Below are 41,518 nucleotides of genomic sequence, written 5' to 3'. Positions count from 1 at the left end.
AACTACGCACAAAACCCTGCTCCGTTAAGACTACCTCAAATGGCTGGACGGCTATTCGGAATGCAATTCTTGCCTCCATCGCGCGCTACTAGCGCACTTCCGCTGTCAGCCCCGGACGGGCTGATAGTCTCCAGAAGGCGCAGGGAAATTTGCCAATCCGAAGTGCGCGATAGCGCGCGAGGGAGGCTAAAATTTTATCCCGAATAGCCGTAGAGCCATTTGTGGTAGCCATGACTGAGCTGCTTTGTGCTCAGTCTGTGGCGGACGCAGGGCGGCTGGAGCATCTCCTATTCGCTGCGTAGGTGAACGAATTACGGCGACAGGAGTCCCGGAATTTCGTGAGGTAGCATGGCGCGCCTGGGATCAGCGAATTGCCCTGCCCGCCTACCAGGGACTAAAAATCATCACTCCGCTTAGGCTCCGTTTCCCCGATTTTAAGCGTAAGGTACCTTCTGCTCAATAAACGTCAAGTTATAATTTTGCCCGTTGGCAGTTTGCATAATAAAGTCTTTTTCAGCTACGTCCGGGTTTAAGTGATAGCAGGCAACCAGTGTATTGGATGAACTTATTGTACTGAAGTTTCCCAATTATTGAGTAGCTGAAATACACAATGCTGGTGTATCGAGGTTTATTTTAGGTGGTTTTACCATGTTTATCATCAGTGTTCCCATTGAAAGAAGAAGTACCTAAACAAAGCAGCCTATAACCTACCTGAATGTAGCACCACTCGAATATTTCCATCTTTTTGATTTTAATCACTTATCACAGCAAATAGACACTCTGTAGGCACCGTAAAAAAACAACAAATAATTTCAAATAAAGCTTGCATTTGCCGAAGAATTTTTCTAAGAATTTCCGTTTTAATCACCTCATAAACGGATATCACCCATGCTTAAAGACCTACCACTCTCTGAACATATTCACCAACACTGCAATGAAAGTATGGAACGTGCCCTGTTAGCAGAGCGTCATCCTTTGTGGGCTCGTTCATGCCCAGAGTTGAAGGATATCGACTTTATTCGCCTTGGGTTATTACGCTGTATCAGTGTAGTCGATAGTGGTCGCCATTTCCTCCAAACCAATGAACAGATTTCAGGCGCGCCATGCTACCTCACGAAATTCCGGGACTCCTGTCGCCGTAATTCGTTCACCTACGCAGCGAATAGGAGATGCTCCAGCCGCCCTGCGTCCGCCACAGACTGAGCACAAAGCAGCTCAGTCATGGCTACCACAAATGGCTCTACGGCTATTCGGGATAAAATTTTAGCCTCCCTCGCGCGCTATCGCGCACTTCGGATTGGCAAATTTCCCTGCGCCTTCTGGAGACTATCAGCCCGTCCGGGGCTGACAGCGATGGCCAGCTGCTTCCCCACTCAACGTATTTTAAATCACTGAAGTCGCATAGACGAACAAGTATGCTTGAGGCATTTGAACAGCAGAGCTATCATCTTCACGCTGAAACACTGCTATCGCAAGGCATTGATTATCTTAAAGCATTCCCGGAACTTGACGAATACACCATAGAAGCAGCGGATGGACATTTTATTGATCATGCCTGCCATACTGAAAAAAACAGCAAGGGGAAAGTTTATGCGGCCGGGGGGATTTACGCGTTGAATCTCAGAAGTGGGTTGCTCAGATTTCTTTGTCTGGTGACAAACGGAACTCAGAGGCATCAAGAAATACCTGTGTTACGAGATCATATTGAAAAGCAAAACAAGGGAAATAACAGCTCTCAGAAACATCTCTATGTCTACGATAAAGCCGTCACCGACTTTGTCTGGTGGGATCGGCAGAAACGACATGCTAATTACATGATTTCAATGCTAAAAGAAAATTCAATTGCGACTCTGGTTGAGTCTATCCCTTTTGACTCCCGCCATGAGATCAATACAGGGGTTGAAGCATACAGTGTGTACGAAAACAAGGGCATCAAATTTAACGTGGTGGATTACCGTGATCCAGAAACCGGAAAACTTCACCGGTTTGTGACAACCTTGCCAATGACTATTAACCCTGGAACCATTGCCATGCTGTATTTCAAGCGATGGACGATTGAAAAGACATTCAATAACACTAAAAGTAATTTCGTGGGGAGTCGCTATTTTTGCGAAAGCTTGTTTTGGGCATCCCAGCCCAAGCAAGCGGCAAAAACTTAACGCGACCACTAATGCCTTCGGCGCCCCAGACGTCCTGCGTACGTGCCACTTCGCCATTACCATCGTAAACTCGGTGCTGGCTTCGTAACACTCCCTCAAATGACTGGACGGCGTTTCGGAATGCCTTTTATTTTGTCTACACCTACGCTCGCTGTCAGCCCCGGACGGGCTGATAGTCTCCAGAAGGCGCAGGGAAATTTGCCAATCCGAAGTGCGCGATAGCGCGCGAGGGAGGCTAAAATTTTATCCCGAATAGCCGTAGAGCCATTTGTGGTAGCCATGACTGAGCTGCTTTGTGCTCAGTCTGTGGCGGACGCAGGGCGGCTGGAGCATCTCCTATTCGCTGCGTAGGTGAACGAATTACGGCGACAGGAGTCCCGGAATTTCGTGAGGTAGCATGGCGCGCCTGAGCGCTACGATTCCGACAAAACAACGGCCCTACGCCTTCTGGGGACTACCAGCCCTCGCTTTCGCTCTCCATGGCTGGCAGCGAAGGAAACTAAAGCTTGATCTTCCAATACCCGCTCACTTGAAAATCAAATGCGCCTGACTGCAATGAGCTATAATTTAATGCGCGTGTTTGAAGAGATTTCAAAAACACAACAGCCAGAATTGATTCATCCATCGGATAAAAAATATAGCGAGGCTCTGGAGATTAGGCAGCAACAGGCCCAAAAACGAGATCGTTTTGTGAATCCATTATTTTTCCAGGCAAGAATATCTCGTATCAGCTCGTATACCATTCGGGCAGTTCAAAACGCAATAATAACAGGAATGTCTTTACAGTGCTTTATGAGCTCTCTTGTGGCGAGGTTAGTTTCACGGCCTCAATTGATAGGGGAACACTGATGATGTTTATAGCAAACCCCTACTTAATTCCCCTTAGGCAATAGCATTTGAAACGAATGAAAAGACTATTTTTTTCATATAGTTGTAGCATAGTTTCAATTTTACCATAAATAATTATTGGGGAACTTCAGCTTATTGTATTCATTGCTGTTTTTAACGCCATATTATTTTCAAGATTTTCCTGAACTACATCGCTAACGACTAGTTGCGTTTCAGTCTTTATATCTGGCTCTTGCGGTATCGATGGCTGGGGCGCTATTGCAGGCTGCAGCTGGTTAACCTGCCCTACAAGGTTATGTGCAATTTGCACATGACTTTCATCAACTGCTTGCTCATGCTTGATGGATTCAGCTAACTCAGACTTTTCAACAAAAGCTTCTGTAATCACAGGTTTAACTTGCTGTTCAATGCGCTTCTTGTCAGTAGCAGCCTGGCCTATTGCTTGTTGCGTCAGTACGCGGGCTTCGGTCAATAACAGAATTTGCTGCGCATCACTTGTTGAATACTTAAATGCGGGGGGGGTAAATACACAGCAGGCGCGCCTTTACGATATTCCCATAGGAAAAATACAATATTGACTAACAGGGTCAGGAAAAATACAAATTTCACAATATCACGACTCTTGAGCGACTAAAGCCAGTCCTTGCAAAACTAACTGTGCTTCAATGACTGCCGGTAGATTTAAGTTATTAGCCAAAAAATCTGCATCGCCACCTGTAAGAATCACGGAGGCAGGCTGATGATATTGCGCCAGCCCATGTTCTATAAACCCTCTGATGGCACTCAGGCAACCGTTATAAATAGCAGCTTCGGTGTCATTAGCCAGACCGGGCATATAGTGTTCTGAGCAGTTATTTAGATTAGCTGTGCCTTTAGACAGAACCAGGCGCATCAAACTTAGACCTGGCATAATCATACCACCTAAATGCTGCCCCTGTTCATCGACAATATCCAGCGTTAGCGCTGAACCACAAGAGACAATGCACACCGGCGCAGTATGGTAATGATAGGCTGCAAGCATGGCAAGCCAGCGGTCTACACCCAGTTTTGTATATTTAGGGTAAGCGTTTTCAACGCCATGTGCAATTTTCTGAGTATAAGTTTCATGCAGTTTGACTCCCGGCCATATTTGCTCTGCAAGCTGAATCAGCAGTTGCTTAATACCCTGCGGCCCAACGCAGGCAAAGTAAATGCAATCAGGTCTAGGTAAATGTTGCCAGGCTGAGAGTAATAAAGGCGTAATATCTTGCTCGATATACACAATAGCATGCATTTTTTCGAGTATACCAGCATGGTGTCGCGCCCATTTTATACGCGTGTTACCAATATCAACCAGTATCATATGCGGCGAAAACTGACTTCTCCAGAGGCGAAGCTCTGCGTTGTTACAGATTCTGTTTGTAATATTAATAAACCTGCATCGTTGATGCCCAGCACAGTGCCATCAATTTGTGTATTGCCCATATATAAACTTACCTGCTGCCCCTGCATACAATCAAATTGCCGCCATTGATCCCGGTACAATGCAAACGCTTCGGATCGGTATTGACGAGTGACTGCTACCAATTGCTCAATTAGAGTAGCAAGTAACTCATTGCGTGAAAGCTGATGTGACTCGCCCAGTATTTCATTGATATCGACCCAGTCCTGATCGATTTTTGCACTGTGTTGGGCCGCCAGAAATAGATTTAAGCCTAGACCAATCACAGCATGACAGGGGCCATCAGCCTCACCTGAAACTTCGACCAAAATGCCACCCAGTTTTCTTTGCTGCCAATAGATATCGTTGGGCCATTTTAGGCCAGCATCATGAATGCCGTGAATTTTAAGGGCATTAATTACAGCAACACCAATGGCCAGACTCAACCCTGATAAATTTGTCGGGCCTTCGTCAAAGCGCCAGATAATAGAAGCATACACATTACTCCCAAAAGGGGAAACCCATTGCCTGCCGCGGCGCCCTTTGCCCGCTGTTTGCTGTTCTGCCAGGCAAACAACCGCCGAGGTATCGGGATTAGCGTTACGTAAATTAACCAGATAGTGATTAGTAGAGTCTATTTGATCGTGAACCACAAGCTCTGTAAGACTTTGCCGGGTCTCAGCATTCAATAAACCAAAAATCTGTGACTTATCCAGCAATTCTAGTGGTATAGGCAGGCGGTAACCTTTGCCATTCAGCGCTGCTATTGCGATACCCTGCTCTTGCAGATCATTAATTTGCTTCCAGATAGCAGAGCGACTGAGATCTAGCTTTGCAGCAAGGTCAGTTCCTGAATGAAACTGACCATCGGCTAATATCTGTAATAGCCGTTTTTTATTGGCTGAAAATTGCATGAAGTATGCTTAGCAATGACTGAAAGGTCGCTATCGTAGCATTATATTCTGGGCTACACTACTGAGTGATTGTGCAAATGCAGCACCTATCTTGCCAAACACTCGATCAATTAAGCGCTCCTGTATAGTAAAATTCACACGTTTTTTTGCGCCAATGATATCAGTTGCCACACTGTCATCCGTACCAAAACCATCAACCAGGCCAAATTCTTTACCCTGCTCCCCGCTCCATACTAGACCCGAAAAGGTATCTGCATCTACTTGTAAGCGCTCGCCACGCCCTTCTGTGACTGCTGTAATAAATTGCTGATGAACCTGAGCCAGAATCTTCTTCATATACTCTTTTTCCCCCGGTTTTTGAGGTGAAAAAGGATCCATTAAAGCCTTGTGTGTTCCTGAGGTTACTACGCGACGCTCTACCCCCAGCTTTTTCATGGAATCAACAAATCCAAACCCCTCCATAATCACACCAATAGATCCAACTAATGTGGCTGGGTTAACATAAATATTATCTGCCGCCGAGGCTATATAATAACAACCAGATGCACAAATATCCGAGGCAACTGCATGAATTGGCAGATCAGGGTGTGCGGCTTTAATTTTGCGAATTTCATTGTATATATAAGATGCCTGAACCGGACTACCGCCAGGACTATTGACATGCAAAATAATGCCTTTGGTATCTTCATTATTAACTGCATTGCGCAAGGATTTAATAATTGCCTCCGCATTTGCGTCTTTACCTTCTGCAATCATACCTACAATATTAATGACAGCAGTATGCCCTTCACCATCGGCATCCTCCATGTTTTGCTTGAGCGTAGGGTACATACTGACCCCAAGGATCACTGCCAGGTAAACAAACATCAGGCTTTTAAAGAAAATACCCCAGCGCCTAGCACGGCGTTGCTCGGTCACCGCTGCAAAAGCAAGTTTTTCTATAGCTTCACGCTCCCAGCCATCATGCTGATCTTTTTTTGATAATTCCTGGGTATCCCATTGATTTTCACTCACGCACGGTCTCCTTATTTTTTAACCTATATCTATTAATATGGGGCTTATTGAATTTATCAAGTATGTAAAAGTTTTGCTTATACTTCCTTATCCAGTAATGCCTGCAATTCACCGGGCAAGGGGGCAATAATTTGCAGAGATTCGCCTGTTACAGGGTGGGCAAATTGTAATTTATGCGCGTGTAAAAACAAGCGTTTATAACCGCGTTGCCTGAAGTTTTTATTAACCTCTTTTGCACCATAACGCTCATCTCCAATAATCGCATGACCTAACCAGGCTGCGTGCACCCGAATCTGATGCGTGCGGCCAGTATATGGCGAAGCTTCCACCAAGGTTGCATCATGAAATAAACTCAGTCGTCTGAAAAGGGTTTGCGATGCCTTGCCTGCCGAGCTTATTTTTACCATCCGCTCGCCACCATGACTGACATTTTTTAATAAGGGCTGGTCTACCACTAATTTTTGTCTTTCCCAGCGACCTTGTAATAAGGCTAAATAGTTTTTTCTAACACCACTACCGCGAAAATATTCATGTAGAGAACGTAAGGCACTGCGTTTTTTGGCAATAATCAAACAGCCGGAAGTATCTCTATCCAGGCGGTGGACTAATTCCAGAAAGTGACTCTCAGGGCGCAACTCACGTAATGCCTCGATAACGCCGGAGCTGATGCCTGTTCCTCCATGTACGGCAAAGCCAGAAGGCTTATTAATCACTAAAATGGCATCATCTTCAAATAAAATATCGCGTTTTAGGCTAGAAACAAGGTAGGCGGGAGCCGATATTAATTGTTTTTCCGCCGATACGCGTATCGGCGGAACCCTAACCATATCGCCCAGTTGTAGCTTGCGTTTTGCATCACAACGGCCCTTATTTATACGCACTTCACCTTTGCGAATAATGCGATAAATACGACTTTTAGGCACACCTTTCAGCAATTTTATCAAAAAATTGTCTAAACGTTGCCCTTCATTTGCATCGGTAATTTCAATAAACCGAACCTTCAGCTGCGTGTTGTTTTCCTCTAATTTCATCAGTTCATAATAGTAGAATTTACGCTATATACTACAACAATTCCCGCAAAAGAATCAAAACCAGGCTGATTAACAATACACCAGGGAACAAGGAGCCAGAGTTTAATACTGCTTACTTAAGAAAAACTATTTATTTTATTAATAGCTTAGAAAGCTATCTCTCTTGGCTCTGTGAGCAACGGGTAAGCTTTGGGGCGGCGTTTTATAGCACGAGGTTGTGGTTTATTTTTTTGTTGACCGTAAGTATTGAAGCTGAAGTTTCCCAATAATTATTCAGGCGCGCCATGCTACCTCACGAAATTCCGGGACTCCTGTCGCCGTAATTCGTTCACCTACGCAGCGAATAGGAGATGCTCCAGCCGCCCTGCGTCCGCCACAGACTGAGCACAAAGCAGCTCAGTCATGGCTACCACAAATGGCTCTACGGCTATTCGGGATAAAATTTTAGCCTCCCTCGCGCGCTATCGCGCACTTCGGATTGGCAAATTTCCCTGCGCCTTCTGGAGACTATCAGCCCGTCCGGGGCTGACAGCGTATGGTAAAATTGAAACTATGCTACAACTATATGAAAAAAACAGTCTTTTCATTCGTTTCAAATGCTATTGCCTAAGGGGAATTAAGTAGGGGTTTGCTATAAACATGGCAAAACCACCTAAAATAAACCTCGATACACCAGCATTGTGTATTTCAGCTACTCAATAATTGGGAAACTTCAGTATTGAAGCAATGGCGCTCAATAATCCATCAATAGCATATTTCAACAACTTTCCCGAAAGTACTATCAACGACAATATGCCTTCATTAAAATTTGTACAGTTGTCATAAAGCTAATTTTTCTGGGAATTTGAATTCTCATCTTGGCAGCTCTCGCTATACTAGCCTGAATAAGGCTGTAGGCTACAATCAGGCGCGCCATGCTACCTCACGAAATTCAGGGACTCCTGTCGCCATAATTCGTTCACCTACGCAGCGGATGGGAGATGCCCTGAACGCCCTGCGTCCGCAACGACTACGCACAAAAGCCGCCGCTGTCAGCCCCGGACGGGCTGATAGTCTCCAGAAGGCGCAGGGAAATTTGCCAATCCGAAGTGCGCGATAGCGCGCGAGGGAGGCTAAAATTTTATCCCGAATAGCCGTAGAGCCATTTGTGGTAGCCATGACTGAGCTGCTTTGTGCTCAGTCTGTGGCGGACGCAGGGCGGCTGAAGCATCTCCTGTTCGCTGCGTAGGTGAACGAATTACGGCGACAGGAGTCCCGGAATTTCGTGAGGTAGCATGGCGCGCCTGTTCGTCATTACTACCTCACTGGCTGGACGGCTATTCGGAATGCAATTCTTGCTCCTCTCGCGTGCTGCTAGCACACGTCGAATCAGCGAATTGCCCTGTCGCCTATCAGGGACTAAAAATCACCACTTCGCTAAGCTACGTTTCCATGATTTTCAGCGATTGTCGTGTTATTCACATTGACAATGGGGCAAAGGAAATTGTCTGAACAAAACGGGCGCTTATTAAAACTACTCTCAGGAAGTATGATGCTGGGTTTGGGGGTAATATTACTTTTCAAGCCAGAGTGGCTTAGTAATATGCTGGTTTCTGTAGCTGTAATTTCAGGTGCTGTATTTTTAACAGCGCTGGCGACGGTAATTCAAAAATTAAAAGCCACTAGCTAGGAAGTGATTTTTTTGAATTACGACCATCCATTAAGACGGGTGGGTTAAAGAATTTTGACATATGAAAGTCGTGATTCAGTGCGAATAGCACTGTTACTACGGCGTGCAGTACCTATCCACTTAAAATTCAAAAGAACCTTATTAGGACAATATCATGCTCTGGCTAAAAGCGTTTCATCTTATCTTTATGGTTACCTGGTTTGCAGGCTTGTTTTATCTACCCAGACTATTTGTCTATCATGCCATGAGTGATGATGAAATCAGCAATGAACGCTTTAAGGTAATGGAACGTAAATTATTCTATGGCATTATGACTCCTGGCATGATAGTCACCTTTGCCTTTGGTTTCTGGATGCTCGTTGATTATGCCTGGGGGATGTATGCGTCTATGGGCTGGTTACATGTAAAACTGACCTTATTGGCCTGCCTGCTTGTTTACCATTATTATTGCTATCGCTATTTATTAGATTTTAAGTTCGACCGCAATCAGCGCAGCCATGTATTTTACCGCTGGTTTAATGAAGTACCGGTGGTGTTTTTGCTGGCGATTGTTATTTTGGCTGTGGTTAAGCCGTTCTAAAATGAATACACTGCTGTCGCTGTCAGCCCCGGACGGGCTGATAGTCTCCAGAAGGCGCAGGGAAATTTGCCAATCCGAAGTGCGCGATAGCGCGCGAGGGAGGCTAAAATTTTATCCCGAATAGCCGTAGAGCCATTTGTGGTAGCCATGACTGAGCTGCTTTGTGCTCAGTCTGTGGCGGACGCAGGGCGGCTGGAGCATCTCCTATTCGCTGCGTAGGTGAACGAATTACGGCGACAGGAGTCCCGGAATTTCGTGAGGTAGCATGGCGCGCCTGGTTGCCGGGTTAGGTTTTTTCGTAAAAAAACCTAACCCGGCCTACACTTGAAAAACTCTAACGCTGCCAATAATAGGCAAGCGCCAAGAAAATCAACTGAATCAGGCGCGCCATGCTACCTCACGAAATTCCGGGACTCCTGTCGCCATAATTCGTTCACCTACGCAGCGGATGGGAGATGCCCTGAACGCCCTGCGTCCGCAACGACTACGCACAAAAGCCGCTTCGTCATTACTACCTCACTGGCTGGACGGCTATTCGGAATGCAATTCTTGCTCCTCTCGCGTGCTGCTAGCACACGTCGAATCAGCGAATTGCCCTGTCGCCTATCAGGGACTAAAAATCACCACTTCGCTAAGCTCCGTTTCCATGATTTTCCATCAGTGTTCCCCTATCAATTGATGCCGTGAGACTAACCTCGCCACAAGAGAGCTCATAAAGCACTGTAAAGACATTCCTGTTATTATTGCGTTTTGAACTGCCCGAATGGTATACGAGCTGATACGAGATATTCTTGCCTGGAAAAATAATGGATTCACAAAACGATCTCGTTTTTGAGCCTGTTGCTGCCTTATCTCCAGAGCCTCGCTATATTTTTTATCCGATGGATGAATCAATTCTGGCTGTTGTGTTTTTGAACTCTCTTCAAACACGCGCATTAAATTATAGCTCATTGCAGTCAGGCGCATTTGATTTTCAAGTGAGCGGGTATTGGAAGACCAAGCTTTAGTTTCCTTGAAATTACTTTTAGTGTTATTGAATGTCTTTTCAATCGTCCATCGCTTGAAATACAGCATGGCAATGGTTCCAGGGTTAATAGTCATTGGCAAGGTTGTCACAAACCGGTGAAGTTTTCCGGTTTCTGGATCACGGTAATCCACCACGTTAAATTTGATGCCCTTGTTTTCGTACACACTGTATGCTTCAACCCCTGTATTGATCTCATGGCGGGAGTCAAAAGGGATAGACTCAACCAGAGTCGCAATTGAATTTTCTTTTAGCATTGAAATCATGTAATTAGCATGTCGTTTCTGCCGATCCCACCAGACAAAGTCGGTGACGGCTTTATCGTAGACATAGAGATGTTTCTGAGAGCTGTTATTTCCCTTGTTTTGCTTTTCAATATGATCTCGTAACACAGGTATTTCTTGATGCCTCTGAGTTCCGTTTGTCACCAGACAAAGAAATCTGAGCAACCCACTTCTGAGATTCAACGCGTAAATCCCCCCAGCCGCATAAACTTTCCCCTTGCTGTTTTTTTCAGTATGGCAGGCATGATCAATAAAATGTCCATCCGCTGCTTCTATGGTGTATTCGTCAAGTTCCGGGAATGCTTTAAGATAATCAATGCCTTGCGACAGCAGTGTTTCAGCGTGAAGATGATAGCTCTGCTGTTCAAATGCCTCAAGCATACTTGTTCGTCTATGCGACTTCAGTGATTTAAAATACGTTGAGTGGGGAAGCAGCTGGCCATAAATCTGTTCATTGGTTTGGAGGAAATGGCGACCACTATCGACTACACTGATACAGCGTAATAACCCAAGGCGAATAAAGTCGATATCCTTCAACTCTGGGCATGAACGAGCCCACAAAGGATGACGCTCTGCTAACAGGGAACGTTCCATACTTTCATTGCAGTGTTGGTGAATATGTTCAGAGAGTGGTAGGTCTTTAAGCATGGGTGATATCCGTTTATGAGGTGATTAAAACGGAAATTTTTAGAAAAATTTTTTCGGCAATTGCAAGCTTTATTTGAAATTATTTGTTGTTTTTTTACGGTGCCTACAGAGTGTCTATTTTCTGTTATAAGTGATTAAAATCAAAAAGATGGAAATATTCGAGTGGTGCTACCTTCAGGTAGGTTATAGGCTGCTTTGTTTAGGTACTTCTTCTTTCAATGGGAACACTGATGTGATTTTCAGCGATGGTGTTTTTTTTGAAAGTTTTGTAGTGCCATTTATATTATTTTTGTCGATAAATTCATTGACTTTTGTCAAAAAAATCATCATTATTTGAGTGTAATTTACATGCGACAAAAATACTCTAAAAAATCCAACGTTTTATACAAAAACACAAAATCTGTAGTGCCAACTGGCTACTTTTTAAAATTTCAACCAATTGATTTATAACAACTACATCATCAATAGTGACGAAGATGGGCTAAGCGCCCTAAATCTCTGCCAATCATATGTTTTCCTGATGCATCAGTTGAAACACATCCTTTATTAATTCACCTAACTCTTTCAGCTTATCACCAGGATCTGGAAACTCTAGCAATGACGTGATGAACTCAAGCAGTACATCCATTTGAGACTTGCGCTGTAAGCTTCCTACGGTATACGCAGGTAGTTTGCTTTCAATGCGGGCTATTTGCTCTGGGTGAAGGAGAAGGCAATGGTCAAACAAAAGACTCAGAATCAGGCCACGGCTTGATCCCTCTTCATCTAATTGTTTGGCCTCACGCCCCCATCCTTCATAAAGCTTCCAGTCCTCAAAGAAAACCTCAATCAGCCATCTCAACGTATAGGCTTGAATAATATCTTGTGTGCGCCAAGTCAGGTCTGTCGCCACTAAATAGCGATAGTCGTTTTCACCGTCATATTTTAAGGCAATGACAAAGCGCTTTTTACTGTGAGAACTCACCTTTAATCGTGCACTGCTGACAGTCACTTTAATCTCTTTGCCGCCACGTACACGTATTATCTGATCAATGCCTTTGTTAATCGAATTAAAGTACCTGAATTCGTATAATAAGTGCATACGCTGAAAATCAGGGAAACGGAGCCTAAGCGAAGTGATGATTTTTAGTCCGCGATAGCCGTAGGGCCGTTATTTTGTCGGAGTCTGAGCGTTAGCGAAGGTGGAGACAAAATAAAAGGCCATCCGACACGGCGTCAAGTCATTTGGAGCCTATGTTCCGACCCCTTGTTGGGTCGGGACGAGGTGACGAGGACGAATCGGGGCCGCCGGAGGCATAAGTGGTCGCGTTAAGTTTTTGCTGCTTGCTTGGGCTGGGATGCCCAAAACAAGCTTTCGCAAAAATAGCGACTCCCCGTACCCTCTGCAAGTATTGGCTAGACTAACACCTGTTGAATTAAGACAAGACATAGGTGTAAAGTAAACAGCTACCAAACAATTTACAGAGGCTACAAATGAGCTATACACACCTATGTCCTGAAGAAAGATATTATATAGAAATTGAATTAAAAAAGGGAACTTCACAGAATAAAATAGCAGAAGCCTTAGAACAAAGCCAAAGCAATATTTCACGCGAGATTAAACGCAATACAGGTCAAAGAGGCTACAGGCATAAACAAGCAGAAGATTTTGCCCAAGAACGACACAAAAACAAGCCTAAAGAGGTTAAATTAACGGATGAAATAAAAGGCATTGTTAATGTTCGCATTGAGGATGACTGGAGTCCTGAGCAGATTGCAGGGCGGTTAAAACAAGAAGGTATAATTAGTCTTCATCATGAAACAATCTACCAGCATATTCTGGCGGACAAAAAGGCAGGGGGTGAACTATACAAGCATCTTCGGCATCAGAACAAAACCTATCGCAAGCGGTATGGGTCAGCCCATAATAGGACAGGAATCCCTAATAGAGTCGATATAGATGAGCGTCCTGAAGAGGTCAACAACCGTAAGCGTATAGGTGATTGGGAGGCAGATACAATCATTGGGAAAAATCACAAAGGGGCGATTGTAACGTTGGATGAGCGAGTCTCTAAATTACGGTTGGCCTTCCCTTTAGCGGGGAAAAAGGCTCAATATGTATTAGACGCAACTATTTTAATGCTTGATCCTATAAAAAGCTTTGTTAAAACAATTACTTTTTATAACGGGAAAGAGTTTACCCTGCATGAAAAAATAGCAGAAGCACTAGGTTGTGATACGTATTTTTCGACTCCCTACAGCTCTTGGGAAAGAGGGCAAAATGAGAATGCTAACGCTGAAAATCAGGGAAACGGAGCCTAAGCGAAGTGATGATTTTTAGTCCGCGATAGCCGTAGGGCCGTTATTTTGTCGGAGTCTGAGCGTTAGCGAAGGTGGAGACAAAATGAAAGGCCATCCGACACGGCGTCAAGTCATTTGGAGCCTATGTTCCGACCCCTTGTTGGGTCGGGACGAGGTGACGAGGACGAATCGGGGCCGCCGGAGGCATAAGTGGTCGCGTTAAGTTTTTGCTGCTTGCTTGGGCTGGGATGCCCAAAACAAGCTTTCGCAAAAATAGCGACTCCCCGATGGCTTATTAAGACAGTATTTCCCTAAAGTAATGGAGTTGATTGATGTTACGATAAAAGAGGTTTTTATAGCCGTTGATAAGCTAAATAGTCGCCCTAAAAAGTGTCTCAATTACAAAACACCTTATGAGGTATTTGAAGAGCTGACTGGGATAGATATGAAAAATTTATTGGGTTATGTACTTATGACTTGAATTCAGGTCTTTTAATAAGCCTAATGCAATCTCTGTTTTGGTCGGGTAGGCACTGTCACGTTCAGGCTTAATAGGCCGATCTTTTTTTGCTATACCGCTCTTTTTCAACCGTTTATCTTCTTTATCCCACTGCTTTAAGGCTGGATCCGGCATATAAAAGAAAAAACCGACAGGCACTGTAATGGATGAGGTAACTAGCAGCAATAATACTATCGTTTGTCCATTAACATACCCGCCGGAGCCTTTGTGTTTCTGCTTGTAAACCTTATAAATACGTTTTGTAGACTTAGATCGTGCTCGGTCTGATTCATCAAAGGCCAACACACCTTCAGTAATGCCATAACGTTTTAAAATTAAGACCACACTCACCCGTAGCAACCAGTCCCAGGGTATACTTGCTTTACGAAACACCCAGGATAATGCGGCTACTTTGCAATCTCCAAGGCTTGCTCGCTCAAACTTAGCCCAGCAAACAGAGTTCATTAGCAGTATGCACGTTAAACAAGCGCCCAACCAAGCGGCTTGAATACGTGTCGCAAAGTGGCTGGGGCATTCATTAACATGGGCTTACACCGATAAAATTACAACAACCTCAGAATACCTGATTTTACCTTCTCAATATCAAAAACTTGAACATCGAGTTAAAGTCTTACGATAAGCCAGCCGCCTAGCGTGGCGACATTTAGCATAATAGTTCCGATTAACGCATAATTCATGCTTAATCTCTAATCGGTGCTGGTGCAAGTACCTGGCGTGAGCCACTACCTTCAGCTGGACTAACAACCCCCGCTATTTCCATTGCCTCTATCATCGATGCTGCGCGGTTATAACCTACTTTAAAGCGACGCTGTACACTGGAAATAGATGCTTTGCGTGATTCAGTAACAAATCCTACCGCTTGGTCATACAGGTCATCCTTTTCAGCATCCACTGCCTCTTGCCCGGAAACAAAAGAACCATCGCCACTGTCTGAATACTCATTGGTAATTTCATTCAGATAATTCGCGGGTGCGGTTTTCTTCAAAAATTCAACCACATGATGTACTTCATGGTCATCCACAAAAGCCCCATGTGCGCGCATAGGGATATTGGTGCCTGACGGCATATATAACATATCGCCATTACCTAGCAGGAATTCTGCGCCGCTCTGGTCTAACACCGTACGTGAGTCTATTCGGGAAGAAACCTGAAAAGATAGTCGTGAAGGGACATTCGCTTTAATCAGGCCAGTTAAAACATCAACCGATGGACGCTGTGTTGCCAGGATCAAATGGATTCCTGCAGCACGTGCTTTTTGAGCTAACCGGGCAATTAATTCTTCTACTTTTTTGCCGACGATCATCATCATATCGGCCAACTCATCCACCACGATAACGATATTAGGCAAGGCACTCAAGGTTGGTATGCTTTCACCCTCTGCTAATTCAGTGTCATAGCTATACATGGGGTCTTTAATTGGCTCACCATTGCTTTCCGCATCGCTCACCAGCTTATTAAATCCCGCCAGATTTCTCACACCTACTTTAGACATCAATTTATAGCGTCGCTCCATTTCCGCCACTGCCCAGCGTAGTGCGTTAGCCGCATCCTTCATATCCGTGACAACTGGTGTTAGAAGATGAGGTATTCCTTCATACACCGATAACTCCAGCATTTTCGGGTCGATCATAATCATTCTGACTTCATCCGGTGTCGCCTTATACAGCATACTCATAATCATGGTATTAATCGCGACTGACTTACCCGATCCGGTAGTACCTGCAACTAACAAATGCGGCATTTTAACCAGATCCACCACCACTGGAGCACCGGCAATATCTTTACCCAGAAATATGCTGAGTGGCGACTTTGCCTTAATAAATTTAGATGACTCTAAACCTTTTCTAAAACAAACCATCTCCCGCTGCTGATTAGGGATTTCCAGACCAATCACGGATTTACCCGCAATCACTTCCACAATTCTAACGCTAGTAACTGATAAGGCGCGTGCCAGATCTTTTGCCAACCCTGAAATCCGGCTGACCTTTACGCCAGCTGCCGGCTGCATTTCAAAGCGGGTAATTACTGGCCCCGGTAATACCGCAGTCACTTCGACAATAACATTAAAATCTTGCAACGATTGCTCTACCAGACGCGACATATCTTCCAGCTCATCAGCTGAATAGCTCTGCACTTTGACTCTTCTTAAATCGAGTAATTCAGTATCAGGCAAAGTACCCGGCTGTACATCCTTAAATAAATCAGGCTGTACTTTTTTACTAACCACCGGTTGCTTAAGCAGCTGTTCAGGAATAATCTCTGCCGGGGGCTCAACAAAGTTAATAACAGGCGTTTTTTTGCTGCTAAAAGGCTGCTTCACAGGTTCCACTTTTACAACATGGGTTTCCGCAGATTCATCAGTTGCAGAATTGGTATACTCTTCAGCCTGACCACTTGGGTACACATCTCTTGTACCTGCTTTTTGCAGCAACTGGGCTATTTTGCGAAAGAAAAAAGCAAAGAAAGTGAGGGTTTTTCTGCCCACTACTTCCAGCATTTTTACCCAGGAAATATGCGTGTACAAAGTAAGGCCCGAGAAAAACACTGCAATCAGCAATAAAGTCGCGCCAGAATTGCCAAAGCTAATCACGGCCGCTTCGCCTACTTCTTGACCAATAATGCCGCCACTATTTCTTGGTAGTTCAATTCGACAACGCAGGATATGTAAATAACAAAAAGTACTAGTAGAAATAATCACAGCGGCCAGACCAAGCCAGCGCAACAGTTTTGTTAGGCCAGTCGTCGCAATCGTCTGATGGGTAAAATACAAATACCCCTGCCAGCCTATAATAAATGGAAAACTAAAGGCGACTACGCCGAAGAAACTAAATGTAAAATCTGCTAGCCACGCACCCACCATTCCGCCAGCATTATTGATCTGCATACCTGAACCGCTGTGAGACCAGCCTGCATCTTCATGGCTAAATGAAATAAGTGATATTAAATAAAAAAGCGCGATCACGATAAAACCCAGAAAAGCAGTTTCACGTAAGCCTCTTACCGACCTTTCTTCCATCACAGCTGCCATTACAAAACACCTAATAATCATAAAAAACAAAATAATAGAATAATCATTACATAATTCACATGAAATAAAAAGAACTAATCTTGTTTTTCCAACGTACAGTAAGTACAAAAATAATTTTCTCTGAACCAATATATGCTTATCTGGTTGAGGTCATCAGCTGACATCTGTGGTAATATTCAGTTTCTTAAAAAAATAATAATCTGGAGGATGGTATGTCCAAAATTCGTTCTATTGTTACCGCAATAGCACTTGCTAGTTCTGTTTCAGCCGCGTCTGCATATGAAGCTCTGCCTACCAAGGCACCTGCACCCGCAAATAACCCGACCACTGCTGCCAAAGTTGAGCTAGGCCGCATCCTGTATCATGACCCTAGACTTTCTTCTACAGGCACGGTTTCTTGTGCCTCATGTCACAACACCATGTTAGGTGGCGAAGATAACCGCCCTAACTCTATGGGTGTCAATGGGCAAACGGGGGGGCGTAGTGCGGCTACTGTCTGGAACTCTGCATTTAATAAAGTGCAATTCTGGGATGGTCGTGCGGCTAGCCTTGAAGATCAAGCGGCAGGTCCTGTGACTAACCCGATAGAAATGGGTATGAAAAGCTGGGATGATGTGGTTGCACGTTTAAAATCAATTGACGGCTACCAGGCTTATTTTGACAAAGCGTTCGGTGCCAACTCAATCTCTAAGGACAGTGCGACTAAAGCGATTGCCGCTTACGAAAGAACTTTAATTACCCCTAACAGCCCTTATGATAAATATGCCAAAGGCGATAAAAAAGCCTTAACCGAGCAGCAGGTACGTGGCTTAAACAAGGTGGTTGAGCTTGGTTGTGTAGGCTGTCATAGCGGCCCAGCTTTCAATGGCCCAGGCACATTCCAGAAATTCCCACTAATTGATAATGCTTATTTAGAAAAGCAATACAAGCTTAGCGATGATAAAGGTCTATATGAAGTCACTAAGAAAAGTGGCGATGAGAACTTTTTCAAAGTGCCAACGCTACGTAATATCGCTTTAACAGCACCCTATTTTCATAATGGTTCGGTTAAGACACTGGATAAGGCCGTTAAAATCATGGCCAATGTGCAGCTAGGTAAAAAACTAACTACTGACGAAGTTGCTGATATTGTAGCCTTCCTAAATGCTTTAACGGGTGAATTCCCTAAACAGGAAATGCCTGTTCTTCCGGGTACACCAGGTACTACGTTTTACTAAATAGTGTTGTAGTTTAACGCTATAAAAAGAACGTAATCCGGCACTTGCTGGGTTACGTTTTTTTAATGCTCCGCAATAAAAAATCATCAGCCTACTTACATTTTATCACAATAATACTCCGCTCGGTATTTAGATAGTTATCCGCAGTAAATGCTTGTAACTCAGATTGTAATCTTTGCATGATCACCTCTGCCGACTGCTGCGAGTTATGCTGAATAATACGCTCTATAGAATCCTTGCTAAACTGCTCACGTTGATCGTTCTGGGCACCTGTCACGCCATCAGAACATAGGATAATAATCCCCCCTTGCGCTAATGCAATGCTTTTGGTTCTGTCGCATAAATCCCCCTTCCCGACGTTATCTGCTATCATAATTATCAATTTCAATAAAAGGTGGATCACATGCTCAGCTTCAAAGGCACTCACTTTCCAAAAGATGTCATTCTTTAGGTTCTGTCGCAATAATTATCAAAAGCACAGACCTCCGCTGTCAGCCCCGGACGGGCTGATAGTCTCCAGAAGGCGCAGGGAAATTTGCCAATCCGAAGTGCGCGATAGCGCGCGAGGGAGGCTAAAATTTTATCCCGAATAGCCGTAGAGCCATTTGTGGTAGCCATGACTGAGCTGCTTTGTGCTCAGTCTGTGGCGGACGCAGGGCGGCTGGAGCATCTCCTATTCGCTGCGTAGGTGAACGAATTACGGCGACAGGAGTCCCGGAATTTCGTGAGGTAGCATGGCGCGCCTGCTGGTCTTCAGGCATAACTATCCTGCTAAAGCCATAAACTGCCTATAAGCAGGAATATTTTCCTCAGACAATTGCCCCTTTCGGATGATATGTACCGTTTCAATTCCATCAATTGTTGCTTGGGCGGAGTGAAACGCTTTAAAGCCCATCATCGGTTTTGTTATTTTTTTGATAAAGCGATGATCCTGTTCGATGATGTTATTCAAATATTTAACTTGTAATATGTCAATCATAGTGGCAAACCCAGCGAGGATTAACAAGAGGTTAATATTGGCTAATCCTGCATAGTTAGCGCCACTTTTATCCATAACGACCTTATCAGGAAAGCCATTATTGTTAATCGTTTGTTTGAAAAATGCGGTTGCAGCCTCTTCATCACGGTGCTCAGAAAGCATGAAATCAAGCGTATCCCCGTGACTATCAACAGCTCGGTATAAATAGGTCCACTGACCCTTCACTTTGATATACGTTTCATCCATGCGCCACGATTTATTGGTTTCTCGTTTCTGATATTTAGCTTTTACAGCAATGGCAGGAGAATAACGGATAACCCAACGATTGAGCGTAGCATGATCCACTTCAACACCTCTTTCTTCCATAATTTCTTCAAGGTCGCGATACGAAACGCCATACCTGACATAAAAGAAAACAGCATAAAGAATGACATCTTTTGGAAAGTGAGTGCCTTTGAAGCTGAGCATGTGATCCACCTTTTATTGAAATTGATAATTATGATAGCAGATAACGTCGGGAAGGGGGATTTATGCGACAGAACCATTTTTAGTCCCTGATAGGCGACAGGGCAATTCGCTGATTCGACGTGTGCTAGCAGCACGCGAGAGGAGCAAGAATTGCATTCCGAATAGCCGTCCAGCCAGTGAGGTAGTAATGACGAAGCGGCTTTTGTGCGTAGTCGTTGCGGACGCAGGGTGTTCAGGGCATCTCCCATCCGCTGCGTAGGTGAACGAATTATGGCGACAGGAGTCCCGGAATTTCGTGAGGTAGCATGGCGCGCCTGAGTTACACCACCTCTCTAGGGTGGGGGAGTCCAATTATCTTTTTCTACAACGCAGAAGACGGACAAAAAGACAAGCCGGGGAGTCGCTATTTTTGCGAAAGCTTGTTTTGGGCATCCCAGCCCAAGCAAGCAGCAAAAACTTAACGCGACCACTTATGCCTCCGGCGGCCCCGATTCGTCCTCGTCACCTCGTCCCGACCCAACAAGGGGTCGGAACATAGGCTCCAAATGACTTGACGCCGTGTCGGATGGCCTTTTATTTTGTCTCCACCTTCGCTAACGCTCAGACTCCGACAGAATAACGGCCCTACGGCTATCGCGGACTAAAAATCATCACTTCGCTTAGGCTCCGTTTCCCTGATTTTCAGCGAAGGTGGGTGGGTTATTTGTTGCGAGTTACCTAACCTGAACTTGGTAAGCTCCCAATTGTCAGGATAAAAACCAGCCAAATTGCTTTAAGACTGCTGTACCAACACAGGCACAGCACTTAATAGTTTTTGCGTATACGGATGTTCGGCATGTCGTAACACCTGATCAACTGTTCCATGCTCAACAATTTTACCTTGATACATCACAGCAACTTCATCCGCTATTTCGGCAACCACCGCAAGGTCGTGGGTAATAAACAGATAACTGATATTTTCAGTTTGCTGCAACTGTTTTAATAGCTCAATAATTTGTTTTTGCACCGATACATCTAATGCCGAAGTCGGTTCATCGCAGACAATCAACTTGGGCTTCACCGCCAAAGCACGGGCAATGCAAATTCGCTGTCTTTGCCCTCCGGAAAATTCATGTGGGTAACGATACAAAGCTGTTTCATCCAGCCCCACCTGCTTTAGTAAATTTACAACGATTGTGATACATGCTTGCTCGTCTATCTCAGACTGCAAAGTGCGAATTCCTTCGGCAATAACATCTATAATTAACATGCGTGGATTCATTGCAGCAAACGGGTCCTGAAAAACTATTTGCATAGCGGAGCGTTGCGCGCGTAATTCTTCGCTGGATAATGCGGCCAGATCTACTCCGTCAAAAATCACTTGCCCGGCAGTACTGGGAATCAGGCTTAATAGCCCCTTGCCCAGCGTTGTTTTGCCACAACCAGATTCACCCACCAGGGCCAAGGTCTTTCCGATTTCCAGGGTAAAACTGACATCGTCCACCGCTTTTACATAATCGACCACTCGCTTAAACAAGCCTTTACGTATAGGGTAATGCACTTTAAACTCGGTTAATTTTAAAAGAATACCTGACTCTGGCTTTTGCTGTGCTGCACGGTGTTTTATATCCGGTAAGGCACTGAGTAATTTTTGCGTATATTGATGCTGGGCATGACTAAAGATCTGCTTATTCTCTGCAACTTCAACAATACGCCCGGATTGCATGACGGCAACTCTATCGGCCATATTCGAAACCAGTGCCAGGTCGTGACTGATTAGCCATAAAGCCATGCCATTTTCTTGCTGAATTTTCTTTAATAATAGTAAGATCTGCGCCTGAATAGTGACGTCCAGAGCAGTGGTAGGTTCATCCGCAATCAATAAATCTGGCTCACCTGCCAGGGCAATGGCAATCATGACGCGCTGTCGTTGACCACCAGATAATTGATGCGGGTATTCATTAATACGCCGTTCTGCATCCGGTATGCCAACTTGCTCTAATAGCGCCAGAACTCTTGTAGTACACTCTGTTTTAGATAAGGGAAAATGTAGTTGTAGGGTTTCTGAAATTTGCTGGCCAATACTCATCACAGGATTAAGTGAGCTCATCGGATCCTGGAAAATCATCGCGATACGCCGTCCACGCACCTGACACAACTCAGCTTCGGGAGTGCGTAATATATCAATTTCGGCAAGCTGTATGCTATCTGCCTGCAGTGTTGCCTGAGCAGGGTGCAGACGGATAACTGAAAGTGCTGCCAGAGATTTACCCGAGCCTGACTCACCCACTAAGGCAAAGGTTTCACCTTTATTGATATTAAAGCTAATGCCTTTAATAACACACTGATCAGCGAAGCTTAATTGTAGATTTTCTACGGCTAATAAGGGGGTATTCATGATTGCACACGTCTAGGGTCAAAGGCATCACGCACGCTATCAGCAAATAAATTCGCCGCAAGTACCAGGCTAAACATAAACAATAACGACGCAGCAAGTGACCACCAGACGACTGGCTCACGCGCCATTTCCAGACGTGCGCCGTTGATCATATTACCCCAGCTGTAGGTGGTTGGATCCACGCCGATATTCACGTAAGACAACACTGCTTCGGCCAGCACTAAAGAACTAAAGTCCAGCACCACAGAAATTAATACGATATGCATCACATTAGGCAGAATATGCCGGTATAAAATAACCCTGGGTGGTACACCTAGCGCCTGTGCCGCCTGTACATATTCCATTTCACGCAGCTTTAAGGTTTCAGCTCTAAGCATGCGGCATAAGCCTGTCCAGCTAGTGACGCCCAGGATTAGACAGAGAAATAACAGACGCATATCGGCGCGTGCCACCAGGCTAGTAAATTGCTCCTGATGGTTTGCCATATACACCTGTACCATCAGGATCGAGGCAGCAATGAGCAATACCCCGGGAATAGAGTTCAAAGTGGTGTAAATATACTGAATAACATCATCCACCCAGCCACGAAAAAACCCCGCCAGAATTCCAAATACAATGGCGAGTGGCAACATAATCAACGTAGTCAGAGAGCCAATAACCAGCCCGGTACGGATGCTTTTAATAGTTTGGAAAAATACATCTTCACCCACTTTGTCCGTCCCCATCACATGATAATACGAGGATAATTCCACCAACATATAGCTACCGGCAACGAGAAAAAAAAGCGTCATAAAAACAGTATTGACTGCTTTATTCCTAAAAAACACCCGCTGCCATAACCAGTGATAGGCATAAAAAAGAATGATAACAACGCCCGTACCTTTAATAAATCCTACCCAGGCCTTAGCTAAGATATCACCTACAATTTCAGCTTGAACATCATCTAAATGACTACCGCCATATTTTAAACGAGGATACCCCCAATAAGGCATCTGATCAGCGCCCATAACCAGCTCTTTACTATATAAATAGGCGGAAAAAGGCGCTGAATAGCTTTTTTCCTGATGCAAGCGTATAGGACTAGCCCAATAATCTAATACACTGATAATGTCATTATTCTGGCTGTCACTCGGTCTAAAGTGTATTGAGTCTAGCAGACCGATAAACAGGAAAAACACCAGGAAAACCAGTGCCGTCATTGCTGTCCTGCTCTGCGAAATTTTTTTCCATGGGCGTACAAAGTGCTCTTTGCCACGCAAGCTAAAAAATAGCAAAGTTATCACTGCCATAAGTATATAAATTAGCGCATCAGTCCATAAAATGATCATATATCTATTAAGCGTAGGGCGCGGCTTTAGACGCCATTATCAATAACTATATTAAAAGGCGGGCTAAAGCCGCGCCCTACAAGAGTGACAAAACTATTTTAGTGCAGTCACTAATGCATTAACTTCACTGCGATTGCTTAGCTTGATCTCTTTAAACCCTGCTTGCTCAAGTTGCTGCAAGGAAAATGACTCGCGCATCACATGATTTTCCGATTCATCAGCAACTAAATGTACGATCCAGTGTTTCAGGACATCCAGCTTATTAACAGCTATCAGGGCCTTAAAAAACCCCGCAATTTCATTTTGCACAGTACGAGTATGAACCGAGATATCATCCAGAGCATAACGATCGCCATTAATAAACTGACCCCCCGGCTTTAATACCCGGTAAATTTCGCGGATAACTTCAACACGATAAATATCCAGAAAATTATGTAGTGTATATGCCGAGGCCATAATATCCATACTATCAGTAGCCATGCTTTTTAATGCACTTAAGGCATCACGTCCATCAAAGGTGACCCTGCCCTGTTCAACCCATTGCTTTAAACTTTGCTTTGCCTGATTTTGCATGGTCGGCTCACTGTCAACAGACACGATATTAACCGAATCAGCAGCCAAAAGAATTGATAACGTTGTAATTCCAGTACCGCCACCAAGTTCCAGCACAGAAAGCGCTTGAGCAGGATGGCTGTTTGCATACTCTGCAACGGCTATGCTAACTAAGTGATTCATCTGTGTCGCCAGTGGACAAATTAGTTTTAATGTCTGATATTCCTGACCTATTACCCCTGAAAACATGGCATCATACTGGCTACCGTTCATGTCTTTACGTTCCTTTTTTGCTTGCAAAGAGAGCCAGTTGCTCGGCAGTGGCTGTTTTTTGAAACTGTTCTTTCCAGTCCCCATAAGGCATGTCATAAACATACTCTCTTGCCGCATCATAATCCATCGCCACACCTTTCGCTTCTGCTGCAGCCAGATACCATTTTGCCATGCAGTTACGACAAAAGTCAGCCAGATTCATCAAATCTATATTTTGTACTTCGGTATGCTCTTGTAAGTGCGCAACTAATTGTCGAAAAGCTGCCGCTTCAATTTCAGTTTGTGTGTTAGCATCCATCATCGTCTCATGTAAGTCTGAAAAACATTTTATTCTAGCAGAAAGCCTAAGAAATTCATGTACAAAAGTAAAAAAAACACCTACAATTGCATAATTATTTGGCTATATAGTCTACCTGTTTGATCATAGACCGCTAACTCAATTGTAAACCAATGTTATCATTTGCTACTGCAATCAAGCTAAAGACCATATACAGTGCAATAAGTACTATTTAATCGCTAATAAGTATTGCTTTTTACCGACGAGACCCCACTTCATATTTTCATGAATAAAATACTCTTTGATTTCTTTCCTATCGTTCTGTTTTTTATCACGTATAAAAACTACGACTTATACGTTGCCACTGCAGTTGTAATCGCTGCGACCTTTGTGCAAGTTTCTTACACCTGGTTTCGACATAAAAAAGTTGAAACCATGCAGTGGGTTACTCTTGGGTTAATGGTCACCATGGGTGGTGCTACTTTGTATTTACAGGATGAGCAGTTTATTAAATGGAAGTTAACCATTATTGAATGGCTATTCGGCGGCGTATTACTCGGCAGTCATTTTATCGGCAAAAAAACCATTATTGAAAAGATGATGGACGCAAACATGGAATTGCCTAATAAAATCTGGTCTATCTTGAATTTTGTCTGGGCGCTATTTTTTATCAGCGTGGGCTGCATTAATATCTACGTCATGTTTAATTACAACACCGAAGACTGGGTGAACTTTAAAACCTTTGGTGTCCCTGCGATGATGGCTGTTTTTATTTTACTACAGGTCGGCTTTATGTATAAATACATGCCTGACCCCGAACCTGAATCTGAGGAATAATCCATGCTCTATGCCATCTTAAGCGAAGACGTGACTGACAGTCTGGACAAAAGACTCGCAGCGCGCCCTGACCATTTAAAACGCTTACAGGAATTACAAGATCAAGGTCATCTGGTTATCGCTGGCCCACACCCCGCCATCGATAGCAATACACCAAGCGATGCTGGTTTCACTGGTAGCCTGGTGGTTGCAGAATTCACCAGTTTAGATCAGGCAAAAGAATGGGCTGATAGTGACCCCTATATTGCCGCCGGTGTTTATGCAAAAGTTTCCGTTAAACCCTTTAAGCAGGTATTTCCCCAATGAACGTTGATTTAATTAAATCATTACTGACAGAATCCCTGGCACCCGAGCAAATTGAAATAGCCAATAATAGCCAGGCTCACGCTGGCCATGCAGGCGCTCAAAGTGGTGGTGGAAATTACCATGTACGCATTGTATCTAGTGCATTTGAAGGAAAGTCATTAGTACAGCGCCACCAGTTAATTTATAAATCCCTGGGCGATTTGATGAAACATGAAATTCATGCCCTGGGTATAGATGCATTCACCCCAACCGAGTCACACTAAAGGAAAATGACCATTATGAAATTAAAAGTAATCCCCTTTTTATTAGCAGGATCTGTTTTATTAACCGCCTGCCAGCAAAATGCCAATAACATTGCCTCTCCCACTATTCAAAAAGAAGATGCGGTTGCGGTTGTTAATGGTGAATATATCAGTAAATATGCGCTGGAAACATTAACCTCTGAAGTTAATGAGCGAACTCGTGGGCAAAACATACCCCAGGAAAAACTGATTGATGAGCTGGTACGACGTAAATTACTTGTTCAACAGGCTGAGAGCAAAAAGTTAGACCAGTTACCTGAAACTCAACAGCGTCTGGTGATGATGAAAAATGCCTTATTATCCCAACTTGCTATTGAAGATTTCATCAAGTCACACCCGGTTAGCGATGCTGATCTAAAAGCCGAGTATAACAAGCAAATTGGTGATACTGTTGGCGGTACTGAGTACAAAGCACGCCATATCCTGGTTAAAACTGAACCTGAAGCGGTCGCTATTATCGCTGAACTTGATGAGGGTGCTGATTTCGCTGAGCTAGCTAAAACTCAAGGCGGCGATTTAGGCTGGTTTGGCCCTAAGCAAATGGTTGCACCTTTTTCTGACGCTGTCGCTAAATTAGACAAAGGCAGCTATACAAAAACACCGGTTAAAACTCAGTTTGGCTGGCATATCATAATTCTTGAAGATACTAGAGTACAAACACCTCCTCCATTTGAGGCGGTTAAAGCTCAGCTAGAACCTTTAGTACAAAGACAGAAAATGACTGCTTATCTTGACACTTTACGTAAAGATGCAAAAGTTGAAATTTTTACTGCACCTGAAACTCCGGCGACTCCTACTGGAGTTCCAGCTCCATCCTCTAATACAGCAGATAAAGCCGCCCCTGCTGAAACCGTGATAGTTGAAACAGTCACTGAGGAAGTCACACCAACATCGGATACGGTTACTGAAACAGTTGAAGTAGCACCTGTTACTGAGTAATATTAGTTTAAACTAAAACCAGGCGCGCATGCTACCTCACGAAATTCAGGGACTCCTGTCGCCATAATTCGTTCACCTACGCAGCGGATGGGAGATGCCCTGAACGCCCTGCGTCCGCAACGACTACGCACAAAAGCCGCTTCGTCATTACTACCTCACTGGCTGGACGGCTATTCGGAATGCAATTCTTGCTCATCTCGCGTGCTGCTAGCACACGTCGAATCAGCGAATTGCCCTGTCGCCTATCAGGGACTAAAAATCACCACTTCGCTAAGCTACGTTTCCATGATTTTCAGCGAACGCCCGCTAGTTATTTCGAGGGCTAGCGGGCATTTTTGTATGACTTTAAAAACTTTGGCTTTAGGTATGCTCACTGATTACACACCGCATCATCCCTTCTGCCTGATGCAAATAACCACTACCAAACAGATTCAGGTGATTCAGAATATGGTATAGATTGTATAAGGTCTTACGCGCTTTATAACCTGAATCTAAAGGCCAGACTTTGTTATACCCTGCATAAAAATCTGCGCCAAAACCACCAAATAACTCGGTCATAGCAATATCTGCCTCCCGGTCTCCATAGTAACAGGCGGGATCATAAATAATCGCTTGCCCTTGCATGTCTGATGCAGCATTACCCGACCACAAATCCCCATGCAATCAGGCGCGCCATGCTACCTCACGAAATTCCGGGACTCCTGTCACCGTAATTCGTTCACCTACGCAGCGAATAGGAGATGCTCCAGCCGCCCTGCGTCCGCCACAGACTGAGCACAAAGCAGCTCAGTCATGGCTACCACAAATGGCTCTACGGCTATTCGGGATAAAATTTTAGCCTCCCTCGCGCGCTATCGCGCACTTCGGATTGGCAAATTTCCCTGCGCCTTCTGGAGACTATCAGCCCGTCCGGGGCTGACAGCGAAGGAAGCCTGTGGATCATAGCTAGAAAAGAACTCTGGAATTAACGGGCAAAGCCTGGCACCTAGCTGCTGTATCTCTCCGGTATATCCATTGTCAGCCGCTAATTTAAGCTGCACGTTTATGCGCTGTTCCTGCCAAAATTTAACCCAGTTATTTTCCCGGGTATTTTTCTGTGGGTTACTGCCGATATAATTATCATGATGCCAACCATAATAATCCTGTTTAACTTGATGCAGTTCAGCTAACTGTCTGCCTAACTGTTGCTGAGTAGCAGGGTTTACTGTCCTTAATGGCACAAATTCCAGCACCAAAAAAGCATTGCCTCCAGCAATTCCAGACACAACCGGCTCGGGGATACGTAAGGTTTTTGTTTGTGCTAATTCTTATAAACCCAGCGCTTCAACCTCAAACATAGTCAATAAACTAGCTCGATTCAGTTTAACGAAGTATTCTTGCTCAGCACCTTGCAAATGAAACACCTGATTAATATCTCCGCCGTGCATTGCATTAACTTTTTGTAAGTTAAAAGCCTTTCCGGTTACTTGTTCAATCTGTTCAATAACGACTTGCCAATCTTGCATAATCACTCCTAAAAACGACTGGCCTTCTTTCTTGCTGTTGCAGCTCCAGCCCGATCACCTTTTTGTTCTCGCGCCTCGGCAATTAATAACCAGTTTTTCTTTTTTAAGTTGGCATTTCCTTCAGCCAGTAAATCGGACTTCTTTGCCAGATTCTCAGCAAGATCAGGCAGTCCTTGCTGTAATCTTAGTTTAGCCAGTTTATATAGCAACAATGGATTGCGTGGCTCTATACGTAAAGCACGCTCGATAGTTGCCACTGACTCATCCAAATTCCCCTGTTTATAACTAGTATCAGCTTCTGCAAGTAGTGCGATGACCACATTTGACGATTTGGGTAGTGGCTTTACAGCAAGTTCCTGCTGTTTGAGAATAACGGGGTCTTGTACAACTTTAATTTGTGCCGTCCTTTCTGCATCTTGCTCAGTAGCAGCTGAGGTTTTTCGGGAGTTACCTGTTTTTCCATACACAGGCGCAGGATCCTGTTTACTGGCAAAACCACTACAGTCTGCTAATGCCCCGGTAAGACTACCAAGTAATGCAATTTTCTTAATCATTTTATAAAAACTCATTGTAATAACTAGCCGATCACTTCACGCTATTACTGTCATGAAAAATCAACCTTATAATTTAAGCTGCTAGTCCATGGCAGCAATTTCTGCTAATGATTTCTGCGTTTGCAAGCCTTCCCAAAGTGCAGGGTCATTTTGCATACTGGTTTTAACAGCGGCGTGCGTCAAAGAGCTAAGCTCTTGCTTATCTAAACCAACCAACACATACATTCGGCCTTCGGGTCCAATTTGCGACTGGTATTGTTGTACACCTGCCAGGGTTTTATTGCTAATTGTATGCACAGTACTTTGTCCGGCTTTAAGGGCTTGTGCATTATCGACCTGAATTGTAGTAAGGTACTGGGTAACTACTTTAGCCGTCCGGATTTTAAATAATTCAGTCAGCTGCTTTACTGCAGCCATTTCTGCCAAATCCCGCATATAATTTAATCCCGCCACAGATTTATCTGCAACTCCAACAGCTTGCAGCTCCAGTCCAGCGACAGGCTCTGCACAGATCCAGCCAGGCGCCTCCTGATGATTTGGAAAGACACAGGCGGGCATGGCATTTTTCAGCTTGACCCGATGCTCAATACAGGCGATTAGGTTCAGTGCAACAAAAAATATGCAAAAGTTAAAAAAAATTTGCTGAATTGTCTTTTAATAATATTGCAGGGAGTTAGCATCATAAATATTCTCATCTTTCCACACCGCTGTTTGTCAACATAGAAGCCGCAGTTGAGGGAAATCAAAGTGTGAACAGCAACGTAACTTAATACTCTAGAAAACCAGTAGAAAAGTCAGAGTAAAACCCACGCAATAAGCAGTAACTAACTTAATCTTGCTCAGCAGAGACAATAATTTCCAACTTTTTACCTTACGCTTTTTATAGATTAGCCAGTCTACCTTGATATGCCTCTTTAAGCGATAGAGGTATTTTACGCCATGTGTGAACCTGTATAAGGCATACAAAACAATGATCATTGCCACATTCACAATAATCACTTCATTTTGATGCTTATTAGTGGGCAAAGCCTCGGCTAAAATAGACTCCAGAAATTCCTCAATGAATTCAATCAATAAGTGAATCAGTTCAAAAATAATATCCACTATAATCAGCATTAACTCCACTAGAAAATCAAAGCTGAGGATGATAGTTATTAATAAAAAAAATTTCACCCCGACATAGATTAACATTTCCTTATCAGAATGATATTCATGGTCTTCTGAGTTAACATGACTTTTGTCTGCCACTTTTTGATCCATATTATCTGGCTGCTGCATAATTTTAATCTTTTGCTCCAGTAAATTTAGCCTAATAGACAGTGGTGTTATTTACATCAGTGTTCCCCTATCAATTGAGCCCGTGAAACTAACCTCGCCACAAGAGAGCTCATAAAGCACTGTAAAGACATTCCTGTTATTATTGCGTTTTGAACTGCCCGAATGGTATACGAGCTGATACGAGATATTCTTGCCTGGAAAAATAATGGATTCACAAAACGATCTCGTTTTTGAGCCTGTTGCTGCCTAATCTCCAGAGCCTCGCTATATTTTTTATCCGATGGATGAATCAATTCTGGCTGTTGTGTTTTTGAAATCTCTTCAAACACGCGCATTAAATTATAGCTCATTGCAGTCAGGCGCATTTGATTTTCAAGTGAGCGGGTATTGGAAGACCAAGCTTTAGTTTCCTTGAAATTACTTTTAGTGTTATTGAATGTCTTTTCAATCGTCCATCGCTCGAAATACAGCATGGCAATGGTTCCAGGGTTAATAGTCATTGGCAAGGTTGTCACAAACCGGTGAAGTTTTCCGGTTTCTGGATCACGGTAATCCACCACGTTAAATTTGATGCCCTTGTTTTCGTACACACTGTATGCTTCAACCCCTGTATTGATCTCATGGCGGGAGTCAAAAGGGATAGACTCAACCAGAGTCGCAATTGAATTTTCTTTTAGCATTGAAATCATGTAATTAGCATGTCGTTTCTGCCGATCCCACCAGACAAAGTCGGTGACGGCTTTATCGTAGACATAGAGATGTTTCTGAGAGCTGTTATTTCCCTTGTTTTGCTTTTCAATATGATCTCGTAACACAGGTATTTCTTGATGTCTCTGAGTTCCGTTTGTCACCAGACAAAGAAATCTGAGCAACCCACTTCTGAGGTTCAACGCGTAAATCCCCCCGGCCGCCTGAACTTTCCCCTTGCTGTTTTTTTCAGTATGGCAGGCATGATCAATAAAATGTCCATCCGCTGCTTCTATGGTGTATTCGTCAAGTTCCGGGAATGCTTTAAGATAATCAATGCCTTGCGATAGCAGTGTTTCAGCGTGAAGATGATAGCTCTGCTGTTCAAATGCCTCAAGCATACTTGTTCGTCTATGCGACTTCAGTGATTTAAAATACGTTGAGTGGGGAAGCAGCTGGCCATAAATCTGTTCATTGGTTTGGAGGAAATGGCGACCACTATCGACTACACTGATACAGCGTAATAACCCAAGGCGAATAAAGTCGATATCCTTCAACTCTGGGCATGAACGAGCCCACAAAGGATGACGCTCTGCTAACAGGGCACGTTCCATACTTTCATTGCAGTGTTGGTGAATATGTTCAGAGAGTGGTAGGTCTTTAAGCATGGGTGATATCCGTTTATGAGGTGATTAAAACGGAAATTCTTAGAAAAATTCTTCGGCAAATGCAAGCTTTATTTGAAATTATTTGTTGTTTTTTTACGGTGCCTACAGAGTGTCTATTTGCTGTGATAAGTGATTAAAATCAAAAAGATGGAAATATTCGAGTGGTGCTACATTCAGGTAGGTTATAGGCTGCTTTGTTTAGGTACTTCTTCTTTCAATGGGAACACTGATGATAAACATGGTAAAACCACCTAAAATAAACCTCGATACACCAGCATTGTGTATTTCAGCTACTCAATAATTGGGAAACTTCAGTTTTAGTTAAGAGCCATCAAAAAAAAGCAACGCAATAGCTTTAGCTACTGCTGATATTAGAAAATAGCTAAAGCTTTTTTACTACTGCTCATTATCCAACATGTGAATTCGGGGGGGCTAAACTTTATCCACCCATTCATAAAGTTCAGTCATAGCAGGATCACATTTACAACACCCGGTACCACAGGCAGTCCCCAAATCTAATTGCCTGACTTTACCTTTACTAATCCATTTACGTAACATACCGCGCAAGGCATCCGCATCGGTATCAAAGTGATTTGCCATTTCCAGCAAAGACAGACGGTGCTGCTGTTTCAGGTAATCGCGCAACTCAGATAAAATCATGCAACCTCCCTTTTTAATTCAGTTCTACCTGCTAACCAAAAAGAAAAAATCACACTACAAAAGCTCATCAATAGGCCAGTAACCCATAAAAGTGACTGTTGAGGATGTTGTGCATAGGTGACAAGTTGATAGAAAGTGGTTGCCGTCATATAGGCAATCCCGGTCGTCCAAAAGACCACAAAAATTGCCCATCTAGCTCCAGTTTCTCGCTGAATTGCCGCAGTTGCTGCAACACAGGGTGCGTACAGCAAGATAAATAATAAATACGCAAAGGCACCTGCCTGACCATCAAAGCGCGCCTGCATCTCGCCAAATGTTCCATGGCTAACATCCTGCTCTTCAGCAGCGGAATCCATGTTACCAACATCGCCTATATTGAGACCTAGTGGATCAAGCAGATTATCAGCCACAGCCCATAGATTCTCAGGGATAGTCAGTGTTGCATCGATCAGTCTTTGCTGCAGATTAAATGCTGCCTCTTGCTGCGCCACACTGTCTAAAGCAAGCTGATTATATAAAGCATCTAGCGTACCAACCACCGCTTCTTTAGCCAGAATCCCGGTAAAAATGCCTACTGTCGCAGGCCAGTTATCCTCACGAATCCCCATCGGTTGAAAGACTGGGACTAAAGTACGCCCTATTTCACTCAGCACAGATTTCTGCGTATTTTCCTTACCAAAAGAGCCATCGATTCCTAATGAGTTTAAAAAATTCAGTACCAGAACCATCGGTACGATGACCTTACCCGCATTAAACAGAAAGGTTTTTAAGCGATCCCAGGTGCGGATAGCAATACTTTGCACTGTCGGTAAATGATAATTAGGCAGCTCCATAATAAAGGGCATAGATTCCCCTTTAAACAAGGTATGACGCATAATCAAACCGGTAAATACTGCCACCATAATACCAAAAACATATAAGCCAAATACCAGATTCTGTCCGCCTACCGGAAAAAAGGCCGCTGCAAATAAAGCATACACGGGTAAACGCGCCCCACATGACATAAATGGGTTCATAATATTGGTTAATATTCTATCGCGCTGACTTTCCAGGGTACGTGTTGCCATAATCGCAGGTACATTACAGCCAAAGCCAACGATCATTGGCACAAAGGATTTACCCGGCAAACCGATCATACGCATAAACCGGTCAACAACAAATGCCGCACGCGCCATATACCCCGAATCTTCAAGTAAAGATAAGACTAGAAACAAAAAACCGATAATAGGAATAAATGTAGCAACAACCTGTACACCTCCACCTCCGCTATCTGCTAGCAAGACTACTAGCCACTCAGGCAAAGACAATGTTTGTAATAACACTGCAAAACCATCAACAAAAATAGCACCCGCGACCTGATCAAAAAAATCAACAAAGGTGCTGCCTATATTAATCGTGATCATAAACATCAGATACATCACCAATAGAAAAATGGGTATTCCCAGAAAGCGGTTCAATACCCATTTATCAATTTTATTAGTCATCCCTCGACTGACTTCATGTATTTTATTAACACAGTTTTGCGTGATTTTATTTACAAAACCATAACGAGCATCAGCAGCTAAAATATCTACTTCATCGTCAGTTGCCTTTTCAATAGCTTGCTCCAAGGCTTCTGCCTTTTGTACAAAGTGGCTACCCGCAATTTTCTGGGCTAAGGTATCTCTTTCTAATAATCGTATGGCTAACCAGCGTGAATCACAATGATGTTTGCTGGCTTGCTGCTGCAACTCACTTGATAACAAGCTGATAGCCTGTTCTATTTGCGGATGGTATTCAATATCTAAATACGGCACTGGTTGTTCAACTACGGCAAGATTAACACCGTTTTTCAATTCTTTAATGCCCTGACGTATGGAAGCAGATATTGGAATAACTGGACAAGCTAGCTGTTTAGATAAAACCTGTATATCAATTTCCAGACCACGTTGCGCGACGACATCCATCATATTTAGCACAACAATCATCGGCACACGCATTTCTATTAACTGCGACGTTAAATACAAATTACGCTCAATATTGGAAGCATCCAGAATATTAATAATTAAGTCGGCCTCTTTAGCCGCAACATAATCTCTGGCAATGCGTTCATCCAGCGAAATTTCATTGTCGGCTTCCAGCGAATAAGTACCGGGCAAATCAACGACTGTTATCTGTTTTCCAGCATGTGAGTATTCACCGGTTTTCTTTTCTACAGTCACGCCAGGCCAGTTACCTACATGTTGGCGTGCGCCAGTTAAGGCATTAAATAGCGTCGTCTTGCCACAGTTAGGATTACCCACAACCGCGACTGTATAATCAATCTGCATTAAACCTTCTCTATACTTAATATATCGGCTTCATTCTTACGCAGGGTTAAAGAAAAGCCTCTTAAGGCAATTTCCACAGGATCACCTAACGGCGCAAAACGTACGATAGAAAACTCGGTTCCAGTCGTTAAGCCCATTGCCAATAAACGTTTCCTATAAGCCCGGCCTTGTTTGCTAAAACCTGTTACGCGCCCTTTCTCGCCTATGGCCAAATCTTTTAAGTCAAATATTCTCATATCCATTTACTTCTCCTAATCAGAGACAATAACTATCTAATTAATAATCATTCTCATTACTAGCTATAAATATAGCATATTCCACAAAAAATTACCTTACTTTTTAGCCCATATTAAATGCTTTAATCAAGTATTCTGCACACGACAGTAAGATACACTTTAGTGTTGAATAATATTGTAGTTGGGTTTTGAAGCGTAATGGTACGAAAAGTAACACTAGTCTCTACAATCAATAGATTTCAGCTATTTAATGGCCTTATGTGAACGGTGGAGCATTTCCGAATATAAATGGCGAATACTATTTCTAGAAAAAGAGAGGCATAAAAACCACTTCTGTCTTTTCTTGATTTTCGCAATAATTGAGCTTCAAAAAGGGAACCTCGTGGTTTTCAATATCTTCAGTCGATTTAATCTCAGGTAACACGCAATAAATAACCTACCAAATAACTATTTCTACAACGCAGAAGACGGACAAAAAGACAAACAAGGTGGGTGGGTTATTTCTTGCGAGTTACCTCAGTACATCGTTCAGAGCGCATTTGTTCCATTAACTCCAGTTGGTACTTTATCCCGCTATCAGCCCCGGACGGGCTGATAGTCTCCAGAAGGCGCAGGGAAATTTGCCAATCCGAAGTGCGCGATAGCGCGCGAGGGAGGCTAAAATTTTATCCCGAATAGCCGTAGAGCCATTTGTGGTAGCCATGACTGAGCTGCTTTGTGCTCAGTCTGTGGCGGACGCAGGGCGGCTGGAGCATCTCCTATTCGCTGCGTAGGTGAACGAATTACGGCGACAGGAGTCCCGGAATTTCGTGAGGTAGCATGGCGCGCCTGATATTGCTTCTCTTATGTCATCAATAAACTCAAATATTTCAGTTGCCTGCTCTGGTGTCCAATAATCAGGAAGTTTAATGTTTTCCTCCGTCGTTGAAAATCATGGAAACGGAGCTTAGCGAAGTGGTGATTTTTAGTCCCTGATAGGCGACAGGGCAATTCGCTGATTCGACGTGTGCTAGCAGCACGCGAGAGGAGCAAGAATTGCATTCCGAATAGCCGTCCAGCCAGTGAGGTAGTAATGACGAAGCGGCTTTTGTGCGTAGTCGTTGCGGACGCAGGGCGTTCAGGGCATCTCCCATCCGCTGCGTAGGTGAACGAATTATGGCGACAGGAGTCCCGGAATTTCGTGAGGTAGCATGGCGCGCCTGTCTTTTTTCTACTTTTTCTCGGCACGTTCTTTGGCTTCTTTCAGACGATAAGAGTCACCTTCAAAAGAAATGATTTCAGCATGATGTATCTGCCTGTCAAACAATGAAATTGATTTTGAAGAGGATGTTCTGCGCTTTATGATACATAGCTGCGTGCCGTTTACCAATAATGCCGCAGAAAATTCGATTCGGATGACTAAAGTGCAACAGAAAATATCGGACTGCTTTCGTAATACCAAGGTGCCGAGATAATTTATCGTGTCAGAGGTTATTTATCGATGCCGTAAGCAAGGTCTAAAAGTGCAACTCATGCAATGACGCTGGACTTTGAAGGAAAGTTGCCTGAGTTTGCTTTATAATTTCATTCGGCAATTCAATTACTCTGAGTAGTTACCTTTTATTTTTTCCGCATGATCAACCACATGGTTATTTGTCAGAATATAGGTTTTATCGGATAACAGCCTATTATCAACTTTAAAGACAAAACCGGAACCTTGTCCTGTTGCCTTCTGCCGAGGCTGAGGTAATTGTTGCTGGAGCACACTAGGCAATTGATCACCAAAAAAACGTTTAAATTGCTCATCGTTGAAAGGCTTTCACGGTGTATTTAACGGCGTAGAAAACTGCATGGCCGGATTGTGTACGCTACTCTCAACCTGCACAAACACCACAGAAGGCGATACTTTGCGTGCTATTGATGCAAATGCCTTACTCGTCGACCGCAAACTTTCAATAACTTCTTCTTGTCCATAAGCTGGCAATGCAATAAAGCACAATAGTATTAATAGGCGTTTTAAAACCTTGTTTTTCATTTAAATTCTCCTAAGTTATTGCTAAGATTTAGGTTGAATAATGACAAAAAAATTTAAATCAAGAAGTGCCTGCTTTTCTCACTCTAAGTCCCAATATCAATAAGAACCAGCCGTTGAACAGGATTTCAATAGCAATTAATAAACCGATTAACCAAAGCGCTGATTCAGGCAAGTTTGCCAAAATAATACCTGTTAAAATAAGGTCAAACAGACCTAGCAATGCTGGTAGAACCCAACTCCAATCTTGCCGTTTACAATAAAACGCATACCAGATGCGGGCTACACCAATGACAGCAAATAACGATGCTATTAATATTAGTAATGTCTAATATTTCAGAAAAATAAGCATTAGCTGATATTCTTATGCTTTAAAAACTAGGAAACTTCAGATTATAATGATCTAGCTCCCGAAGAATTAATTATTTGGTCTACTTTGGCCTTCGCTGAAAATCAGGGAAACGGAGCCTAAGCGAAGTGATGATTTTTAGTCCGCGATAGCCGTAGGGCCGTTGTTTTGTCGGAGTCTGAGCGTTAGCGAAGGTGGAGACAAAATAAAAGGCCATCCGACACGGCGTCAAGTCATTTGGAGCCTATGTTCCGACCCCTTGTTGGGTCGGGACGAGGTGACGAGGACGAATCGGGGCCGCCGGAGGCATAAGTGGTCGCGTTAAGTTTTTGCCGCTTGCTTGGGCTGGGATGCCCAAAACAAGCTTTCGCAAAAATAGCGACTCCCCGCTACAGACCTTTAAACAGATAAACCATTAAAATTACGCTGAAATCTAACAACCACATACGGAATGGTTTTTACCCAATTAAGAAGTCTTGAGCAAAAGCCATTCTCTTGTTATTAGGCAGGTAGAAATCTACCTACAATATTAAACCGTACAATAAATCCTGCTTGATATCATCAATATTTTCCAGGCCTACGGACACGCGCACTAGACTCTCTTTAATCCCGGCCTGCAAACGCACTTCAGGTGCTAAACGTCCATGCGTGGTACTTGCCGGATGGGTAATAGTCGATTTCACATCACCTAAATTCGCGGTAATAGACAGCATTTGGGTCGCATTAATCAATTTCCAGGCCTGTTCTTTGCCACCTTTTAGTTCAAAACTGACGACCCCACCAAAATGACTTTGCTGCTGCCTGGCTAATTCATGCTGTGCATGCGATTCCAACCCCGGATAATGTACTTTTTCAACTGCTGGCTGCTGCTCTAACCATTTAGCTAACTCAAATGCACTATCACAATGCGCCTTCATTCTAACCGCTAAAGTCTCCAGCCCCGATAGAAACACCCAGGCATTAAACGCGCTCATCGTCGCTCCGCCAGTGCGCAAGTATGGATAAATTGATTGCTCGATAATTTCCTCGCTGGCAATCACTGCGCCGCCTACACCACGCCCATGCCCATCGATATATTTAGTTGCTGAATGCACAACGATATCTGCTCCTAGCGCCAGGGGCTTTTGCATAATAGGTGTGCAAAAAACATTATCGACCACTAACAGGCAATCTTGTTGATGCGCAATATCAGCTAGGCCACGGATATCCACCAATTCCATTAGCGGATTTGACGGCGTTTCGACAAATAAAAGTTGCGTATTAGGCTGAATTTCTGCCGCCCATGCGTCCAAGTTAGAGAGCTCTACAAAGGTCGTTGTGACACCGAATTTGGCAAAATAATTTTCGAAAGTCAGCACAGTATTACCAAACACACTACGCGAACACACCACATGATCACCGGCTTTAAGCAGGCTCATACCTATCGCCATAATAGCCGCCATACCCGAGGCAAAGGCAAGGCACCGGTCACCTTGTTCCATCAGCGCCAGGCGTTTTTGAAAAGTATCTACCGTAGGATTAGTAAAACGCGAATAGATATTACCAGGCTGTTGCCTGCTAAAGCGTAGAGCGGCCTCTTCTGCACTGTTAAAAACATAGCTTGAAGTCATGTAAATGGACATACTATGCTCACCTTCGTGAGTACGCTGATGTCCTGCTCTTATCGCCTGTGTTTCTACTGAATAATCGTTCCAATCTATATCTGTCATGTGTCTTTTTTTTCCGTGAATGCTGCGCTGTTATGAGTCATTTTTCCGTCTTATCCATAAGCTGAAAGAGACCCTACAGTTATTTCTATAGAAGCTAAAATTAGCTATATAATTAGTTTTAATTTTAGCAAAGTATTGTCCATAGCTTTACTATTAATAGCAAGTAGTGCCTTATGAATACTAATCTACATCTTAGCCTGGCGGCTGAAAAACTTGGCGAATATTTAATCCTGAACCACGCAAAAATTGCCACTGCTGAATCCTGTACAGGTGGCTGGTTAGCACAATGCATTACCGAAATACCCGGCAGTTCAGCCTGGTTTGATCGGGGTTTTATTACTTATAGCAATGCTGCTAAAGTGGATATGTTAACTATCCAGAGTGAACTTATTGAAACATTTGGTGCTGTCAGCGCTGAAGTGGCTAGACAGATGACGCAAGGAGCACTACAAAATAGCCTGGCAGACTATGCCATTGCCATTACGGGAGTTGCCGGACCTACAGGAGGAAGTATTGAAAAACCGGTCGGTACTGTATATATTGCCTGGCAAAAAAGAGCTCAACCTGCTCAGCTAACTTTAGAAAATTATAGCGGTGATCGACAGGAAATTCGTCGGCAAGCTGTTTATACAGCATTGACTTTAATCCCTAGCAATTACCCACCATAACCGTATAATGCGACCTATAAACCCCTTTCTCAACAACTCACACCACATTAAAAAAAGAGAAAAATGATAGATTTAATATTTGATGTCTTGCCACAAATTCACGGTGGAGGCAATCATGGCGGGCTAGGTGCAGTAAAAGGCCTGGAAGCTTTTTTAACCTTTATAGAATCATTAACAACTAAAAGCCCGGCAGAAATATTTGCCGCTTTTATGCCTGGTATTAGCGCAATGGATAATATCCACCCTTTACTGGTGCACTTCCCTATCTCCTTATTTACAATTTTCTTCTTTGCTGACTCAGTGGGCGGATTGGTCTCTAAACCTGCCTGGCGGCAATTTGCCACACCGATCCTTTATATCGCAACATTGTCTGCGATATTAGCGGTTGCAGCTGGACTGCAAGCAGCGTATTCAGCACCACATTATGATGCAACGCATACGATTATGTTACGCCATCAAGCCTTTGGTATTACTGTTGCAGCACTAGGTGTGCTGTTATCATTACGCCGTCTGTTCGCATCTGATAGCTTTATCTACACTAAGACCTATGGGCACTTTGCTCTGTCAGCACTGCTAATGATATGTCTAACTTTTGGTGCTGATTTAGGCGGCTTAATGGTTTATCAATACGGCGTTGCTGTTGCACCGCTGATGCAAACCGACATGGCTAACGAACAAGCTCGTGAGCATGAACACAGTCCTGGCTCTGCGCCACACGTACATAGCTATGATATAAACATGTTACCGCAACAGCCGCAAAGTGCACCGCATACGCACAGCCATGATGGTGGCCAACCGCACAGTCATTAACGATTACTTAGGGTCACGTGCACGAAATAACTTTGATAACCTGGAAGCGAGGTCTTCAATAAATATACTTCGCACGGTCACGACTGTGGATTTCTAGCGGCTGAGTTTTTGCCAATAGCTACGTTGCTGAAACCGTTACGTAACCAACTATGCGCTAGTTTCAGCGCCTTACTCTCGACAACAATCAGCTCACTATATTTTCCGCATCCGTGACCGCGCGAAGTATAGTTGTAGATTTTAATTCGTGCGCATTGCTTAAATCTTGTTGCCAGGCAACACTACACTTCAAGATAGCCTACCAATATGGTATTCTACTTAGCTTTATTTCTGAATGAGTTTGCAGAAAATGAAACGAACCCGGGTCAAAATTTGTGGTTTTACATCGGCTGAACAAGCGGCTTATGCTGCTTATGCAGGTGCAGATGCAATAGGTCTGGTTTTTTATCCGACTAGCCCTCGACATGTCAGTATTGCTAAAGCGCAAGAAATTGTAGCCGCATTACCTGCGTTTACGACCGTGGTTGCGCTTTTTGTTGATGCTGCAGAAGCACAGATTAAAGAGGTTATTAGCCAGGTCGCAATAAATGTATTGCAATTTCATGGCGATGAGCCGGCAGAAGCATGCCGACGCTATACCAAACCGTATATTAAAGCGATTAGGATGCAAGCTGATACTGACATTCAGGCCTTAACAAGCGAATATCATGATGCCAAGGGTTTATTGCTGGATGCCTACCATGCCAGTGTAAAAGGAGGCACCGGGGAGCAGTTTGACTGGGACTTAATCCCTGAGTACCGC

General features: G+C 43.7%; 61 protein-coding genes and 4 pseudogenes (1 of these 65 cut by a window edge). 26 read left to right on the top strand and 39 right to left on the bottom strand.

The window, feature by feature from the left end:
• Nucleotides 1-88: 88 nt before the first annotated feature.
• Nucleotides 89-232, bottom strand: coding sequence for a hypothetical protein (locus tag K6984_RS02960; RefSeq protein WP_221894093.1), 144 nt, complete (start codon nt 230-232; stop codon nt 89-91).
• Between the two features lie 12 nt (nt 233-244).
• Here K6984_RS02960 and K6984_RS02955 point away from each other — a divergent pair, with 12 nt between their 5' ends.
• The 4 genes from K6984_RS02955 (at nt 245) to K6984_RS02940 (ending at nt 2,159) form a co-directional block, all read left to right on the top strand.
• The gene (locus tag K6984_RS02955; protein ID WP_221894092.1) at nt 245-463 is read left to right on the top strand and encodes a hypothetical protein; all 219 of its coding nucleotides are present in this window, start codon (nt 245-247) and stop codon (nt 461-463) included.
• 425 nt (nt 464-888) lie between these two features.
• Nucleotides 889-1,203, top strand: a complete 315-nt coding sequence (locus tag K6984_RS02950; protein ID WP_221894091.1) for a hypothetical protein — start codon at nt 889-891, stop codon at nt 1,201-1,203.
• Between the two features lie 18 nt (nt 1,204-1,221).
• Complete coding sequence (locus K6984_RS02945; protein ID WP_221894090.1) at nt 1,222-1,395, top strand: hypothetical protein; 174 nt, start codon at nt 1,222-1,224, stop codon at nt 1,393-1,395.
• 20 nt (nt 1,396-1,415) lie between these two features.
• Nucleotides 1,416-2,159, top strand: a complete 744-nt coding sequence (locus K6984_RS02940; protein ID WP_221894089.1) for a transposase — start codon at nt 1,416-1,418, stop codon at nt 2,157-2,159.
• Between the two features lie 95 nt (nt 2,160-2,254).
• On the opposite strand, the gene K6984_RS02935 is transcribed toward K6984_RS02940, so the two are convergent.
• Nucleotides 2,255-2,440, bottom strand: a complete 186-nt coding sequence (locus K6984_RS02935) for a hypothetical protein (protein WP_221894088.1) — start codon at nt 2,438-2,440, stop codon at nt 2,255-2,257.
• A gap of 259 nt (nt 2,441-2,699) precedes the next feature.
• On the opposite strand from K6984_RS02935, the gene K6984_RS02930 reads away from it, so the two are divergent.
• Complete coding sequence (locus K6984_RS02930) at nt 2,700-3,008, top strand: hypothetical protein (protein WP_221894087.1); 309 nt, start codon at nt 2,700-2,702, stop codon at nt 3,006-3,008.
• Nucleotides 3,009-3,135: 127 nt separating this feature from the next.
• On the opposite strand, the gene K6984_RS02925 is transcribed toward K6984_RS02930, so the two are convergent.
• The 5 genes from K6984_RS02925 to rluC all read right to left on the bottom strand — a co-directional run bounded on the left by K6984_RS02925 (nt 3,136) and on the right by rluC (nt 7,387).
• Nucleotides 3,136-3,480, bottom strand: a complete 345-nt coding sequence (locus K6984_RS02925) for a hypothetical protein (protein WP_221894086.1) — start codon at nt 3,478-3,480, stop codon at nt 3,136-3,138.
• 141 nt (nt 3,481-3,621) lie between these two features.
• Nucleotides 3,622-4,350 (bottom strand): type III pantothenate kinase, encoded by a 729-nt coding sequence (locus tag K6984_RS02920; RefSeq protein WP_221894085.1) that lies wholly within the window; start codon nt 4,348-4,350, stop codon nt 3,622-3,624.
• On the bottom strand, nt 4,347-5,342 hold the full coding sequence (gene birA, locus K6984_RS02915) for a bifunctional biotin--[acetyl-CoA-carboxylase] ligase/biotin operon repressor BirA (RefSeq protein WP_221894084.1): 996 nt from the start codon (nt 5,340-5,342) through the stop codon (nt 4,347-4,349). Before birA ends, K6984_RS02920 begins: the two co-directional genes overlap by 4 nt.
• A gap of 30 nt (nt 5,343-5,372) precedes the next feature.
• Entirely contained in the window at nt 5,373-6,356 is a 984-nt protein-coding gene (gene sppA / locus K6984_RS02910; protein WP_221894083.1) for a signal peptide peptidase SppA, read from the bottom strand.
• Between the two features lie 77 nt (nt 6,357-6,433).
• Entirely contained in the window at nt 6,434-7,387 is a 954-nt protein-coding gene (rluC, locus tag K6984_RS02905) for a 23S rRNA pseudouridine(955/2504/2580) synthase RluC (RefSeq protein ID WP_221894082.1), read from the bottom strand.
• Nucleotides 7,388-7,789: 402 nt separating this feature from the next.
• Here rluC and K6984_RS02900 point away from each other — a divergent pair, with 402 nt between their 5' ends.
• On the top strand, nt 7,790-8,011 hold the full coding sequence (locus K6984_RS02900; RefSeq protein ID WP_221894081.1) for a hypothetical protein: 222 nt from the start codon (nt 7,790-7,792) through the stop codon (nt 8,009-8,011).
• 279 nt (nt 8,012-8,290) lie between these two features.
• Here the strand turns inward: K6984_RS02900 and K6984_RS02895 are convergent, their stop codons facing one another.
• The gene (locus K6984_RS02895) at nt 8,291-8,545 is read right to left on the bottom strand and encodes a hypothetical protein (protein WP_221894080.1); all 255 of its coding nucleotides are present in this window, start codon (nt 8,543-8,545) and stop codon (nt 8,291-8,293) included.
• 12 nt (nt 8,546-8,557) lie between these two features.
• Here K6984_RS02895 and K6984_RS02890 point away from each other — a divergent pair, with 12 nt between their 5' ends.
• From K6984_RS02890 to hemJ, 3 genes are all read left to right on the top strand, one after another.
• Nucleotides 8,558-8,878, top strand: coding sequence for a hypothetical protein (locus tag K6984_RS02890; RefSeq protein ID WP_221894079.1), 321 nt, complete (start codon nt 8,558-8,560; stop codon nt 8,876-8,878).
• Nucleotides 8,871-9,056, top strand: coding sequence for a hypothetical protein (locus K6984_RS02885; RefSeq protein WP_221894078.1), 186 nt, complete (start codon nt 8,871-8,873; stop codon nt 9,054-9,056). Before K6984_RS02890 ends, K6984_RS02885 begins: the two co-directional genes overlap by 8 nt.
• A 154-nt stretch (nt 9,057-9,210) precedes the next feature.
• Nucleotides 9,211-9,636 (top strand): protoporphyrinogen oxidase HemJ, encoded by a 426-nt coding sequence (hemJ, locus tag K6984_RS02880; protein ID WP_221894077.1) that lies wholly within the window; start codon nt 9,211-9,213, stop codon nt 9,634-9,636.
• Here hemJ and K6984_RS02875 read toward each other — a convergent pair.
• Complete coding sequence (locus K6984_RS02875) at nt 9,633-9,785, bottom strand: hypothetical protein (protein ID WP_221894076.1); 153 nt, start codon at nt 9,783-9,785, stop codon at nt 9,633-9,635. The two genes, hemJ and K6984_RS02875, sit on opposite strands and share 4 nt — an antisense overlap.
• 12 nt (nt 9,786-9,797) lie before the next feature.
• On the opposite strand from K6984_RS02875, the gene K6984_RS32340 reads away from it, so the two are divergent.
• The gene (locus tag K6984_RS32340) at nt 9,798-9,926 is read left to right on the top strand and encodes a hypothetical protein (RefSeq protein ID WP_263458632.1); all 129 of its coding nucleotides are present in this window, start codon (nt 9,798-9,800) and stop codon (nt 9,924-9,926) included.
• Between the two features lie 158 nt (nt 9,927-10,084).
• On the top strand, nt 10,085-10,315 hold the full coding sequence (locus tag K6984_RS02870; protein WP_221894075.1) for a hypothetical protein: 231 nt from the start codon (nt 10,085-10,087) through the stop codon (nt 10,313-10,315).
• Here the strand turns inward: K6984_RS02870 and K6984_RS02865 are convergent.
• The 4 genes from K6984_RS02865 to K6984_RS32330 form a co-directional block, all read right to left on the bottom strand.
• Complete coding sequence (locus K6984_RS02865; protein ID WP_221893851.1) at nt 10,294-11,592, bottom strand: transposase; 1,299 nt, start codon at nt 11,590-11,592, stop codon at nt 10,294-10,296. The genes K6984_RS02870 and K6984_RS02865 overlap by 22 nt on opposite strands.
• Nucleotides 11,593-11,775: 183 nt before the next feature.
• The gene (locus K6984_RS32335) at nt 11,776-11,910 is read right to left on the bottom strand and encodes a hypothetical protein (RefSeq protein ID WP_263458631.1); all 135 of its coding nucleotides are present in this window, start codon (nt 11,908-11,910) and stop codon (nt 11,776-11,778) included.
• Nucleotides 11,911-12,097: 187 nt separating this feature from the next.
• The gene (locus K6984_RS02860) at nt 12,098-12,673 is read right to left on the bottom strand and encodes a hypothetical protein (RefSeq protein ID WP_230987830.1); all 576 of its coding nucleotides are present in this window, start codon (nt 12,671-12,673) and stop codon (nt 12,098-12,100) included.
• A 150-nt stretch (nt 12,674-12,823) separates the two neighbouring features.
• Nucleotides 12,824-12,952, bottom strand: coding sequence for a hypothetical protein (locus K6984_RS32330; protein ID WP_263458596.1), 129 nt, complete (start codon nt 12,950-12,952; stop codon nt 12,824-12,826).
• Nucleotides 12,953-13,065: 113 nt separating this feature from the next.
• Between K6984_RS32330 and K6984_RS02855 the strand changes: the two are divergent.
• Nucleotides 13,066-13,866 (top strand): annotated as a pseudogene (locus K6984_RS02855) (IS30 family transposase); the annotation flags it as partial.
• A gap of 148 nt (nt 13,867-14,014) precedes the next feature.
• Here K6984_RS02855 and K6984_RS32325 read toward each other — a convergent pair.
• The 3 genes from K6984_RS32325 to K6984_RS02845 form a co-directional block, all read right to left on the bottom strand.
• Complete coding sequence (locus tag K6984_RS32325) at nt 14,015-14,143, bottom strand: hypothetical protein (protein WP_263458596.1); 129 nt, start codon at nt 14,141-14,143, stop codon at nt 14,015-14,017.
• A 183-nt stretch (nt 14,144-14,326) separates the two neighbouring features.
• A complete protein-coding gene (locus tag K6984_RS02850) occupies nt 14,327-14,866 on the bottom strand; it encodes a transposase (RefSeq protein ID WP_221894073.1) in 540 nt (179 codons plus the stop codon).
• Between the two features lie 205 nt (nt 14,867-15,071).
• Nucleotides 15,072-17,420 (bottom strand): DNA translocase FtsK, encoded by a 2,349-nt coding sequence (locus K6984_RS02845; protein WP_275967703.1) that lies wholly within the window; start codon nt 17,418-17,420, stop codon nt 15,072-15,074.
• Between the two features lie 212 nt (nt 17,421-17,632).
• On the opposite strand from K6984_RS02845, the gene K6984_RS02840 reads away from it, so the two are divergent.
• Complete coding sequence (locus K6984_RS02840; protein ID WP_221894072.1) at nt 17,633-18,637, top strand: cytochrome-c peroxidase; 1,005 nt, start codon at nt 17,633-17,635, stop codon at nt 18,635-18,637.
• Between the two features lie 91 nt (nt 18,638-18,728).
• On the opposite strand, the gene K6984_RS02835 is transcribed toward K6984_RS02840, so the two are convergent.
• Nucleotides 18,729-19,064, bottom strand: a complete 336-nt coding sequence (locus K6984_RS02835) for a SpoIIE family protein phosphatase (RefSeq protein ID WP_221894071.1) — start codon at nt 19,062-19,064, stop codon at nt 18,729-18,731.
• Nucleotides 19,065-19,084: 20 nt separating this feature from the next.
• On the bottom strand, nt 19,085-19,255 hold the full coding sequence (locus K6984_RS02830) for a hypothetical protein (RefSeq protein ID WP_221894070.1): 171 nt from the start codon (nt 19,253-19,255) through the stop codon (nt 19,085-19,087).
• A gap of 12 nt (nt 19,256-19,267) precedes the next feature.
• Here K6984_RS02830 and K6984_RS02825 point away from each other — a divergent pair, with 12 nt between their 5' ends.
• Entirely contained in the window at nt 19,268-19,420 is a 153-nt protein-coding gene (locus K6984_RS02825) for a hypothetical protein (protein WP_221894069.1), read from the top strand.
• On the opposite strand, the gene K6984_RS02820 is transcribed toward K6984_RS02825, so the two are convergent.
• Nucleotides 19,401-20,084, bottom strand: coding sequence for an IS6 family transposase (locus K6984_RS02820; RefSeq protein ID WP_221894068.1), 684 nt, complete (start codon nt 20,082-20,084; stop codon nt 19,401-19,403). The two genes, K6984_RS02825 and K6984_RS02820, sit on opposite strands and share 20 nt — an antisense overlap.
• Nucleotides 20,085-20,493: 409 nt before the next feature.
• On the opposite strand from K6984_RS02820, the gene K6984_RS32320 reads away from it, so the two are divergent.
• Entirely contained in the window at nt 20,494-20,622 is a 129-nt protein-coding gene (locus K6984_RS32320) for a hypothetical protein (protein ID WP_263458596.1), read from the top strand.
• A 234-nt stretch (nt 20,623-20,856) separates the two neighbouring features.
• On the opposite strand, the gene K6984_RS02815 is transcribed toward K6984_RS32320, so the two are convergent.
• The 4 genes from K6984_RS02815 to K6984_RS02800 all read right to left on the bottom strand — a co-directional run bounded on the left by K6984_RS02815 (nt 20,857) and on the right by K6984_RS02800 (nt 24,912).
• On the bottom strand, nt 20,857-22,461 hold the full coding sequence (locus K6984_RS02815; RefSeq protein WP_221894067.1) for an ABC transporter ATP-binding protein: 1,605 nt from the start codon (nt 22,459-22,461) through the stop codon (nt 20,857-20,859).
• Entirely contained in the window at nt 22,458-23,789 is a 1,332-nt protein-coding gene (locus tag K6984_RS02810; protein WP_221894066.1) for an ABC transporter permease, read from the bottom strand. Before K6984_RS02810 ends, K6984_RS02815 begins: the two co-directional genes overlap by 4 nt.
• A gap of 93 nt (nt 23,790-23,882) precedes the next feature.
• A complete protein-coding gene (locus tag K6984_RS02805) occupies nt 23,883-24,641 on the bottom strand; it encodes a class I SAM-dependent methyltransferase (RefSeq protein ID WP_338024425.1) in 759 nt (252 codons plus the stop codon).
• Nucleotides 24,619-24,912 carry a DUF1244 domain-containing protein gene (locus K6984_RS02800; RefSeq protein WP_221894152.1) on the bottom strand — a complete coding sequence of 98 codons (294 nt, stop codon included), beginning with the start codon at nt 24,910-24,912 and terminating at the stop codon, nt 24,619-24,621. The genes K6984_RS02805 and K6984_RS02800 overlap by 23 nt, the downstream gene beginning before the upstream one ends.
• A gap of 264 nt (nt 24,913-25,176) precedes the next feature.
• On the opposite strand from K6984_RS02800, the gene K6984_RS02795 reads away from it, so the two are divergent.
• Genes K6984_RS02795 through K6984_RS02780 form a run of 4 tightly spaced genes read left to right on the top strand, consistent with a single transcriptional unit; the run spans nt 25,177 to nt 27,275 of the window.
• Nucleotides 25,177-25,728, top strand: a complete 552-nt coding sequence (locus K6984_RS02795) for a septation protein A (protein ID WP_221894151.1) — start codon at nt 25,177-25,179, stop codon at nt 25,726-25,728.
• A gap of 3 nt (nt 25,729-25,731) precedes the next feature.
• On the top strand, nt 25,732-26,034 hold the full coding sequence (locus K6984_RS02790) for a YciI family protein (RefSeq protein ID WP_221894065.1): 303 nt from the start codon (nt 25,732-25,734) through the stop codon (nt 26,032-26,034).
• The gene (locus K6984_RS02785; protein WP_221894064.1) at nt 26,031-26,297 is read left to right on the top strand and encodes a BolA family protein; all 267 of its coding nucleotides are present in this window, start codon (nt 26,031-26,033) and stop codon (nt 26,295-26,297) included. The genes K6984_RS02790 and K6984_RS02785 overlap by 4 nt, the downstream gene beginning before the upstream one ends.
• Before the next feature lie 15 nt (nt 26,298-26,312).
• On the top strand, nt 26,313-27,275 hold the full coding sequence (locus K6984_RS02780) for a peptidylprolyl isomerase (RefSeq protein WP_221894063.1): 963 nt from the start codon (nt 26,313-26,315) through the stop codon (nt 27,273-27,275).
• Nucleotides 27,276-27,277: 2 nt separating this feature from the next.
• Here the strand turns inward: K6984_RS02780 and K6984_RS32315 are convergent, their stop codons facing one another.
• On the bottom strand, nt 27,278-27,406 hold the full coding sequence (locus tag K6984_RS32315) for a hypothetical protein (RefSeq protein WP_263458630.1): 129 nt from the start codon (nt 27,404-27,406) through the stop codon (nt 27,278-27,280).
• Here K6984_RS32315 and K6984_RS02775 point away from each other — a divergent pair.
• The gene (locus K6984_RS02775; protein ID WP_221894062.1) at nt 27,363-27,731 is read left to right on the top strand and encodes a hypothetical protein; all 369 of its coding nucleotides are present in this window, start codon (nt 27,363-27,365) and stop codon (nt 27,729-27,731) included. The genes K6984_RS32315 and K6984_RS02775 overlap by 44 nt on opposite strands.
• On the opposite strand, the pseudogene K6984_RS02770 reads toward K6984_RS02775, so the two are convergent.
• Nucleotides 27,636-27,938 (bottom strand): annotated as a pseudogene (locus K6984_RS02770) (fructosamine kinase family protein); the annotation flags it as partial. The gene K6984_RS02775 and the pseudogene K6984_RS02770 sit on opposite strands and share 96 nt — an antisense overlap.
• A gap of 129 nt (nt 27,939-28,067) precedes the next feature.
• Here K6984_RS02770 and K6984_RS30475 point away from each other — a divergent pair.
• Nucleotides 28,068-28,220 carry a hypothetical protein gene (locus K6984_RS30475; protein WP_230987829.1) on the top strand — a complete coding sequence of 51 codons (153 nt, stop codon included), beginning with the start codon at nt 28,068-28,070 and terminating at the stop codon, nt 28,218-28,220.
• 41 nt (nt 28,221-28,261) lie between these two features.
• Here the strand turns inward: K6984_RS30475 and K6984_RS30470 are convergent.
• The 10 genes and pseudogenes from K6984_RS30470 to K6984_RS02715 all read right to left on the bottom strand — a co-directional run.
• Nucleotides 28,262-28,780, bottom strand: a pseudogene (locus tag K6984_RS30470) (fructosamine kinase family protein); the annotation flags it as partial.
• Between the two features lie 8 nt (nt 28,781-28,788).
• On the bottom strand, nt 28,789-29,349 hold the full coding sequence (locus K6984_RS02755) for a tetratricopeptide repeat protein (RefSeq protein ID WP_221894059.1): 561 nt from the start codon (nt 29,347-29,349) through the stop codon (nt 28,789-28,791).
• A 66-nt stretch (nt 29,350-29,415) separates the two neighbouring features.
• On the bottom strand, nt 29,416-29,892 hold the full coding sequence (locus K6984_RS02750; protein ID WP_221894058.1) for an LPP20 family lipoprotein: 477 nt from the start codon (nt 29,890-29,892) through the stop codon (nt 29,416-29,418).
• A gap of 216 nt (nt 29,893-30,108) precedes the next feature.
• The gene (locus tag K6984_RS02745; protein WP_221894057.1) at nt 30,109-30,612 is read right to left on the bottom strand and encodes a hypothetical protein; all 504 of its coding nucleotides are present in this window, start codon (nt 30,610-30,612) and stop codon (nt 30,109-30,111) included.
• A gap of 56 nt (nt 30,613-30,668) precedes the next feature.
• Entirely contained in the window at nt 30,669-31,967 is a 1,299-nt protein-coding gene (locus K6984_RS02740; protein ID WP_221894056.1) for a transposase, read from the bottom strand.
• 432 nt (nt 31,968-32,399) lie between these two features.
• Complete coding sequence (locus K6984_RS02735; RefSeq protein WP_221894055.1) at nt 32,400-32,627, bottom strand: FeoC-like transcriptional regulator; 228 nt, start codon at nt 32,625-32,627, stop codon at nt 32,400-32,402.
• Entirely contained in the window at nt 32,624-34,936 is a 2,313-nt protein-coding gene (feoB, locus tag K6984_RS02730) for a Fe(2+) transporter permease subunit FeoB (RefSeq protein WP_221894054.1), read from the bottom strand. Before feoB ends, K6984_RS02735 begins: the two co-directional genes overlap by 4 nt.
• Nucleotides 34,936-35,178, bottom strand: coding sequence for a FeoA family protein (locus tag K6984_RS02725; RefSeq protein WP_420831632.1), 243 nt, complete (start codon nt 35,176-35,178; stop codon nt 34,936-34,938). Before K6984_RS02725 ends, feoB begins: the two co-directional genes overlap by 1 nt.
• A 559-nt stretch (nt 35,179-35,737) precedes the next feature.
• Nucleotides 35,738-35,875, bottom strand: a complete 138-nt coding sequence (locus K6984_RS02720) for a hypothetical protein (protein WP_221894053.1) — start codon at nt 35,873-35,875, stop codon at nt 35,738-35,740.
• 202 nt (nt 35,876-36,077) lie between these two features.
• The gene (locus K6984_RS02715; protein WP_221894052.1) at nt 36,078-36,305 is read right to left on the bottom strand and encodes a hypothetical protein; all 228 of its coding nucleotides are present in this window, start codon (nt 36,303-36,305) and stop codon (nt 36,078-36,080) included.
• On the opposite strand from K6984_RS02715, the gene K6984_RS02710 reads away from it, so the two are divergent.
• Together K6984_RS02710 and K6984_RS30465 are read left to right on the top strand one after the other, a co-directional pair.
• Nucleotides 36,262-36,447: a hypothetical protein gene (locus K6984_RS02710; protein ID WP_221894051.1), complete on the top strand. Its 186-nt coding sequence runs from the start codon at nt 36,262-36,264 to the stop codon at nt 36,445-36,447. The genes K6984_RS02715 and K6984_RS02710 overlap by 44 nt on opposite strands.
• Before the next feature lie 38 nt (nt 36,448-36,485).
• Nucleotides 36,486-36,733, top strand: a pseudogene (locus K6984_RS30465) (IS66 family transposase); the annotation flags it as partial.
• A 237-nt stretch (nt 36,734-36,970) separates the two neighbouring features.
• Here the strand turns inward: K6984_RS30465 and K6984_RS02700 are convergent.
• The 4 genes from K6984_RS02700 to K6984_RS02695 form a co-directional block, all read right to left on the bottom strand.
• The gene (locus K6984_RS02700) at nt 36,971-37,186 is read right to left on the bottom strand and encodes a hypothetical protein (RefSeq protein ID WP_221894049.1); all 216 of its coding nucleotides are present in this window, start codon (nt 37,184-37,186) and stop codon (nt 36,971-36,973) included.
• Between the two features lie 428 nt (nt 37,187-37,614).
• The gene (locus tag K6984_RS32310) at nt 37,615-37,749 is read right to left on the bottom strand and encodes a hypothetical protein (RefSeq protein ID WP_263458629.1); all 135 of its coding nucleotides are present in this window, start codon (nt 37,747-37,749) and stop codon (nt 37,615-37,617) included.
• A gap of 27 nt (nt 37,750-37,776) precedes the next feature.
• Nucleotides 37,777-37,905: a hypothetical protein gene (locus K6984_RS32305; protein ID WP_263458600.1), complete on the bottom strand. Its 129-nt coding sequence runs from the start codon at nt 37,903-37,905 to the stop codon at nt 37,777-37,779.
• 148 nt (nt 37,906-38,053) lie between these two features.
• Nucleotides 38,054-39,241, bottom strand: coding sequence for an O-succinylhomoserine sulfhydrylase (locus tag K6984_RS02695; RefSeq protein WP_221894048.1), 1,188 nt, complete (start codon nt 39,239-39,241; stop codon nt 38,054-38,056).
• Nucleotides 39,242-39,414: 173 nt separating this feature from the next.
• Here K6984_RS02695 and K6984_RS02690 point away from each other — a divergent pair, with 173 nt between their 5' ends.
• The 3 genes from K6984_RS02690 to K6984_RS02680 all read left to right on the top strand — a co-directional run.
• Complete coding sequence (locus K6984_RS02690) at nt 39,415-39,909, top strand: CinA family protein (RefSeq protein ID WP_221894047.1); 495 nt, start codon at nt 39,415-39,417, stop codon at nt 39,907-39,909.
• Nucleotides 39,910-39,972: 63 nt separating this feature from the next.
• On the top strand, nt 39,973-40,719 hold the full coding sequence (locus K6984_RS02685) for a DUF2231 domain-containing protein (RefSeq protein WP_221894046.1): 747 nt from the start codon (nt 39,973-39,975) through the stop codon (nt 40,717-40,719).
• Between the two features lie 346 nt (nt 40,720-41,065).
• Nucleotides 41,066-41,518, top strand: partial view of a phosphoribosylanthranilate isomerase gene (locus tag K6984_RS02680; RefSeq protein ID WP_230987828.1) — the 5' portion only. It continues 180 nt past the right edge of the window; only the first 453 of its 633 coding nucleotides appear in the window; the start codon lies at nt 41,066-41,068; its stop codon lies off the right edge, out of view.

Origin of the sequence: Bathymodiolus japonicus methanotrophic gill symbiont, assembly GCF_019721995.1 — a bacterium.
In the GTDB taxonomy this organism is placed as follows: domain Bacteria; phylum Pseudomonadota; class Gammaproteobacteria; order Methylococcales; family Methylomonadaceae; genus Methyloprofundus.
Note: the sequence above shows the minus strand (reverse complement) of the source record. Positions and strands in the feature narration are given on the sequence as shown.

Coding starts and splice junctions, on each gene's coding strand:
- K6984_RS02960 (WP_221894093.1), bottom strand. CDS start 232: ATGGCTACCACAAATGGCTCTACGGCTATTCGGGATAAAATTTTAGCC.
- K6984_RS02950 (WP_221894091.1), top strand. CDS start 889: ATGCTTAAAGACCTACCACTCTCTGAACATATTCACCAACACTGCAAT.
- K6984_RS02945 (WP_221894090.1), top strand. CDS start 1,222: ATGGCTACCACAAATGGCTCTACGGCTATTCGGGATAAAATTTTAGCC.
- K6984_RS02940 (WP_221894089.1), top strand. CDS start 1,416: ATGCTTGAGGCATTTGAACAGCAGAGCTATCATCTTCACGCTGAAACA.
- K6984_RS02935 (WP_221894088.1), bottom strand. CDS start 2,440: ATGGCTACCACAAATGGCTCTACGGCTATTCGGGATAAAATTTTAGCC.
- K6984_RS02930 (WP_221894087.1), top strand. CDS start 2,700: ATGCGCCTGACTGCAATGAGCTATAATTTAATGCGCGTGTTTGAAGAG.
- K6984_RS02920 (WP_221894085.1), bottom strand. CDS start 4,350: ATGATACTGGTTGATATTGGTAACACGCGTATAAAATGGGCGCGACAC.
- birA (WP_221894084.1), bottom strand. CDS start 5,342: ATGCAATTTTCAGCCAATAAAAAACGGCTATTACAGATATTAGCCGAT.
- rluC (WP_221894082.1), bottom strand. CDS start 7,387: ATGAAATTAGAGGAAAACAACACGCAGCTGAAGGTTCGGTTTATTGAA.
- K6984_RS02900 (WP_221894081.1), top strand. CDS start 7,790: ATGGCTACCACAAATGGCTCTACGGCTATTCGGGATAAAATTTTAGCC.
- K6984_RS02895 (WP_221894080.1), bottom strand. CDS start 8,545: ATGGCTACCACAAATGGCTCTACGGCTATTCGGGATAAAATTTTAGCC.
- hemJ (WP_221894077.1), top strand. CDS start 9,211: ATGCTCTGGCTAAAAGCGTTTCATCTTATCTTTATGGTTACCTGGTTT.
- K6984_RS02875 (WP_221894076.1), bottom strand. CDS start 9,785: ATGGCTACCACAAATGGCTCTACGGCTATTCGGGATAAAATTTTAGCC.
- K6984_RS02870 (WP_221894075.1), top strand. CDS start 10,085: ATGGGAGATGCCCTGAACGCCCTGCGTCCGCAACGACTACGCACAAAA.
- K6984_RS02865 (WP_221893851.1), bottom strand. CDS start 11,592: ATGCTTAAAGACCTACCACTCTCTGAACATATTCACCAACACTGCAAT.
- K6984_RS02860 (WP_230987830.1), bottom strand. CDS start 12,673: ATGCACTTATTATACGAATTCAGGTACTTTAATTCGATTAACAAAGGC.
- K6984_RS02845 (WP_275967703.1), bottom strand. CDS start 17,420: ATGGCAGCTGTGATGGAAGAAAGGTCGGTAAGAGGCTTACGTGAAACT.
- K6984_RS02840 (WP_221894072.1), top strand. CDS start 17,633: ATGTCCAAAATTCGTTCTATTGTTACCGCAATAGCACTTGCTAGTTCT.
- K6984_RS02830 (WP_221894070.1), bottom strand. CDS start 19,255: ATGGCTACCACAAATGGCTCTACGGCTATTCGGGATAAAATTTTAGCC.
- K6984_RS02820 (WP_221894068.1), bottom strand. CDS start 20,084: ATGCTCAGCTTCAAAGGCACTCACTTTCCAAAAGATGTCATTCTTTAT.
- K6984_RS02815 (WP_221894067.1), bottom strand. CDS start 22,461: ATGAATACCCCCTTATTAGCCGTAGAAAATCTACAATTAAGCTTCGCT.
- K6984_RS02810 (WP_221894066.1), bottom strand. CDS start 23,789: ATGATCATTTTATGGACTGATGCGCTAATTTATATACTTATGGCAGTG.
- K6984_RS02800 (WP_221894152.1), bottom strand. CDS start 24,912: ATGGATGCTAACACACAAACTGAAATTGAAGCGGCAGCTTTTCGACAA.
- K6984_RS02795 (WP_221894151.1), top strand. CDS start 25,177: ATGAATAAAATACTCTTTGATTTCTTTCCTATCGTTCTGTTTTTTATC.
- K6984_RS02790 (WP_221894065.1), top strand. CDS start 25,732: ATGCTCTATGCCATCTTAAGCGAAGACGTGACTGACAGTCTGGACAAA.
- K6984_RS02785 (WP_221894064.1), top strand. CDS start 26,031: ATGAACGTTGATTTAATTAAATCATTACTGACAGAATCCCTGGCACCC.
- K6984_RS02780 (WP_221894063.1), top strand. CDS start 26,313: ATGAAATTAAAAGTAATCCCCTTTTTATTAGCAGGATCTGTTTTATTA.
- K6984_RS02775 (WP_221894062.1), top strand. CDS start 27,363: ATGGGAGATGCCCTGAACGCCCTGCGTCCGCAACGACTACGCACAAAA.
- K6984_RS30475 (WP_230987829.1), top strand. CDS start 28,068: ATGGCTACCACAAATGGCTCTACGGCTATTCGGGATAAAATTTTAGCC.
- K6984_RS02755 (WP_221894059.1), bottom strand. CDS start 29,349: ATGAGTTTTTATAAAATGATTAAGAAAATTGCATTACTTGGTAGTCTT.
- K6984_RS02750 (WP_221894058.1), bottom strand. CDS start 29,892: ATGCCCGCCTGTGTCTTTCCAAATCATCAGGAGGCGCCTGGCTGGATC.
- K6984_RS02745 (WP_221894057.1), bottom strand. CDS start 30,612: ATGCAGCAGCCAGATAATATGGATCAAAAAGTGGCAGACAAAAGTCAT.
- K6984_RS02740 (WP_221894056.1), bottom strand. CDS start 31,967: ATGCTTAAAGACCTACCACTCTCTGAACATATTCACCAACACTGCAAT.
- K6984_RS02735 (WP_221894055.1), bottom strand. CDS start 32,627: ATGATTTTATCTGAGTTGCGCGATTACCTGAAACAGCAGCACCGTCTG.
- feoB (WP_221894054.1), bottom strand. CDS start 34,936: ATGCAGATTGATTATACAGTCGCGGTTGTGGGTAATCCTAACTGTGGC.
- K6984_RS02725 (WP_420831632.1), bottom strand. CDS start 35,178: ATGGATATGAGAATATTTGACTTAAAAGATTTGGCCATAGGCGAGAAA.
- K6984_RS02720 (WP_221894053.1), bottom strand. CDS start 35,875: ATGGCTACCACAAATGGCTCTACGGCTATTCGGGATAAAATTTTAGCC.
- K6984_RS02715 (WP_221894052.1), bottom strand. CDS start 36,305: ATGGGAGATGCCCTGAACGCCCTGCGTCCGCAACGACTACGCACAAAA.
- K6984_RS02700 (WP_221894049.1), bottom strand. CDS start 37,186: ATGAAAAACAAGGTTTTAAAACGCCTATTAATACTATTGTGCTTTATT.
- K6984_RS32310 (WP_263458629.1), bottom strand. CDS start 37,749: ATGGCCTTTTATTTTGTCTCCACCTTCGCTAACGCTCAGACTCCGACA.
- K6984_RS02695 (WP_221894048.1), bottom strand. CDS start 39,241: ATGACAGATATAGATTGGAACGATTATTCAGTAGAAACACAGGCGATA.
- K6984_RS02690 (WP_221894047.1), top strand. CDS start 39,415: ATGAATACTAATCTACATCTTAGCCTGGCGGCTGAAAAACTTGGCGAA.
- K6984_RS02685 (WP_221894046.1), top strand. CDS start 39,973: ATGATAGATTTAATATTTGATGTCTTGCCACAAATTCACGGTGGAGGC.